The organism is Methylobacterium sp. Leaf118 (assembly GCF_920984675.1).
In the GTDB taxonomy this organism is placed as follows: Bacteria; Pseudomonadota; Alphaproteobacteria; order Rhizobiales; family Beijerinckiaceae; genus Methylobacterium.
Window position 1 is genome coordinate 1 of sequence record NZ_CAKLBV010000039.1, and the last position, 44,863, is coordinate 44,863.

40 protein-coding genes and 1 pseudogene are annotated in these 44,863 nt (G+C 73.1%); 25 read left to right on the top strand and 16 right to left on the bottom strand.

The genetic code is table 11. The features are described 5' to 3' along the window. The 3 genes from LW587_RS15875 to LW587_RS15885 all read left to right on the top strand — a co-directional run. On the top strand, positions 1–184 hold a 184-nt coding region (locus LW587_RS15875; RefSeq protein WP_232630564.1), incomplete at its 5' end, for an adenosylcobinamide-GDP ribazoletransferase. 210 nt (positions 185–394) lie between these two features. Next, positions 395–607, top strand: a complete 213-nt coding sequence (locus tag LW587_RS15880) for a DUF1289 domain-containing protein (protein ID WP_232630565.1) — start codon at positions 395–397, stop codon at positions 605–607. Further along, the gene (locus tag LW587_RS15885) at positions 604–1,296 is read left to right on the top strand and encodes a retropepsin-like aspartic protease family protein (RefSeq protein WP_232630566.1); all 693 of its coding nucleotides are present in this window, start codon (positions 604–606) and stop codon (positions 1,294–1,296) included. The genes LW587_RS15880 and LW587_RS15885 overlap by 4 nt, the downstream gene beginning before the upstream one ends. On the opposite strand, the gene LW587_RS15890 is transcribed toward LW587_RS15885, so the two are convergent. Beyond that, on the bottom strand, positions 1,283–2,077 hold the full coding sequence (locus LW587_RS15890) for a HugZ family pyridoxamine 5'-phosphate oxidase (RefSeq protein ID WP_232630567.1): 795 nt from the start codon (positions 2,075–2,077) through the stop codon (positions 1,283–1,285). The two genes, LW587_RS15885 and LW587_RS15890, sit on opposite strands and share 14 nt — an antisense overlap. 276 nt (positions 2,078–2,353) lie before the next feature. Here LW587_RS15890 and LW587_RS15895 point away from each other — a divergent pair, with 276 nt between their 5' ends. The 5 genes from LW587_RS15895 to LW587_RS15915 all read left to right on the top strand — a co-directional run bounded on the left by LW587_RS15895 (position 2,354) and on the right by LW587_RS15915 (position 6,457). Continuing rightward, complete coding sequence (locus tag LW587_RS15895; RefSeq protein ID WP_232630568.1) at positions 2,354–3,067, top strand: response regulator transcription factor; 714 nt, start codon at positions 2,354–2,356, stop codon at positions 3,065–3,067. A 28-nt stretch (positions 3,068–3,095) separates the two neighbouring features. Further along, the gene (locus tag LW587_RS15900; protein ID WP_232630569.1) at positions 3,096–4,955 is read left to right on the top strand and encodes a stimulus-sensing domain-containing protein; all 1,860 of its coding nucleotides are present in this window, start codon (positions 3,096–3,098) and stop codon (positions 4,953–4,955) included. Further along, positions 4,952–5,482: an HPr kinase/phosphorylase gene (locus tag LW587_RS15905; protein ID WP_232630570.1), complete on the top strand. Its 531-nt coding sequence runs from the start codon at positions 4,952–4,954 to the stop codon at positions 5,480–5,482. Before LW587_RS15900 ends, LW587_RS15905 begins: the two co-directional genes overlap by 4 nt. A 125-nt stretch (positions 5,483–5,607) precedes the next feature. Beyond that, positions 5,608–6,009 carry a PTS sugar transporter subunit IIA gene (locus tag LW587_RS15910; protein WP_232630571.1) on the top strand — a complete coding sequence of 134 codons (402 nt, stop codon included), beginning with the start codon at positions 5,608–5,610 and terminating at the stop codon, positions 6,007–6,009. A gap of 124 nt (positions 6,010–6,133) precedes the next feature. Then, complete coding sequence (locus LW587_RS15915) at positions 6,134–6,457, top strand: HPr family phosphocarrier protein (protein ID WP_232630572.1); 324 nt, start codon at positions 6,134–6,136, stop codon at positions 6,455–6,457. 6 nt (positions 6,458–6,463) lie between these two features. Here LW587_RS15915 and LW587_RS15920 read toward each other — a convergent pair whose 3' ends face one another. Both LW587_RS15920 and LW587_RS15925 read right to left on the bottom strand, forming a co-directional pair. After that, complete coding sequence (locus tag LW587_RS15920; RefSeq protein ID WP_232630573.1) at positions 6,464–7,582, bottom strand: CobW family GTP-binding protein; 1,119 nt, start codon at positions 7,580–7,582, stop codon at positions 6,464–6,466. Positions 7,583–7,890: 308 nt separating this feature from the next. Then, complete coding sequence (locus tag LW587_RS15925) at positions 7,891–9,390, bottom strand: D-alanyl-D-alanine carboxypeptidase family protein (protein WP_232630574.1); 1,500 nt, start codon at positions 9,388–9,390, stop codon at positions 7,891–7,893. 334 nt (positions 9,391–9,724) lie between these two features. On the opposite strand from LW587_RS15925, the gene queE reads away from it, so the two are divergent. Next, on the top strand, positions 9,725–10,357 hold the full coding sequence (queE, locus tag LW587_RS15930; protein ID WP_232630575.1) for a 7-carboxy-7-deazaguanine synthase: 633 nt from the start codon (positions 9,725–9,727) through the stop codon (positions 10,355–10,357). A gap of 25 nt (positions 10,358–10,382) precedes the next feature. On the opposite strand, the gene LW587_RS15935 is transcribed toward queE, so the two are convergent. The 4 genes from LW587_RS15935 to LW587_RS15950 all read right to left on the bottom strand — a co-directional run bounded on the left by LW587_RS15935 (position 10,383) and on the right by LW587_RS15950 (position 15,587). Then, positions 10,383–12,131: an ABC transporter ATP-binding protein gene (locus LW587_RS15935; protein WP_232630576.1), complete on the bottom strand. Its 1,749-nt coding sequence runs from the start codon at positions 12,129–12,131 to the stop codon at positions 10,383–10,385. Positions 12,132–12,237: 106 nt separating this feature from the next. Continuing rightward, positions 12,238–13,470 (bottom strand): MFS transporter, encoded by a 1,233-nt coding sequence (locus LW587_RS15940; RefSeq protein ID WP_232630577.1) that lies wholly within the window; start codon positions 13,468–13,470, stop codon positions 12,238–12,240. Between the two features lie 109 nt (positions 13,471–13,579). Continuing rightward, positions 13,580–14,749: a DUF2336 domain-containing protein gene (locus tag LW587_RS15945; protein WP_232630578.1), complete on the bottom strand. Its 1,170-nt coding sequence runs from the start codon at positions 14,747–14,749 to the stop codon at positions 13,580–13,582. Positions 14,750–14,756: 7 nt separating this feature from the next. Beyond that, positions 14,757–15,587: a response regulator gene (locus tag LW587_RS15950; RefSeq protein ID WP_232630579.1), complete on the bottom strand. Its 831-nt coding sequence runs from the start codon at positions 15,585–15,587 to the stop codon at positions 14,757–14,759. Between the two features lie 211 nt (positions 15,588–15,798). On the opposite strand from LW587_RS15950, the gene LW587_RS15955 reads away from it, so the two are divergent. The 3 genes from LW587_RS15955 (at position 15,799) to eda (ending at position 19,583) form a co-directional block, all read left to right on the top strand. Next, complete coding sequence (locus tag LW587_RS15955) at positions 15,799–16,821, top strand: Hsp33 family molecular chaperone (protein WP_232630580.1); 1,023 nt, start codon at positions 15,799–15,801, stop codon at positions 16,819–16,821. Positions 16,822–17,114: 293 nt separating this feature from the next. After that, the gene (gene edd, locus LW587_RS15960; protein WP_232630581.1) at positions 17,115–18,944 is read left to right on the top strand and encodes a phosphogluconate dehydratase; all 1,830 of its coding nucleotides are present in this window, start codon (positions 17,115–17,117) and stop codon (positions 18,942–18,944) included. Positions 18,945–18,965: 21 nt separating this feature from the next. After that, on the top strand, positions 18,966–19,583 hold the full coding sequence (gene eda, locus LW587_RS15965) for a bifunctional 4-hydroxy-2-oxoglutarate aldolase/2-dehydro-3-deoxy-phosphogluconate aldolase (protein WP_232630582.1): 618 nt from the start codon (positions 18,966–18,968) through the stop codon (positions 19,581–19,583). Between the two features lie 282 nt (positions 19,584–19,865). Here the strand turns inward: eda and LW587_RS15970 are convergent, their stop codons facing one another. Next, the gene (locus LW587_RS15970; protein WP_232630583.1) at positions 19,866–20,249 is read right to left on the bottom strand and encodes a DUF2794 domain-containing protein; all 384 of its coding nucleotides are present in this window, start codon (positions 20,247–20,249) and stop codon (positions 19,866–19,868) included. A 440-nt stretch (positions 20,250–20,689) separates the two neighbouring features. Here LW587_RS15970 and bluB point away from each other — a divergent pair, with 440 nt between their 5' ends. From bluB to LW587_RS15985, 3 genes are all read left to right on the top strand, one after another. Continuing rightward, positions 20,690–21,355, top strand: a complete 666-nt coding sequence (gene bluB, locus LW587_RS15975; RefSeq protein WP_232630584.1) for a 5,6-dimethylbenzimidazole synthase — start codon at positions 20,690–20,692, stop codon at positions 21,353–21,355. Between the two features lie 322 nt (positions 21,356–21,677). After that, the gene (locus tag LW587_RS15980; protein ID WP_232630585.1) at positions 21,678–22,193 is read left to right on the top strand and encodes a L,D-transpeptidase; all 516 of its coding nucleotides are present in this window, start codon (positions 21,678–21,680) and stop codon (positions 22,191–22,193) included. A 336-nt stretch (positions 22,194–22,529) separates the two neighbouring features. Then, positions 22,530–22,880: a hypothetical protein gene (locus tag LW587_RS15985; protein WP_232630586.1), complete on the top strand. Its 351-nt coding sequence runs from the start codon at positions 22,530–22,532 to the stop codon at positions 22,878–22,880. On the opposite strand, the gene LW587_RS15990 is transcribed toward LW587_RS15985, so the two are convergent. The 3 genes from LW587_RS15990 to LW587_RS16000 form a co-directional block, all read right to left on the bottom strand. Next, the gene (locus LW587_RS15990) at positions 22,849–23,343 is read right to left on the bottom strand and encodes a YeeE/YedE family protein (protein WP_232630602.1); all 495 of its coding nucleotides are present in this window, start codon (positions 23,341–23,343) and stop codon (positions 22,849–22,851) included. The genes LW587_RS15985 and LW587_RS15990 overlap by 32 nt on opposite strands. A gap of 32 nt (positions 23,344–23,375) precedes the next feature. Continuing rightward, positions 23,376–23,816, bottom strand: a complete 441-nt coding sequence (locus LW587_RS15995; protein ID WP_332839839.1) for a YeeE/YedE family protein — start codon at positions 23,814–23,816, stop codon at positions 23,376–23,378. Positions 23,817–23,905: 89 nt separating this feature from the next. Then, positions 23,906–24,334 carry a TIGR01244 family sulfur transferase gene (locus LW587_RS16000; RefSeq protein WP_232630588.1) on the bottom strand — a complete coding sequence of 143 codons (429 nt, stop codon included), beginning with the start codon at positions 24,332–24,334 and terminating at the stop codon, positions 23,906–23,908. A gap of 165 nt (positions 24,335–24,499) precedes the next feature. Here LW587_RS16000 and LW587_RS16005 point away from each other — a divergent pair, with 165 nt between their 5' ends. The 5 genes from LW587_RS16005 to LW587_RS16025 all read left to right on the top strand — a co-directional run bounded on the left by LW587_RS16005 (position 24,500) and on the right by LW587_RS16025 (position 30,202). Next, a complete protein-coding gene (locus LW587_RS16005; protein ID WP_442919156.1) occupies positions 24,500–24,811 on the top strand; it encodes a hypothetical protein in 312 nt (103 codons plus the stop codon). A 13-nt stretch (positions 24,812–24,824) separates the two neighbouring features. Continuing rightward, the gene (gene cysE / locus LW587_RS16010; protein WP_232630589.1) at positions 24,825–25,691 is read left to right on the top strand and encodes a serine O-acetyltransferase; all 867 of its coding nucleotides are present in this window, start codon (positions 24,825–24,827) and stop codon (positions 25,689–25,691) included. Positions 25,692–26,104: 413 nt separating this feature from the next. Then, positions 26,105–27,496 carry a family 2B encapsulin nanocompartment shell protein gene (locus tag LW587_RS16015; RefSeq protein WP_232630590.1) on the top strand — a complete coding sequence of 464 codons (1,392 nt, stop codon included), beginning with the start codon at positions 26,105–26,107 and terminating at the stop codon, positions 27,494–27,496. After that, positions 27,483–29,528 carry a family 2A encapsulin nanocompartment cargo protein cysteine desulfurase gene (locus tag LW587_RS16020; protein WP_232630591.1) on the top strand — a complete coding sequence of 682 codons (2,046 nt, stop codon included), beginning with the start codon at positions 27,483–27,485 and terminating at the stop codon, positions 29,526–29,528. The genes LW587_RS16015 and LW587_RS16020 overlap by 14 nt, the downstream gene beginning before the upstream one ends. A gap of 293 nt (positions 29,529–29,821) precedes the next feature. Then, the gene (locus LW587_RS16025; protein WP_232630592.1) at positions 29,822–30,202 is read left to right on the top strand and encodes an exopolysaccharide production protein YjbE; all 381 of its coding nucleotides are present in this window, start codon (positions 29,822–29,824) and stop codon (positions 30,200–30,202) included. Positions 30,203–30,261: 59 nt separating this feature from the next. On the opposite strand, the gene LW587_RS16030 is transcribed toward LW587_RS16025, so the two are convergent. The 5 genes from LW587_RS16030 to LW587_RS16050 all read right to left on the bottom strand — a co-directional run bounded on the left by LW587_RS16030 (position 30,262) and on the right by LW587_RS16050 (position 34,949). Beyond that, positions 30,262–31,323: a YcjF family protein gene (locus tag LW587_RS16030; protein ID WP_232630593.1), complete on the bottom strand. Its 1,062-nt coding sequence runs from the start codon at positions 31,321–31,323 to the stop codon at positions 30,262–30,264. Next, positions 31,320–32,765, bottom strand: a complete 1,446-nt coding sequence (locus tag LW587_RS16035; RefSeq protein ID WP_232630594.1) for a YcjX family protein — start codon at positions 32,763–32,765, stop codon at positions 31,320–31,322. The genes LW587_RS16030 and LW587_RS16035 overlap by 4 nt, the downstream gene beginning before the upstream one ends. Positions 32,766–32,976: 211 nt before the next feature. Continuing rightward, entirely contained in the window at positions 32,977–33,576 is a 600-nt protein-coding gene (locus LW587_RS16040) for a hypothetical protein (RefSeq protein ID WP_232630595.1), read from the bottom strand. Positions 33,577–33,778: 202 nt separating this feature from the next. After that, positions 33,779–34,192 carry a hypothetical protein gene (locus LW587_RS16045; RefSeq protein ID WP_232630596.1) on the bottom strand — a complete coding sequence of 138 codons (414 nt, stop codon included), beginning with the start codon at positions 34,190–34,192 and terminating at the stop codon, positions 33,779–33,781. Between the two features lie 130 nt (positions 34,193–34,322). Beyond that, entirely contained in the window at positions 34,323–34,949 is a 627-nt protein-coding gene (locus tag LW587_RS16050; RefSeq protein ID WP_232630597.1) for a hypothetical protein, read from the bottom strand. 603 nt (positions 34,950–35,552) lie between these two features. Between LW587_RS16050 and LW587_RS16055 the strand changes: the two genes are divergently transcribed. The 5 genes and pseudogenes from LW587_RS16055 to LW587_RS16075 form a co-directional block, all read left to right on the top strand. After that, entirely contained in the window at positions 35,553–36,662 is a 1,110-nt protein-coding gene (locus LW587_RS16055) for an ATP-binding protein (protein WP_232630598.1), read from the top strand. Beyond that, on the top strand, positions 36,659–38,959 hold the full coding sequence (locus tag LW587_RS16060) for a DUF5682 family protein (RefSeq protein ID WP_232630599.1): 2,301 nt from the start codon (positions 36,659–36,661) through the stop codon (positions 38,957–38,959). The genes LW587_RS16055 and LW587_RS16060 overlap by 4 nt, the downstream gene beginning before the upstream one ends. A 342-nt stretch (positions 38,960–39,301) precedes the next feature. Beyond that, on the top strand, positions 39,302–43,246 hold the full coding sequence (locus LW587_RS16065) for a DUF4132 domain-containing protein (protein ID WP_232630600.1): 3,945 nt from the start codon (positions 39,302–39,304) through the stop codon (positions 43,244–43,246). After that, complete coding sequence (locus LW587_RS16070; RefSeq protein WP_232630601.1) at positions 43,243–44,385, top strand: VWA domain-containing protein; 1,143 nt, start codon at positions 43,243–43,245, stop codon at positions 44,383–44,385. The genes LW587_RS16065 and LW587_RS16070 overlap by 4 nt, the downstream gene beginning before the upstream one ends. 7 nt (positions 44,386–44,392) lie before the next feature. After that, positions 44,393–44,863: pseudogene (locus LW587_RS16075) on the top strand (hypothetical protein); the annotation flags it as partial.

The following is a 44,863-nucleotide window of genomic DNA, read 5'->3' on the forward strand; positions in this document are numbered from 1 at the left end:
GGCCGCCCTCGGCCTGCCGCCCCTCGGCCTCGCCCTCGGTCTCGTCCTGGCGCCTGCCGCCGCCTTCGGCCTCGCGGCTCTGGCCCGGCGCCGGATCGGCGGCCAAACCGGCGACGTGGTCGGCGCCTGCCAGCAGGTGGGCGAGATCGCGGTGCTGCTCGCGCTGGTGGCGGCGACGGCGTAGCGCGCCGGCGCTCACGAGGGATCGATCGCCTCGGGACCGATCGCCTCGGGACCGATGGGCCGGGCTGCCTGCTCGGCCCTCGCCCATCTCCGATCCCGAATGAGTGCCTCGCCCCTCGCGTCACCGCGCGCGAACCTGAACCGCGCGGCGGCTTCCCGCACCGGCGAAGCCCTTGATTCACAGACCCGCTCCGCCCCATCTGCACACGCCATGACCGCCGCACTTCCCCCCAAACCCTCCTCGCCCTGCACCAAGGTCTGCGTGCTCGATGCCGTGCGCGGCCTGTGCGAGGGCTGCGGGCGCACCCGCAACGAGATCGCGCTCTGGGGCTCGCTCACCGAGACGCAGCGGCGCGCCGTCATGGCGGATCTGCCCGCGCGGCTGGCGCGGGCCTATCCCGGGCGGGGGGCGCTCGTGCGATGAGGTGGGTCGGGCTCGCGATCCTCGGAATCGGCCTCGTCGTCCTGATCGCCAACCACGACGGCGGGCCCGTGATGGGGCTCGACCAGGACCAGCTCGCCGGGCTGGTCTCGCTCTCGGCGATCCTGCTGCTCATCGTCGCCGGGCGCTGGCGCCACGCCCTTGCCATGCCGGGCGACGCTGTCCGGGCGGCCCTGATCTGGCTCGGCCTCGGCGCGCTCGCGGTCGGCGCCTATGCCTATCGCGAGCAGGCGCAGCAGGTCGGGGCGGGGCTTTTCGGCGCGCTGCGCCCCGGCACCGCCGTGGTGGGGCCCGGCGGCGAGGTGACGATCACCCGCCGGTCCGACGGCGATTTCTCGGTCCTGGCGGAGGTGAACGGGGGGCCTGAGCAGCGTTTCGCCTTCGACACGGGGGCGAGCCGGGTGGTGCTCACCGCCGAGAGCGCCGCCGCCCTGGGCATCCGCCCGGACGAGAACGCGTTCAATCTCCGGGTCTCGACCGCCAACGGCACGGCGCTCACGGCGCCGATCCGGCTCGATTCGGTCCGGGTCGGGCCGATCACCGAGCGCGGGGTCGACGCGGTGGTGAGCCGGCCCGGCGCGCTCCGGGTCAACCTGCTCGGCCAGAGTTTCCTGAACCGGCTGCCCTCCTACGAGGTGCGCGGCGACCGGCTGATCCTCAGGAGCCGCTGACGGACTCCGCCTCGGACCGGGCGGCGGCCGCCATGGCGACGAGGGCCTTGCGCAGGGCGCCCATGTCGCGCACCGGCTCCGGATAGGGCACCCGCGCGGTCCGCTCGCCGGCCATCAGGTCGAGCCCCTCCGGATCGAGTCCGGTCAGGCGCCAGCCGGTGCCCGCCTCGCCGACGGAGGCCGCGTAGAGGGCGAGCGCGTCGAGATGATCCTCGTTCATGTGGTCGACCGCGCCCCGCTCCCCCGCCGCCACGGCCTCCGCCCCGGTCAGGTCGAGGAGAAGTTCCGCGCGCGTCAGGGTCGCGGCCTTGGCAAAGCCGCCATTGAGATGGCCCGCCGTGGGGTCGAGGGCGAAGAAGCCGAAATCCGGGAAATCCGCGTAGAGCTTGGCCTTCGGATGGCGCGCCAGGAAGCGCTCCCGCAGCCGCGGCGTGTCCGAGCGCGCGGCGTGGCCGGTCACGGTCAGGCGCGGATGGGCCAGCGGATCGCCCTTGCCGCCGACGGAGAACAGCAGCGAGCAGCGCGGGTCCCGGTCGAGGTTGCGCGTATGCGCCGAGAGCCGCGACAGCAGCATCACCGGCGTGCCGTCGTGATCGGTCGCGATCGTCACGAGGGAGGCGAACGGGGTGCCGTCGGCGGCGTCGAGGGTGGCGAGCGCCCCCGAGCGGACCCCGCGCAGGAGTTGGCGGGCGAGGCCGATCGCGTCGAAGGGCGCCTGCGCCGCCGGCAGCGGCTCGGCCGGTCCGCGCCGCTCCGGTGCGGGTGCCTGGTCGTTCCCCATGAAAAGCTCCTTCCCGTTCCCTGGCGGCAACCATAATCCGACAGGGCGCTCGCGGACGAGGGCGGTGTCACGGAACGGGGCGCGGCGTAGGGTCCGGCCGTCGCGGCCGGTGCCGCGATACGGCCAAGCTTAGACCCCCGCTCGCTTTTTTCGATTGATGGTCGTAAAGGACGAGACCCTCCGCACGGCCGGTGACGGTCCGAGCGGTGGGTGCGGACCGCGCCGCCGCGGTCCCGCCGTGGGACGCGCGCCGCACCGTCAAGTCAGGAAGCCTGCATGCCGACCATCGCCCTCGTCGACGACGACCGCAACATCCTGACCTCCGTCTCGATCGCGCTGGAGACCGAGGGCTACCGCATCCAGACCTACACCGACGGGGCCTCGGCGCTCGACGGTCTGCGCCACTCGCCGCCCGATCTCGCCATCTTCGACATCAAGATGCCGCGCATGGACGGGATGGAGCTTCTCCGACGCCTGCGGCAGAAATCGGACCTTCCGGTGATTTTTCTCACCTCGAAGGACGAGGAGATCGACGAATTGTTCGGCCTCAAGATGGGCGCGGACGATTTCATCCATAAGCCGTTCTCGCAGCGTCTCCTGGTCGAGCGGGTCAAGGCGGTGCTGCGCCGCTTCGCCCCGAAGGACGCCACCCCGGGCGCCGCCGCCCGCGAGGCCGACGCCGCCGCCCGCTCCCTGGAGCGCGGCCTGCTCATGATGGACCCCGAGCGCCACACCTGCACCTGGAAGGGCGAGCCGGTGACGCTGACCGTCACCGAGTTCCTGATCCTCCAGGCGCTGGCCCAGCGCCCCGGTGTCGTGAAGAGCCGCAACGCCCTGATGGATGCGGCCTACGACGATCAGGTCTATGTCGACGACCGCACCATCGACAGCCACATCAAGCGCCTGCGCAAGAAGTTCAAAGTGACCGACCAGAGCTTCGACATGATCGAGACGCTGTACGGCGTCGGCTACCGCTTCAAGGAGGGCTGAGAGCCCGCTGCCAGACACGCCCCGCGCGATGCTCGCCCCCCTGTTCCGAGACTCCGACCCCGAGGGAAATCCCAAGGGGAAGGGTCGCCGCCGCGCCCTCGTGCGCCTGCTCGATTCCGTTGCCCGCCCGCCCCTGACTTGGCCCCGCGACCTCTGGAACGCGGTGGGCCAACGCGCCTCCTCCAGCCTGACGCGCCGCATCGTGGTGCTCAACCTCGTCGGGCTGATCGTCCTGCTGTTCGGCTTCCTCTACCTGAACCAGTTCCGCCAGGGCCTGATCCAGTCCCGGGTACAGAGCCTGCTGATCCAGGGCGACATCATCGCGGGCGCCATCGCGGCCCAGGCCTCCGTCGACACCGACACGATCCGGGTCGATCCCGACAAGCTGCTCCAGCAGCAGGCCGGCGAGGGCAGGGACATCGACGACGACCCGTCTTCGCTCGCCTTCTCACTCAACCCGGAGAAGGTCGCCCCCCTTCTGCGCCGCCTCGTGACGCCGACCGGCAACCGCGCCCGGGTCTATGACCGCGAGGGCAGCCTCCTGTTCGACACCCGCTCCCTCTACGCCCGCGGCGATCTCGGCCGCGGCGAGGCGAGCGCCACGCGGCCGCCGAAGCCCAACGTGGTGGAGCGGATCTGGGACTTCATCGGCACCCGCATCCTCGGCCTCGTCGTCAGCGAGCGCTCGAGCCAGGAGGAGGCCGGCCCGCAGGACGGGCGTGCCTTCCGCGAGGTCCAGGCGGCGCTCACCGGCGCCCGGGGCACCATCGCCCGGCGCAACGAGCGCGGCGAGACCATCGTCTCGGTGGCGGTGCCGATCCAGCGGGCGGGCTCGGTGCGCGGCGTCCTGATGGTCTCGACGCAGGGCGGCGACATCGACCGTGTCATCGCCTCCGAGCGCTTCGGCCTGCTCCAAGTGTTCCTCGTCGCGGCGGCCGTGATGCTGGTTCTGTCGATCCTGCTCGCGGGGGCCATCGCCGGCCCGGTGCGGCGGCTCGCGGACGCCGCCGAGCGGGTCCGCATGGGCATCAAGTCGCGCCAGGAGATCCCGGACTTCACCGGGCGCACCGACGAGATCGGCCATCTCTCCGGGGCGCTGCGCGACATGACGCAGGCGCTCTACCGGCGCCTCGACGCCATCGAGAGCTTCGCGGCCGATGTCAGCCACGAACTGAAGAACCCGCTGACGAGCCTGCGCAGCGCGGTCGAGACCCTGCCGCTCGCCAAGACCGACGAATCGCGCGGCCGGCTGATGCAGATCATCCAGCACGACGTGAAGCGTCTCGACCGGCTGATCTCCGACATCTCCGACGCCTCCCGCCTCGACGCGGAACTCGCCCGGGCGGAGGCGCGGCGGATCGACCTCGGCAAGCTGCTCACCACCGTGACCTCGGTCGCCAACGAGCGGCGGCGCGCCAACGCGGCGATCATCCAGTTCGATGTCGAGCGCCCGCCGGGGGACGTCGATGACCCGTTCCGCATCGTCGGCCACGACAGCCGGCTGGGGCAGGTCGTCAACAACCTGCTCGACAACGCCCGCTCGTTCTCGCCGCCGGGGGCCAAGGTCCGGGTGGCCCTGCGCCGCCTGAAGGGCGAGGTCGAGTTCGTCGTCGAGGACGAGGGGCCCGGCATCCCCGAGCATGCCCTGGAGCGCATCTTCGAGCGCTTCTACACCGACCGTCCGGAGCAGGGCTTCGGCCAGAATTCCGGGCTCGGCCTGTCGATCTCGCGCCAGATCATCCAGGCCCATCGCGGCACGATCCAGGCCGAGAACCGACCCGGCCCGGCCGACGAGGAGGGGCATCCCACCGTGCGCGGCGCCCGCTTCGTCGTGCGCCTGCCGGCCGCGCCCCGGGCCGACCGCTACGGGGCCGACCGGTCCGCATGAGCGGCGGCGGCCCCGAAGGCGAGGCCGCCGCGCCGGCCGGGCCGGACCAGACCGTCCACGCGAGCTGCGTCCTCCTCGGCGAAGCGGGGGTGCTGATCCGCGGGGCATCGGGCGCCGGCAAATCGGCGCTCTGCCTCGCCCTTCTCGAGCGGGCCGGGGGCGAGGGGCGCCACGCCCGCCTCGTCGGAGACGACCGGATCCGGCTGGAGGCCCGGCACGGGCGGCTCCTGGCCCGGCCCCATCCCGCCCTTGCCGGGCTGATTGAGATCCGCGGCCACGGCATCCGGCGGCTCGCGGCGCACGCGCCCGCCGCGGTGGTGCGCCTCGTCGTCGATCTCGTGGACACGGCCGAGCGGCTGCCCGGGCCCGCCCCCGCGACCGTTCGGCTCCTCGGGGTGAGCCTGCCCCGACTCGCCCTTGAACCGCGCCAGCCGCGGGAATACCTGATTCGCGAGGCGCTGGAGGCTGGCGTGGCCGCACGGACGCACCCCGCCGCTCTCGTGCCCGGCCACGGCCGCGACCCGTAGCGCGACCGTTGCCTCCATGTCATGGTGAGGGCGTCGCGTTGAGCAAAACGCCGCGTTCGGGTTGCGCTTCACTTTGCGCTGCACAAGATGGCGACTCCGCTCACAGGGCGTCGGAACACGCTTCGATGATTGGAATGGTGCTCGTCACCCACGGCCTGTTGGCGACCGAGTTCAAGGCCGCGCTGGAGCATGTCGTCGGCCCCCAGAAGCAGATCGAGACGATCACGATCGGCCCTGAGGACGACATGGAGCTGCGCCGCAGCGACATCATGGCCGCGGTCTGCCGGGTGAATTCCGGCCGGGGCGTCGTCGTGCTCACCGACATGTTCGGCGGCACGCCTTCCAACCTTGCCCTCTCCTGTATGAACGGCGGCCAGGTCGAGGTGGTCGCCGGGATCAACCTGCCGATGCTGATCAAGCTCGCCAGCGTCCGCGACGCCGAGAGTCTCGGCGACGCGGTGCTCCACGCCCAGGAGGCGGGCCGCAAGTACATTAACGTCGCCTCGCGGGTTCTTGCGGGCAAGTAGCCCGGTTCGCGGCCCGCCGCGCCTTCCCTTCGCCCCGCTGCCGGCTTAACCACATCGTCCCGCATCCGGGCGCGCGGCCTCTCACGGCCCGGCGACGGCCGAGGCGGCGTGCGCGCGAGGAACGATGAGCGAGAGCTTGGACGACGACGTCGAGCCCGAACCCGACATCCCGGAGGGCGGCCTCTGCCGCATCCTGCCGATCGTCAACCGCCGCGGCCTGCACGCCCGCGCCTCGGCCAAGTTCGTGCAGACGGTGGAACGCTTCGCCGCCGCCGTGACGGTGACCCGCGGCGGCGAGACCGTCGGCGGGCGCTCGATCATGGGCCTGCTGACGCTCGGCGCGGCCAAGGGCACGACGATCGCCGTGGTGGCGGTGGGCGAGGACGCGCCCGCCGCCCTCGACGCGATCGAGGCTTTGCTCGCCGACCGGTTCGGCGAGGACGAGTAGCCGCCCTCAGCCGCCGGGAATCGCCAGCGGGTTGTCGGTCAGCGCCGCCCGGTCCGGCGTGTCGAGCCCGGGCCGGCCCAGGAAGGCGTCCCAGATCCGGCGCACGAAATCCGGATCGAGGTCGCGCACGATCACCACGAGCCGCGAGCGCCGGTCGGCGTCGGGCCAGGCCGGCAAGGTGACGGGGGCGTGGACCACGTGCTGCACCCCGTGCACCACGACGGGCCGCTCGGGATCGTCGGCGAGCGCCACCAGCCCCTTCAGCCGCAGCAGCTTCGGCCCGTGGGCGGATCGGATCAGGTCCAGGAACATCTCGAAGGCGGGGCGCGGCACCGGCACCTCGCTGGTCAGATGGAAGGCGCGGATCGCGGCGTCGTGCCGGTTCACGTCGTGATGGGGATGGGCGTGACCATGGTGATGGCCGTGATCGGACCCATGGCCATGGTTGTGGTCGTGGTCCTCCGCCCCGAGCCAGGCCCGCACGTCCGCTCCCTTGCCGTCGAGGCCGAACAGGCCGCCGAGGAGACGCTCGGCCGGCACGTCCGGCCCGTGGAGCGCCGCCCCCGGATTGAGGGCGGCGAGGCGCGCCCGCAGCGCCTCCGGCTCGGCCCCCGGCAGGTCCGCCTTGGTCAGCACGAGATGGTCGGCCACCGCCGCTTGCCGCCGGGCCTCCTCGTGGGCATCCAGGGTGTTCGTCCCGTTGACCGCGTCGACCACCGTGACCACCCCCTGGAGCCGGAAGCGCATCGACAGGTAGGGATGGGTGAGGAGCGCGTGCAGGATCGGAGCGGGATCGGCGAGCCCGGTGGTCTCGATCACGACCCGGCGGAAAGCGCCGATCCGGCCGTTGTCGCGGCGGCGCAGCAGGTCCTCCAGGGTGTTGATGAGGTCGCCGCGCACGGTGCAGCACAGGCAGCCTGCCCCGAGCAGGATCATGCCCTCGTCCACCGTCTCGATCAGCAGGTGGTCGAGCCCGATCTCGCCGAACTCGTTGACGATCACCACGGTGTCGGCCAGGGCCGGGTCCGCGAGCAGCCGGTTGAGCAAGGTGGTCTTGCCCGCCCCGAGGAAGCCGGTGAGGACGGTGAGCGGGATCGGGTCCGGGCGGCGGGGGGCGGTGGACATCGGGCGGAACGGCTTCTCGCGAGGCGGACGATCGAAACCCGGCGCGACGCCCTCGGCCCGCGCCTCCGTCGTGATCACGGATCAGGCCGCAGCTGGGATGGGGCGCCCGTCACTCCCGGGTCGGGACGAGATGGGGATGGCGCGGACCGGCGCGAAGGGGTCTTCGGCGCGGGCCCCGCAGGCAAGGTCGGCAGCAGCGCCCCGATCCGACCTCGCGCATCGCCCCGAAAAGGGGGGCGGCTCGTCGGAAGTCGACGATGCCGCCGATCCGAGGGCCTCGTTCCGGATCCGATCACCAGGACGCTGCGCTAGGCGTCGTCGTCCTTGGCCTTGGCGGCCTTCTTGGAGGCGGGTTTGGCGTCGGCCTTCGCTTCGGGCTTCTTCGGCGCGGGCTTGGCGGCGGCAGGCTTGGCCGCGGGCTTGGCGCCGGCCGGCTTGGCCGCGGGCTTCGCGGCCTCGACGGCGGTGTAGGCGCTGGTGGCGGCCGGGACGGACTTGTCCTTGGCGATCTTGGCCGCGGGCTTCGGTGCGGTCACGGCGGCGGCGCGGGCCTTGGCGGCCTTCTCGGCGGCGGCCTGCTTCGCGGCCTCGCGGGCGGCCTCCTTGACGGCCTTCGCCTCCTCCCGCTTGCGCTGGGCGGCTTCGAGCTTGCTGGTGCGGGCGGCGTCCTTGGAGGCCTGGGCCTCCTGCTCGGCGCGGGCGAGCGCCATCGCGCCCTCGGCCGGATCGCGGCCGGTCCAGATCGCGACCGGCTGGAGCGGCGCGCGGGGCGGCAGGGTGCGCCCGCGGACATTGGCGGAGCTCAACGCCGCGAAGGCGAGGCTCGACGTGTCGGCGGTGGCGGCGCCGAGCAGCGAGGTGGCGGCGCCGTCGGCCCCCGCGGTGAGGGCGCCCGGGCCCTCGTCCACCGGCATCGGCTTGCGCTTGTCGCAGATGTAGGGCCGCATGTCCGGCGGGGTGGCGACGTTGGAGGGCGGCAGCGAGTCGAGGGTCTGCGCCGTCCAGCCCGCCGATTGGCTGAAGCCGTAGTCGAACAGGTCGGCGGCCTTGATGTCGCGCTCGCGGGCGCTGGGCTGGCCCATCACCACGGTGATGATGCGCCGGCCCCCGCGGGTCGCGCTCGCCACCACGTTGAAGCCGCCCGAGCAGATGAAGCCGGTCTTCATCCCGTCCGCCCCGGCATAGCGCCCGAGCAGGCCGTTATGGTTGGCCATCACGGCCTTGCCGTACTGGATGGCCGAGATCGAGAACAGGCCCTGCTGGTCGGGAAAGTCGCGAATCAGGGCGCGGGCCAGGATCGCCATGTCGCGGGCGGTGGTCCATTGCCGCGGCTCGGGCAGGCCGTTGGGGTTGTACCAGCGGCTCTCGCGCATGCCGATCCGGTGCGCGGTCTCGTTCATCATGTCGGCGAAGCCCTCGACGGAGCCGCCGAGACCCTCGGCGATCGTCCAAGAGACGTCGTTGGCCGACTTGACCATGATGATCTTGAGGGCGTTGTCGAGGGTGATCTGGGTGCCCGGCTTGAAGCCCATCTTCGAGGGCGGCTCGGCGGCCGCCTCGGGCGAGACCGTGAGCAGCGTGTCGAGCCCGATCTTGCCCTGCCGCACCATGGAGAGGGCCACGTAGGTGGTCATCAGCTTGGTGATGGAGGCCGGATACCAGGGATCGGTGGCCCCCTGGCTGTAGAGGACCTTGCCGGACTCGGCCTCGACCACCAGGATCGGCGCCGTCACCGCGGCCGCCTGGCCGGTCAAGACTGCGAGCGCGGCGAATGGAGCGATCAGCCGTCCCCAGACACGGTTCACCATCGGGCCAATCTCGGTAAGGGCTATGAGGGCGCGAAGGACCCGGACCGGCGGGGGCGGCGGACGGATCCAATGCAAGGATCATCGAGCATCAACGTGCCCTCCGTGGCGAGAGCATGGCAGACGCGGCCCGACCGTTGCCGTTCGGCGTCAGAGCAGGGTTGCGTCGTGGAAATGTGCCCGGATTGGCGTCGGGCAAGCCCGGGCGCTATGGCCTGATCCGGAGCCTCCGGGCCCGACGCCGTCGGGCCGGGGGCTCCGGCCTCCTGTTCGGCCGCGCCTCGCCCGAGGCGCCGGCTCCCTCGGCGGACCAAGCTCCGGCGGCGACGGAAAGACGATGTCCTACGCGGTCAAGGAACTCTTCCACACGCTCCAGGGCGAGGGCGCCCAGGCCGGGCGCGCGGCGGTGTTCTGCCGCTTTTCCGGCTGCAATCTCTGGTCCGGCCGCGAGGAGGACCGGGCCGGTGCCGCCTGCCGCTTCTGCGACACCGATTTCGTCGGGATGGACGGGGAGGGCGGCGGGCGCTTCGCCGATGCCGAGGCGCTGGCGGCGGCCATTGCGGCGACCTGGGGCGGCGGCGACGCGAACCGCTACGTGGTCTTCACCGGCGGCGAGCCCCTGCTCCAGCTCGACCCGGCCCTGATCGCCGCGGTCCATGCCCGCGGGTTCGAGGTGGCGGTGGAGACCAACGGCACCCTCCCAGCGCCGCCCGGCCTCGACTGGATCTGCGTGAGCCCCAAGGCCGGCAACCCCCTGGTCCAGACCGCCGGGGACGAGCTGAAGCTCGTCTATCCGCAGGCCGAGGCGCCGCCGGAGATGTTTTCGGACCTGCCCTTCCGCCACCGGTTCCTCCAGCCGATGGACGGGCCGGCGGCGGCGGCCAACACCGCCGCGGCGGTCGCCTATTGCCGCAGCGACGCCCGCTGGCGGCTGTCGCTGCAGACCCACAAGATCATCGGGATCCCCTGACGCGGGGGGCGGGGTCAGGCCCCGCCTATTCCGCCGCGCTCAGCGGCGGGGTGGTCCGCCCATCCTCGACCTGGGCGGCGTGCAGGCGGCGGTAATACCCGTCCTGGCCCAGCAGGGCCTCGTGCCGGCCCTGCTCGATGATGCCGCTCTCGGCCACCACAACGATTCGGTCGGCGTGGCGGATCGTGGCCAGCCGGTGGGCGATCACCAGCGTGGTGCGCCCCGCCGCCAGCTCGGCGAGGGAGGCCTGGATCTCCCGCTCGGTCTCGGTGTCCAGCGCCGAGGTCGCCTCGTCGAGGATCAGGATCGGCGGGTTCTTGAGGAAGGCGCGGGCGATGGCGAGCCGCTGCTTCTGCCCGCCCGACAGCTTCACGCCGCGCTCGCCGATCAGCGTGTCGAGCCCCTCGGGCAGGGCGGCGACGAGCCCGTCGAGCCGGGCGCGGGCGGCGGCCTCCATGATCTCGGCCTCGCGCGCGCCGAGCCGGCCATAGGCGATGTTCTCGCGGATCGTGCCGGCGAACAGGAACACGTCCTGCTGCACGATGCCGATTTGGCTCCGGAGCGAGGCCTGGGTCAGATCGCGGATATCGTGACCGTCGATGGTGATCCGGCCGCCTTCCGCCTCGTAGAAGCGGGGGATCAGCGAGCAGAGCGTCGTCTTGCCCGCCCCCGAGGGCCCGACGAAGGCCACCGTCTCGCCCGCCCGGATGGTCAGGTCGACGCCGGTCAGCACCGGCCGCTCCGGGGCGTAACCGAAGCGCACGCCCTCGAAGCGGATGTCGCCCTTCAGGGGCGGCGCGGCGATCGCGCCCGGCCGGTCGGCGATGTCGGGCTCGGTCGCCAGGAGTTCACGGTAGCGCCGGAACCCCGCGATGCCCTTCGGGTAGGTCTCGACCACGGCGCCGATCTTCTCCAGCGGCCGGTAGAACACGCCCACCAGCAGCAGGAAGCCGACGAAACCGCCCGCCGTCAGGTCGCCGCGCACGACGAAATAGGCGCCGCCGAGGAGCACCACGATCTGGACGAGGCGCAGGCCGAGATAGTTGATCGAGAGCGCCGCGGCCATCAGCCGGTAGGCTTCGAGCTTGGCGGCGCGATACCTTGCGTTGTCGGTGGCGAACAGGGCCCGCTCGTGCGGCTCGTTGGCGAAGGCCTTCACGACGCGGATCCCGCCGACATTCTCCTCGATGCGGGCGTTGAAGGCCCCGACCCGGCCGTACTGGGCCTGCCAGTTGCGGGTCATGCGCCCGCCGTAGCGGATCGTCACGAAGGCGATGACGGGCAGGATCGCGGCGGTGGCGAGCGCCAGCGGCGGGTGGACGAAGGCCATCAGGGCGAAGGCGCCGAACAAGGTCATCACCGCGATGAACAGGTCCTCGGGGCCGTGATGGGCGACCTCGCCGATCTCCTCGAGGTCCTTCGTCACCCGGGCGACGAGGTGGCCGGTCTTCTGTCCGTCGAAGAAGCGGAACGAGAGCTTCTGCAGATGCGCGAAGGCGCGCTCGCGCATCGTCGTCTCGATGTTGATGCCCAGCACATGGCCCCAGTAGGTCACCACCACCATCAGCCCGGCATTGGCCACATAGACGAGCGCGAGGCCGGCCGCGGCGAGCAGGATCAGGCTGAAGTCCTGGCGCGGCAGCAGCACGTCGACGAAGGCCTTCACCGCCATCGGAAAGCCGAGCTCGAGCAGGCCCGACAGCACGGCGCAGCCGAAATCGATCAGGAACAGGGTCCGGTAGGGCCGGTAATAGGCGAGGAAGTCCTTCAACATGGGGCGTGTCGCCTGCGATCTCGCCGGAACGAGGGCCATGTTCCGCTGGATACGCCCGATAGCGGAGGGGCGCCCGCCCGGCCAGTGCCGGCGGCGCGGGGCGCTGTCACACCCTCGCCCGATCGGCGGCCAGCGTGCGGACGATGTCCCGGCGCAGCAGCGCCACGGCGATCCCGTAGAGAGGCACGCACAGGGCGAAGTAGAGCGGCCAGCCGACCGCGCCCGCGAGGGCCGGGGCCCCGACCCGCAGGGGCATGGCGGCGAAGAAGGCGGCGCCGAACAGGAGCGCGTAGTCGGTGGCGGGCTGCGGCCCCTGCGCCCAGCGGTAGATCATGGTGAAGACCGGCACGCCGAGCCCGCCCCCGCACAGGATGCCGAGGATCGCCGCTGCGAGGCCGAGCCCGCCGGAGCCGAGGGCGCAGGCCCCGATCATCAGCAGGCCGGAGACGCCGACGCCGAGGCCCGCGACCGTGATGAGGGGCACCGTGCCGACGCGGCGCACGAGGAGGCCCGACACAAGGGCCATGACGAGGTTGATCCCCGCCGACAGGCTGCCGGTGACGAGCCCGACCGTCCCGAGGGGCACGCCGAGATCGATCAGCGCGAGGTTGGTGACGCCGCCGAGCGCGAACATCGCCGCGAAGTAGAGGCCGAGCACCGCGACCCGTCCGCTCAGGGCCCGCAGGCGGGCAAGGTCGAGCCCGCGGGCCGCAGGGGCCCCGCCCAGGCGCAGCCGGGCCTCGGGATAGCGCAGCATCGGCAGGAGGCAGAGCGCGTTCAGGCCCGCGACCGCGAGCACCGAGGCCTCCCAGCCGATCCGGTCATAGGCCGCGATCAGAAGCCCCGCCCCGACGATGCCGCCGAGCGAGGCGCCGCCGATCTTGGCCGATGTGACGTAGGGGCGCCGTTCGGGCCCCACCGTCTCGACCACCAGGGCTTCGAGGGCGATGTCCATGGTGGCGAGGCAGAAACAGGTGGCGACCGCCAGCACGAACAGGGCCGGCAGCGGCCATGCCTCGCCGAGGCTCAGCACGCCGAGGAGCGCGATCGCCGCCCCCTGCATCAGCGCGATCCAGCCGAGCCGGTGGGGAAGGCCCGGCAGGCGGACCCGGTCGATCAGGGCGGCCCAGAGGAAGGTGAGGCCCACCGGCAGGTTGATGAGCTGCAGGAGGCCCACCTGGGCGAGGTCGATGCCGCGCACCCGCAGGATCAGCGGGGCGCCGCTCGCCAGGAAGCCCAGCGAGGTGCCGAACGTGACGTAGAGGCAGAAGAACGGCGCGAGCTGGTGCGCGAGCGACGGCCCCGCGCCGCCGGTTCGGGGAGGGGCGAGGAGGCTCAACGCCGCGTGCCGCCCGGGCCGAGCCGCCGTCGTCCCTTGCCGCGCATGGCGTCTCCCGGTCGCGCGCCCTCGCGTGAGGAGCGCCGGATGCCGCCGCGTCCGGGCATTGTCAATGCGCGCCCGCGCGGACGCTCCCGGCGCGGGCCTCCGCGCCGGATTCGTGCGGGAAGGCGAGGCTGCCCTGGCGCAGGGCGGCGAAGCGGATCAGCCGGCGGGCGGCCAACGGCCCGAGGCGCCGGTGGAGGCCGTAGGCGGCCTCGACGGTCGCGGCCGCGCATTCGCTGCCGTGGCGCAGGGTCAGCATCGCCTTGAGCACGGTCCAGGGAAAGTCCAGCCCGCGCAGGATCGTGGCGAGGCAGATCGGGCCGGGGGCGTCGAAGGCTGCGACCGTCATGGACAGGGGCAATTCGGCGGCCCGGCTGAGCCCGGCCAGCACGTCCTCGGTGCGGCGCAGGGTGGTCCAGCTTTCCAGATGGGTGGCGCTCGGCGGGACCGTCGCGAACCGTTGCCGCACGAAGGCGGCGGAGGAGGCGAAGCGCGCGAGCCGCGGCTCGGGAACGTCCCGCTCCAGGATCCCGGCGACCTCGGCCATCAGCCCGTCCTCGAAGGCGCGGTCGCCGTCGAGGTCGAACCGCAATTCGGCGCAGGCGCGCGAGCGGGTCAGATCGACGAGCCCCGGGCGGTGCACGGGCGGCAGGTCGGGCCGCAAAGCGAGCCGGAGGGTGACGGATTCCGACTGGGCCGAATGGACCAGCAAACGGGCGAACCCGGCCTCGCAGAACTGCGCCCCCGGGTTGTCGAGGAGCCGCACCGCGACCCGCTCCCCGCCATGGCGGGCCAAGCGGTCCGTCACGTCGGGCGGCAGTTCGGAGCGCAGGGCGATCGCGAGGCGATGCCCCTCGCCGCCCTCCTGTGCCACCGTGCCCAGGAAGTCCGGCGTCAGGCTGGCGCAGCGGGTGAGAAGCGGCGCCGCGACGCGAGGGGCGGGGTCGCGCGCCAGAGCCTGCGAGGTGCGCGGCGGCCCGAGCCGCAGGTCGGCGAGGCGCTCGGCGAAGGCCTCCCGCGCCGCGGTATCGATCTGGCCGCACAGGCGCAGGAGCAGGGCGTCGAAGGCGGGCTTGTCGGCTTGGGACAGGCGCGACCAGCGCTTCACCAGCAGTTCGGCCGATTGCAGGACGAGCCGCGACTGCAGCGCGCGATCGCCGCTGCGCAGGGCGTCCTCGATGCGGGAGACGAGCTCGTTGAGGTGCGCCCGGGAATAGGGATGTTGCCGCTGCACCGGAGGCTCAACCGGCCTGCCGCACGAGCGGCGGGACCGGCTCGGTCGCGGCGGACGCCTCCGCGCGCTGCAGAGCGTTGATGAGATAGGGGTGCCAGAGCCCGAAGCTCTCGTGGACCGCCTTGTCCACGTCGAAGAACCGGAACGGTTTCTTCAGGAAGCCCGAGGCGCCGAAGGTCGCGAGCCGCCGTCGCACGCCTTCCTCGACCGTCGCGCCCGTCATCAGGAGCCGCGCCCCCGGTTGCCGGTCGCTGATGCGGCAGGCGACCTCCAGGGCGGGATAATCCGGAAGGTTCATCTCGATGATGGCGAGGTCGATCGGCTGCCGCTCGGTGAGCCGCACCGCCTCCAGGCCGCGCGACGCCTCCAGGATGTGGAACGTGAAATGGCTCTGGCCGAGCAGCTTGCGGATCAGCGTCCGGGTCGCCGGGCCGGGATCGACCACGAGCAGGTCGAGTTGCCGGGCGATGATCCGGCTCGCGTCGAGCACCCGGGCGATGGACAGGTCGCCGAGGGGCTTGACGATCACGTCGTAGGCGCCGAGCCGCTTGGCGATGGAGGGCCAGCCCGGGGCCAGCATGTCGGAGACGAGGACGATCAGCCCGTTCGGGTTGCCGGTTTGGCGCCAGCGGGCGATGTCGGCGCCGTTCGTCTGCGGCAGCATCACGTCGATGAAGAGGACATCGACGGGGTGGGTTTCCAGCGACCGTTCGAGGGCGACCCCGTCGGTGGCCTCGATCACGACGGCGTCCGGGTCCCGGCGGCGCACCGCCTCGACCAGAGCCAGTCGGCTCTCCTCGTCGGGGTCGGCGACCAGGATGGTGGGCGATGGAGTCACGGATCGGGCCCATGGGAGGGGCGGCCGGGCACGCCGGCCGGTGGTCGAAACCCTAAGCCGCAGTTCCTAAGAATTTGCGTGGCGGGGTGGGGCTCGCGTTGCCCGCCCGCAGGCCCCATATCGGGTCCATCGCCGGGACAGGTTCGGGGCGCCGCGCGCGCCCGCCCCCGGTCTCCCCTCCTCTCCGCCCCGTTCTGCCCAGGGAGAGCCCATGAGCTCCGGACCCGCCCCCTCCTCTCCGGCCTCGCTCGAAGGTGACGACGATGCCGTCCTGCCCTTCGCGGTGGAGGCCCTCGACCTGCGCGGTCGCGCCGTGCGGCTCGGGCCGTCGATCGACACGATCCTGCGTCGCCACGGCTACCCCGACGCCGTCGCCCGCTTGATCGGCGAGGCGGCGGCGCTCACGGCGCTGCTCGGTTCCTCGCTGAAGCTCGAAGGCCGCTTCCAGCTCCAGAGCAAGACCGACGGGCCGGTCGGCATGCTGGTGGTCGATTTCGAGGCGCCCGACCGGGTGCGGGCCACGGCCCGCTTCGAGGCGGAGGCCGTCGCCGCCATGGGGCCGAAGGCCCGCGCCGCCGAGCTGATGGGGCGGGGCCACCTCGCCATGACCATCGACCAGGGCCCGACCCAGAGCCGCTACCAGGGCGTCGTCGCCCTGGAGGGCCAGAGCCTGGAGGAGGCCGCGCACCAGTACTTCCGCCAGTCCGAGCAGATCCCGACGCTGGTGCGCCTCGCGGTGGCCGAGCAGATGGAGGGCGGCGAGAGCCGTTGGCGCGCGGGGGGACTGCTGGTCCAGTTCCTCCCAAGCTCGCCCGAGCGGATGCGGCAGGCGGATCTGCCGCCGGGCGACGCGCCGGAGGGGCACGACATCCTCGCGGGCACCGTCGGCGAGGATGATGCCTGGCTCGAGGCGCGCAGCCTCGTCGGCACCGTGGAGGACCACGAACTGGTCGATCCCGCGGTGTCGAGCGAGCGGCTGCTCTACCGCCTGTTCCACGAGCGCGGCGTGCGGGTGTTCGAGGCGCAGGCGCTGGTCGAGCGCTGCCGCTGCTCGCGGGAGCGGGTGATGGGCATGATCCGCTCGTTCTCGCCCCAGGAGCGGACCGACATGGTCGCCGACGACGGCAGTATCGCGATCACCTGCGAGTTCTGCTCGCGCCGCTACGTGCTGGACCCGGCCGAGATCGAGCGGGAGATCGTCGAGCGGGAGATCCCGGCGGCTTCGGAGACGTGAGCGCCCCGCGCGGGACCGGGGGCGTTCGGGGGAGGGCGGCCGATTTTCGCAACGCCTCCCGGATTCAACCGTCTCCCGCCGGCGGCGCAGGACAGGCCGCGCCGCCTTCGGAAAACGCGCGTCTCGCGGACGGGTGACAGCCCGACAGCCCCGCATGGACCTGCGGAATTTTGGGTGATGAAAACGTTCTCACAAGCGTGATCCCGTCTGGAACGGCTCCATGCTAAAGGGGGACGGGCCCCGTTCTTGCGGGATCGCCCGTGCCGTCGACATCCGAACGAGGCGAACGAGCCATGCCGGAGCTTCACCCCGAGGTCGCCGCGGTCACCGAGCGCGTCGTCGCGCGCTCCCGCGACAGCCGCCGCGCCTATCTCGACCTGATCGAGCGCGAGCGGGAGGCGGGCGTGCACCGCCCGATGCTGGCCTGCGGCAACCTCGCCCACGGCTTCGCGGCGTCGGGCGAGGACAAGTCGGCGATCATCGCGGGGCGGGCCATGAATATCGGCATCGTCACCGCCTACAACGACATGCTCTCGGCGCATCAGCCCTACGGACGCTACCCCGAGCAGATCAAGATGTTCGCCCGCGAAGTGGGGGCGACGGCACAGGTCGCGGGCGGCACGCCCGCCATGTGCGACGGCGTCACCCAGGGCCAGCGCGGCATGGAATTGTCGCTGTTCTCCCGCGACACCATCGCGCTCTCGACCGCGGTCGCCCTCAGCCACGGCATGTTCGAGGGCGCGGCGCTTCTCGGCATCTGCGACAAGATCGTGCCGGGCCTCATCATCGGGGCCCTGCGCTTCGGCCATCTGCCGATGATCCTGGTGCCGGCCGGTCCGATGCCCTCGGGGCTCGCCAACAAGGAGAAGCAGCGCATCCGCCAGCTCTTCGCCGAGGGCAAGGTCGGGCGCAAGGAGCTGCTGGAATCGGAATCCGCCTCCTATCACGGGGCCGGCACCTGCACCTTCTACGGCACGGCGAACTCCAACCAGATGATGATGGACGTGATGGGCCTGCACATGCCCGGCGCGTCCTTCATCAATCCCGGCACGCGGCTGCGGCAGGCGGTGACCCGCTCGGCCATCCACCGGCTCACCGAGATCGGCTGGAACGGCAACGACTATCGCCCCCTCGGGCGCTGCATCGACGAGCGGGCGCTCGTCAACGCCATCGTCGGGCTGCTGGCCACCGGCGGCTCGACCAACCACGCGATCCACATTCCGGCCATGGCGCGGGCCGCCGGCATCGTGATCGACTGGGAGGATTTCGACCGTCTCTCCGGCGTCGTGCCGCTGATCGCCCGGGTCTACCCGAACGGGGCGGGGGACGTGAACCACTTCCACGCCGCCGGCGGCATGTCCTACGTCATCGCCTCCCTGATCGATGCGGGCCTGCTGCACGACGACATCCTGACCGTGGCCGGCACGCGGCTGCGCGACCACGCCCGCGACCCGAAGCTGACCGGCGAGACCGACGCCCTCACCTTCGAGGACGCGCCCGCCGAGCCCCTGGACGCGGCGATGCTGCGCCCCCCCTCGAACCCCTTCCAGGCGGATGGCGGGATGCGGCTCGTGAAGGGCAATCTCGGCCGGGCCACCTTCAAGACCAGCGCCGTGGACCCCGAGCGCCGCACCATCGAAGCCCCGGCCCGGGTCTTCTCCGATCAGGACGCGGTGATCGCCGCCTTCAAGGCCGGCGAACTGGAGCGCGACGTCGTCGTCGTGGTCCGCTTCCAGGGGCCGCGCGCCAACGGCATGCCGGAACTGCACAAGCTCACGCCGCCCCTCGGCGTCCTGCAGGACCGCGGTCACAAGGTCGCCCTCGTCACCGACGGGCGCATGTCGGGCGCCTCCGGCAAGGTCCCGGCGGCGATCCACCTGAGCCCCGAGGCGATCGGCGGCGGCCCGATCGGCCGCATCCGCGACGGCGACGTGATCCGCCTCTCGGCGGAGGACGGCCTCCTGGAAGTGCTGGTCGATCCGGCCGAGTGGGAGGCCCGCGCGGGGGCCTCGCCGCCGCCGCCCGGCCTCGGCACCGGCCGCGAGCTGTTTGCCTTCATGCGCCACGGCGCCGACGATGCCGAGCGCGGCGGCTCGGCGATGCTGGCTGCGGCGGGACTGTAACGAGCCTCGGGAGATACCGACATGAGCACCATCGACGCGCTGATGCGCTCCGTCCCGGTCATCCCCGTCCTCGTCGTCGAGGACGCCGCCGACGCGGTGCCGATCGCCGAGGCGCTGGTCGCGGGCGGGCTGACCGCGCTGGAAGTCACCCTGCGCACCCCCGCGGCCCTCGACGTGATCCGGGCGATGGCGTCGGTCGAGGGCGCCGTGGTCGGCGCCGGCACCGTGCTGAACGCCCGCGACCTCGACGCCGCCATCGGCGCGGGCGCCCGGTTCATCGTCAGCCCCGGCCTGACCGCGCCGCTCACGGAGGCCGCCATCGCCTCCGGCGTGCCCTACCTGCCGGGGGTGGCGACCTCCGCCGACATCATGCGCGGCCTCGACCACGGGCTCGATCGGTTCAAGTTCTTCCCGGCCGAGGCCGCGGGCGGGCTCAAGGCCCTCAAGGCGCTCGCCGCGCCCTTCCACCAAGTCCGCTTCTGCCCGACCGGCGGCATCACCGAGGCGAGCGCCGCGGACTGGCTCGCCCATCCCTCCGTGCTCTGCGTCGGCGGAAGCTGGGTCGTGCCGGCGGGCAATCCCGATCCGGCCGCGATCCGGCGGCTGGCGGAAGCGGCGGGGCAACTCCGCAAGGCGTGAGACAGAGCGGGGCGCCGCGCCCCGCCGAAGGGAAGAGCTTTAAGGGATGAGCCCTTCGGGATCTCAGACGGTCTCCGGCTGATGGCTTCGTTTCAGCCCCCGATCCCGTCTTTCCGGGGCGCGAAGCGGACTTGGACCCGCAGGGGCGCGCCGGAGGCGTGCCATCGACGACGGGCCGCGACGCCATGCTCGCGCGTCGCATCACGGGTGGATCCCGGGTTCCGCTGCGCGGCCCCGGGATGACGGGCGAGGCCAGACCGAAGGGATCAACCGGAAACAGTATCAGACGGCGCGCAGCGGGCCTTCGAGCACGGTCAGCACCCGGGCGAGATCGTGGCCGCGCTTCATCACGAGACCGCTCGCCGCGATCACCGCGTAGGCGCCCTGGCGGCGGGCGAGCCGGGGATCCTTCTCGATCCGGTAGAGCGGCATCTCGGAGGTGCGGCGATAGATCGAGAACACGGCCTTGTCGCGGCGGAAATCCAGCGCGTAGTCGCGCCACTCGCCCTCGGCGACGCGGCGGCCGTAGAGATTGAACAGGATGCGCAACTCGTCGCGCTGGAAGGCGACCTGCGGCGTGTCGGATGACGGGAACGGAATCACGCGCGGAGGTCCGGGGCTGTCCCGCTCGGTCGAGCGGTGGTCGGCGCTACTCCCCTCGCTCATCGTCTCTCCCTGAAGCGTTGGCCCACGGGCCGGGAACGGACCGGGATGATGGGCCCGCCTTGTAGCGCCCGCAAGATGCTTCGCCGGCCATGCAGGGCCGCCGCGACCGGGAACGAAGGCGGCCGCCGACGCTGCGCCGCGTGTGCGCGGCGGCACCCGGGGATGCGGCGCACCACGATCCGGCCGCGATCTCGCCTTGCCAAGGTCACGCGAACGCGGTGATGTGTGGCCTGAAACCTCGTCGGCTCGCCCGCCGGGGCGGCGCCTGAAACCCGAGCTCCCCAGCCCTCGGGCGCCGTTCCGGCTCTCGGCGATCCGACACTCCGGAGGTTTCGAGACCCAAGGACTTCAGGCGGCCTCTTCGGAGCGCCGCCCTTTTTTCGTCCGCGCCAGACCGGCTCTCTTGGCAAGCGGGCCGGTCTGGCGCCAGAACCCGGTCGATGCCCGCGCCCCACGATCCCGCGACGAGCCCGCCGCCCGTCTTCGACGCCGCCTTCCGCGACCGTCTCGGCGCGTTGATGGCGTGGCGGCGGGACGTGCGCCGCTTCCGGAGCGATCCGGTGGCCGAGGCGGTGCTGCGGGCTTGCCTCGATCTCGCGGTGCTGGCGCCCTCTGTCGGCAACAGCCAGCCCTGGCGCTTCGTGCGCGTGTCCGATCCCGCCCGTCGGGCGGCGGTCGCCGCGAATTTCGAGCGCTGCAACGCCGCCGCCGGGGCAGGCTACGCGGACGAGCGCCGCGCGCTCTACGCCCGCCTGAAGCTCGCCGGACTGCGGGAGGCGCCGGTCCATCTCGCGGTGTTCTGCGACCGGGCGACGGAGGCCGGGCACGGACTGGGCCGGGCCACCATGCCGGAGATGCTGCGCTACTCGGTGGCGGCCTCCGTCCATGCCTTCTGGCTCGCGGCCCGCGCCCACGGCATCGGCGTCGGCTGGGTGTCGATCCTGGAGCCGGAGCCCGTCGCGCGCCTCCTCGACGTGCCGGAGAGCTGGGACCTCGTCGCCTATCTCTGCGTCGGCCATCCGCAGGAAGAGCATGTCGACCCGGAACTCGTCCGCCATGGCTGGCAGGCCCGCAGCCCCGACGCGGCGCGCCTGCACGAGCGGTGAGCCCTCGGCCCGAGCGGGCGCCGGCCTCGAGAAAAGGACGGGGCGAAACCGTTGCTTGACGCGCCGGTGCCGGGGTAGGTCGACGATTCCCGCCGACATCGGAAGCGCCGACCGGATCGCCCGTTCCCGGCTCGATCGCCGATCCGTCACCGAAGCGTGAACGCGATCCCAACAATGCGGAGGATCGCGCGAGCCCGGCATTGGTCGTGATGGCAACAGACGGTGCATGAAGCCCGGATTCGGGCGGCCGTGAAGCAATCCGCCAAGACGGAACGTCGGATGGTCTTGCGAGTTACGGTCCAGCTCGGAAAGGCGGTCTTCCATGTTCGGGAAAGGCAAGTACAGCGCGGTCCTCGCGGGCGCGCTCGCGGTGGGTGTGTGCCTGGGGGGCGGCGCTGAGGCGCGGGAAGTCGTGCCCTTCGCGGACGGGCTCGCGCCCGGCAGCGTCGTGGTGCGCACGAGCGAGCGCCGGCTCTATCTCGTCAACGGCGACGGCACGGCGATCCGCTATCCCGTCGCGGTGGGAAAGCCCGGCAAGCAGTGGAGCGGCTCCACGCAGATCGACGGCAAGTATTACCAGCCGGACTGGTCGCCGCCCGCGGAGGTGAAGCGGGACAAGCCGTGGCTGCCCAACCTGATCCGCGGCGGCTCACCGGGCAATCCGATGGGCGTGGCGGCGATGACGCTGCGCGGCGGCGAATACGCGATCCACGGCACCAACCGCCCCAATTCGATCGGCACCTTCGCGTCCTATGGCTGCATCCGCATGTACAACCACGACATCGCGGACCTGATCGAGCGGGTCTCGGTGGGCACGCAGGTCTACGTGCTGCGGTGAGCCCCCGGAGGCGAGCCGCCGCCTCCGGCACCGCGCGCCGGCCCCTCCGGCGGCGGGGCCGGACTGCGCGCCCTGCGCCCGCTCCGCGCCGCCCGAGTGGGAGGCGGACCCGTCCGCCTCACGGCGTCGTCCCCTCGCGAAGCGTTCGCGAAGTCTACCCGTCACTCGGACACCCGCTGTGGACCGAGCAGAGCGTTGAGCCGTCGTCTATTGTCGCGGGATCGATTGCGGCATAATTGTTCTGTGACCCGCAGGCCAAGGATGGCCGGAGGTAACTTATGTTTCGTCTCCCCCGGTTGCCGAATCCGGGGACGCTCGATCGGACTTGAATCCGCGATGGCCGATGCGAACACCTCCGAGGATCGCCTCACCGAAGTCTCCCGGCTGGCCGGCGAACTGGCCGATCAGGTTCTTCTGGAAAGCCTGATCGGTGTGCCTTCGCCCGCGAAGGTCTCCGCGCTCGGCGAGGCGGCCATTCTGCTGGAAGACTACCGCCGTCCGGTCCCCGATCTCGTGACCGACGTGCTGACCCGCGTCCACGACCGGCCCGAGGGGGATGGCGAGGGCGAAGGCGGCATCGCGGGGGCGGAGGCCGCCCCGCCCGCCGGGGACGAGGGTGAGGCCGCCGGCGGCCGCAGCCGCTTCATCCCGCGTTTCATCCGCTCGCTACGGGCCCCTCGGGCCTGATCGGAGCGGGAGGCCGGGCCGCTGGCGCGGCCTCGGAGCGGGGCTGCGGAAGCCGCTCGAAGGCCGCCATGCCGACGAGCATCGCCAGCACGAAGACCGCGACCGGTAGCGCTCCGGTGGAGAGGGCCGCCACCGCCGGGCCGGGGCAGAGGCCCGACAGGCCCCATCCGATCCCGAACAGGGCCGCGCCGCCGAGGAGCCTCCCGTCGATGCGCCGATGGGTCGGCAGGTCGAAGCGGGCGGCGAGGGCCGGGCGCGGCAGGCGCCGGGCCAGGGTGAAGCCGGCGAGCGCGACGCTCACGGCGCTGCCCAGCACGAAGATCAGGGTCGGGTCCCAGGCGCCGGTCACGTCGAGGAAGCCCTGGACCCGGGCCGGATCGAGCATCCCCGACAGCGACAGGCCGAGGCCGAAGACGAGCCCGGCGCCGAGCGAAGCGGCGAGGCGGGGGACGGTCCGGTTCATCGTTCCGCTCACGGTGCCACTCATGGTGCCACTCACGGCGCGAGCCCGCGCAGGGCCGTCACCGTCAGCATGCCGGTGGCGAGGAAGGTGAACACCGCCGCGAGCGAGCGCGGCGAGAGTCGGGCGAGGCCGGCGACCCCGTGGCCGCTGGTGCAGCCGGAGCCGAGCCGCGTGCCGAAGCCGACAAGGAGGCCTGCCCCCGCGAGCACCGGCAGCGAGGCGACGCCATGCATCGCCGGCCACGCGCCCGAGAGCCACGCGAACAGGGGCGGTCCGGCGATCAGGCCGATCACGAAGGCGATGTCGGCGTGCTGCCGCTCGCCGCGATTCCGGCCGATCCCGGCGACCACCCCGCTGATCCCGGCGATGCGCCCATTGAGCAGCATCAACCCGGCCACCGACAGGCCGATCAGCGCGCCGCCGGCGAGGCCGGCCATGTAAGGATGCATGGGGTCCCTCCTCTCAAGCGTCATCCCGACAGGTCGTCGCCGGCTTTCGGGCAGGGACGGCCGGGGACACGGATCACACGGTCGGCCCGGATCCGGGATCCGGGCCGATTTCCTCAATGTCCGTGGGCGTCGAGCCAGCGCACGGCCCCCGACAGGTCGAAGCCGTGGCGGGCGCCGAACGCGCCGATCTCGTCGCGGTGCAGCCGTCCGGCCAGAACCTCGCCGAGGACCCAGAGCGTGAGGGAGCGCGTGCCGCTGCGGCAATGGGCGACGACGGGGCCGGGCGCCGCCTCGACCGCGGCATGGAAGCGCTCCACCGCCTCCCGGGTGATCGTCGGGCCGGTCACCGGCAGATCGAGATAGGCGACGCCCGCGGCGTCCGCCGCCGCGCGCTCGGCGGCCGTGCCGGGCTGGTCCGGCTCCTCGCCGTCGGGCCGGTTGTTGATGAGGAGCGCGACGCCTTCCGCCCCCAGCGCCCCGATCGCGTCGAGGCTCGGCTGGCCGGACACGGAGAGTTTGTCGTCGATACGCGTGCGCGTCATGGCGTCCGGTTTCCGCGCCCCCACGGGTCGTCCGCCGGGGCCTGTCGGGACGGGGTAGCGCGGGAAATCTTCGCGGACAAGGCTTGCAATGCCGCCCGTCTTCGACAAATATCAAGCTATAACAACGACTTAGCGAAAATTCTGCTAGGGTGAGGAGACCGCGCGATGGAAGTTTTCCCTCACGACGGACGGACGTGGAAAAGGTTTCCCGAGGGGGCTGTCGACCGCCGCGAGGCGGACGGGTCCGGGGAGCGCCACGGTCCCGTCGGCGGCATGCGCCCGGGCGATGCGGTGATGTTCGCCCGCCTCGACCTCGCCGAGACCCTCGGCATCTGGCGCAACGCCACCGGCCGGGTCGTCAAGACCCATCCGGCCGCCGACCACCGGGCCGACGACCCGGCCACCGTGGACGTCAAGTTCGAGGGGCACGAGACCCTTCAGGCCTACCTGCCGGCGATGTTCCGGCGCGTGAACTAGGACGCAGCCCGCCATGACGATCGGCACCATCGAGGCCCGTGCGGCGCTCGGCCAGCTTCCCCTGCGGGCGACCCATCGCGGCACGGCGGAGGCCGATGTCTGGCAGGAATTGCGGGCGGAGGCCGAGGCGGCCCTGGTCGAGGAGCCGCTCTATGCGGGCCTCATCCAGGCGACCGTGCTCGACCAGCGCGGTCTGTCGGGGGCGCTGGCCTACCGCCTCGCCCACCGGCTGGGCGACGGCGACCTGTCGCGGCTCACCGTGCGCGACCTGTGCGTCTCCGCCTCTGAGGCCGATCCGCACCTGACGGCCGAGGCCGTGCGCGACCTCGTCGCGATCCGCGAGCGCGACCCGACCTGCCGGCGCTATCTCGACCCGTTCCTGTTCTACAAGGGTTTTGCCGCCCTCGAAGGCTACCGGGTGGCGCACTGGCTCTGGCAGCAGGGCCGGGCGACCCTGGCGCTCCATCTCCAGAGCCGCATCTCCGAGGTGTTCGGCTGCGACATCCACCCGGCCGCGCGGATCGGCTCCGGGGTGTTCATCGACCACGCCACCGGCGTCGTCATCGGCGAGACCACGGTGGTGGCCGACGACGTGTCGATCCTCCAGTCGGTGACGCTCGGCGGCAACGGCAAGGAGAGCGGCGACCGCCATCCGAAGATCGCCCGCGGGGTGCTGCTCAGCGTCGGCGCCAAGGTGCTCGGCAACATCCGGGTCGGGGAGGGGGCCAAGGTCGCCGCCGCCGCGGTGGTGCTGCACGAGGTGCCCGCCCACACCACCGTCGCGGGGGTGCCGGCCCGGGTGGTCTCGCGGCTTCCGGACGGGGAGAGCCCGGCTCAGACCATGGACCAGTCCTTCGTCGGCTACGGCGACGGCATCTGATCCGGCGGTCCCGTGAGCCTCGGCGCGGGGCGGTCCAGCGGCGCCGGCGATGCCTCCCCCGCCAGGCGGGCAGGAGATCCTTGCCAAGACTAGGTGGCATTCTGAATTTTATAAAAAATCGTTCTCCGGTTTCGAAGTTGGTAAGAAGATAATATCACGTATCTCGCCGATGTTAGAAGGCTATCGTAAAAACAGGGCCAGAATGAGAAAACCATTCTATTGACCCGACTTGCCGATCCGCCCTAGCTTCCCGGCATTCCGCAGGAATAGACAAGCAAATCCGGCGGGATCGAAACAATTTCAAATCGTGGCCTGACGCGCCGCCAGTGGGCGCGGCTCCGATGCGGACCTTTGTCCGTATCGAGGGCACCGCACGGCCGCCTCGATCGAATGACGACGGGAGACGACGACAGATGAGTGGACCGGGCCTGAGCGTGAGCGCCTCCGCCGCGCGCAATCTAGCGACCGCGACCGTCACCTCGGTCCAGAACGTCGCCAACACCCCACGCTTCCTGCTGCGGCTCCTGCCCTTCGTGGACGTGGCGGGCGGGGTCTACCGCGTCAACCGCCGCGCCGTGGTGCTGGCCAAGCCCGGCCGCGTCGATCTCAGCGCCGAGGACGGGGGCCGCACCATCCGGTCGTCGACCCTGCGCGCCGTTCCGCTCTTCAGCCGCCTGGGCGATGCCGAACTCGCCGCGCTCGCGGGCAAGTTCACGGAGAGCAAGCACAAGGCCGGCGAGACCATCGCCGAGGAGGGCTCCACCGGTCGCAGCCTCGTCGTGGTCGCCGACGGCACCGTCGAGCTGACCCTGTCGGGCCCCTATAAGGGCCGCCTGCGCCAGGGTCTTGCTACCCGCGGCGATTATTTCGGCGACGGGGCCCTGGTCGGTGAGGCCGGCCCGGCCCCGGCCGTGAAGGCGCTCTCGGCGGTAACGCTGCTGACGCTCGACCGCGCGGCGATCGAGGACGAGGGCATCCGTACGCGCATCGGCCAGTACCAGGAGGAGCGCGACCGCCTGACGGGTCACACCAATTCCCACGGGGAGCAGGGCATCGAGCTGCTCGCGGTCCATACCGGCGAGCCGCGCCTGCCGACCACCTTCGTCGATTACGAGATCGACCCGCGCGAGTACCATCTCTCGACGATCCAGACGATCCTCAACACTCATACCCGCGTCACCGACCTCTACTCCAACGAGATCGATCAGCTGCGCGAGCAGATCCGCCTCACGGTCGATGCCGTGAAGGAGCGCGAGGAGTGGGAGCTGCTCAACAACTCGCAGTTCGGCCTGCTCGGCGAGGTCGCCGGCCGCCAGCGCATCCCGACCCGCTCGGGCCCGCCGACCCCGGACGATCTCGACGAGCTGCTGACGCTGGTCTGGAAGAAGCCCGCCTTCTTCGTGGCCCATCCCCGGGCCATCGCGGCCTTCGGCCGTGAGGCCACCCGCCGCGGCGTGCCGCCGGTCGTCGTCCACCTGTTCGGCGCCCCCTTCATCACTTGGCGCGGCGTGCCGCTGGTGCCGAGCGACAAGCTGCCGATCGACATCGACCCGGTGACGGGCGCGCAGACCACCTCGATCCTGCTCCTGCGCGTCGGCGAGGGCGAGCAGGGCGTCGTCGGGCTGCAGAAGTCGGGCGTGACCGGCGAGATCGAGCCCGGCCTGTCGGTGCGCTACATGGGCACCAACGACCATTCCATCGCCTCGCACCTCGTGACCCGCTACTTCTCGGCCGCCGTGCTGGTCGAAGACGCGATCGCCCGTCTCGATAACGTGCTGCTGGGCAACTACCATGACTACGCCTAACGCCGCGGCGATCGGTCTCCCGACCGGCAGCGCGGGCGATCTTGCGCATGCCGATCTCGTCGGGCGCCTCGCCCGCGAGATCTACGGCCAGGGACAGGCGTCGAGCGCGCCGTTCCAACCCCACCCGACGCAGACTTCCCAGGCCTCTCAGGGCCTGGAGACCCTCCCCTCCGGTTCCGGGCAGCCTGCGCTGCCCGGCGCCACCCTCGGTGCGCCCTCCGCGCCGTTGGGCGCCCTGCCGTCCGGCGTCCAGCCCGACGTGTCGGCGTTGGCCGCCCGCTCGTTCGGCGCGCCGCCGGTCGGCCTGCCCGGCCTCTCCGGCCCCTCGCACGCCAACCCCGTCGGCGCGACGCCCGCGCCGGCGAGCGCGAACTTTTTCGATGTGGCGGGAATCCCCTCGGTGCATCCGTTCCCGAACCAGAACCGGTTGCCCGAGTTCTTCGTACCGAGCGTGCCCGACGTGGCGGCGGCGATCCCGGGCGGGCACGACCTGCACCGTCAGGTCGCGGCCGACCACCCGCGTGCGAACGGCTTCGCCCACGCGCTGGCGCCGCACCTCGTGCCCGCCGCCCCGGGCAAAGGCGGCCGAGGCAAGGGCGGCAGAGGAGGCGGCAAGGACGAGGCGCAGGAGCATCATTCGGAGTTCGGCCGGCTGCCGCATCCGAGCACGCCCGACAACACGGGCGACTACTACTTCCTGAACCCAGCGCCGCCGCCGGCGCGGGCGAAGACGGCCCATGCCCAGCCGCGGGTCGAGCCCTCGCGCCATGCCGGCCCCGCCCCGCGGGTGACCTCGCACGGCTCGGTGCCGGCCGGCGCGCCCTTCGATGTCGAGCACGTGCGAAAAGACTTCCCGGCGCTCCACCAGAGCGTGAACGGGCACCGCCTCGTCTGGCTCGACAACGCGGCCACCACCCACAAGCCGCAGAGCGTGATCGACGCCACGAGCGAGTTCTACGCCCGCCACAACTCGAACATCCACCGGGCCGCCCACACCCTGGCGGCCCGCTCGACGGACCTGTTCGAGGGGGGGCGCGAGAAGACGCGCCGCTTTCTCAACGCCCCGTCGAAGGACGAGATCGTCTTCCTGCGCGGCACGACCGAGGCGATCAACCTCGTGGCCAATTCCTACGGCCGCGCGAATATCGGCCCCGGCGACGAGATCATCGTCTCGACGATCGAGCACCACGCCAACATCGTCCCCTGGCAACTCCTGGCCCAGCAGACCGGCGCGACCCTCCGGGTGATCCCGGTGGACGACCGCGGCGACATCATCTTCGAGCAATACGCCGCGCTGTTGTCGGGCCGGACCAAGATCGTGTCGGTGACCCACGTCGCCAACGCCCTCGGCACGGTGAACCCGATCCCCGAGATCATCGCGCTGGCCCATGCCTATGGCGTGCCGGTGCTGGTCGATGCCGCGCAATCGACGCCGCACATCCCGATCGACGTGCAGGCGCTCGACGCCGATTTCCTGGTCTTCTCCGGCCACAAGGTGTTCGGCCCCACCGGCATCGGCGCCCTCTACGGGAAGAAACACCTCCTGGAGGCGATGCCGCCGTGGCAGGGCGGCGGCCACATGATCGAGGACGTCACCTTCTCCAAGACCGTCTACAAGGGCGCGCCGGAGAAGTTCGAGGCGGGCACGCCCGACATCGCCGGGGCGGTCGGCCTCGGAGCGGCGCTCGACTATCTCGAGAGCGTCGGCCTGCCGGCCATCTCGGCCTACGAGCACGACCTGCTCGACTATGCCCAGGAGGGCCTCGCCGAGATCAGGGGCCTGCGCCTCATCGGCACGGCGCGCCACAAGGCGAGCGTGATGTCCTTCACGGTCGAGGGCCTCAAGAACGAGACGGTCGCCCACCATCTCGACGGCCACGGCGTCGCGGTGCGCTCCGGGCACCACTGCGCCCTGCCGGCGCTGCGCCGCTTCGGCGTCGACCAGTCGGTGCGCGCCTCGCTCGCCTTCTACAACACCCGCGAGGACGTGGACGTGTTCCTGAAGGCGCTTCGGACCCTGCCGCGGCACTGAACCGGCGCCTGCCACCGGCCGTTCGGGCCCCCGTGTCCGCCGGGCGGCGCATCACGCGCCCCCGGCGGCGTCCGTTTTGGGCCGGTCGCGTCGCTGTCGAACGAGCGCTGTCGGTGGTCCGCCTTGTCGTGCGCGCCCGCGTCGCAATACGGAGGACGGGACGAAGCGGGGCCGTGAACAGACCCGAGAAGATACTTCTGCGCCGGGAGAATTCGGGAACTTCGTCTTCCTGAATCGCTTTCCCCGGTCTGAACGGGTGACACACCCGCAAGATCATCTCGGAGGAAACCAACGTGACGTTCACGAAAACCGTTGTCGCGGCCGCTGCCCTGGCCCTCATGACCGGCTCTGCTTTCGCCGCGCCCTGCAACACCGGCAGCACCGCCAAGGCACCGGAGGGCTCCAGCGCCGCCGGCAGCAGCACCGGCAGCGGCGCCGATGCCGGCTCGAAGAACCTCGCGGGTGGCCAGCAGCCGGCCTCGCCGGGCACGGTGGGCGCCATGAACAATGTCGGCGCCAACCAGGGCGTGGCCGACAAGCCGGGCTCGAAGGAGACGTCCTCGGCCAAGAACAATGCGGGCGGCAACCAGCCGGCCTCGCCGGGCACGGTCGGCGCCATGAATGCCGCCGGCAACGACCAGAAGCTCGGCGAGAAGGGCGGCAACGACTGCTGACCGGCCCCGCAGCGCCACACGATACGCAGGCCCCCGCATCGCCCGATGCGGGGGCTTTTCTACGCCTTGTCGGTTTCGCTCCCGCGGAAGAGCTGGCCGGCCACGTCGTTCACCGTGGGCGGCGTCGCCCGCACGAAGGGGAGGGGCCGGCAGACGGCGACGGCCGCGAGGCCGAAGCGCGCGGTCATCAGGCCGTTCAGCACGCCCTCGCCGAGCTTGGCCGAGACCCGGGCGGCGAGGCCGAGCCCGAGCACCTGATGCAGCATGCCCTCGCCCACCGCCATCCCGCCGGTGACGGTGAGATGCGCGAAGGCCGCCCGCGCCAGCCGCAGGAACCCGAGCAGCCCCGGCCGGCCGCCATAGATCGCGGCGATCCGGCGCAGGAGCCGGGCGGCGGAGTAGACCACGAAGGCGACGTCCACGATCGCCCGCGGGCTCAACGCCGTCACCGCCGAGACCTGGCTCGCCGCCTGGGCGATGGCGGCTTTGGCCTGCCGGTCGAGGGGGGCGAGCAACTCGCCCTCGGCGAGCCCGAGCCGGTCGTCCACGTCGAGAATCGCGTCGCCCACCGCGTCGAGCCGCTGGAGGGCACCGCTGAGCGCCGGGCGATCGGCGTAGAGGGCGCGCAGTTCCCTCACGACACCCTGCGCCGCGGTGTGGTCGCGGGTCGCCAGGGCGGCGAGCGCCTGCTCGCGCAGCGCTTCGATCTTGCGCTCCCGCCAGACGCCGAGCGCCTCGCGGCCGACGATGGCGGTGAGGGCGATGAGGGCCAGCGCCACGAGGGCCAGCGCCACCCAGCCGAGCCAGGGCGCGGTGGCGAACAGGTCGGCGACGAGCCGTTCCAGCGAGAGCCCGACCGCGATGGCCACGAGGCTGCCCACCGCCCCGAACAGGATCGAGACCCACGGCGCCCGGCGTCGCGGGGCCACGGGCACCGCCACGCGATCGGCGGCTTCGACGATCTCGAACGGTTCCTCCACCAGCCGCACATCCGGACCCAGTTCGGGGCGGAACGCGGCGCGCGGCGGGGCCTGGGGGGGCTCCCCCTCGGCGGCACCGGGCGGTGGCTCGGCGGACGGGATGCGGAAGGCGCGCGGACGCTGGCCGGGAGGGTTCGTCACGTCAATCGGTCCCCGATCAGGAACTGCATCGCCCGGTCGAGCCGGATCTGCGGCAGGTGGCCCGGCCGGCCGAGGGCGTCGGGCCGGACCGGGGGCGGGCGGAAACGCGGGAAGCGGAACGAGCCCGGCGGGATCGCCCCCTCGAGCACGGCCTGGGGGTCGGCGGGCAATTCCCCGGGAAAGACCGCGGCGTCGGTCCGGCCGTCGAAGACTTCCTCGCCGACATGCTCGCCCGCCTCCGGCGTCCCCGAGACCGCGCGCAGCACCTCGGCGCCGTCATGGATCGTGGTCTCGCGGGTGGCGCGCACGGAGGCGAGCGCCACCGTGCCGACCCGGGCGCCCGCGGCCTCGGTGCGGCGCATGGCGCGGGAGACGAGCAGGCGCAGCAGGGCGTCGAGCCGGTCGTGGCTCGACTGATGCAGGTGGTCGGCCTTGGTGGCCGCGAACAGGATCTTGTCGGCGCGCGGCGCGAAGAAGCGCGAGAGCAGCGAGTTGCGGCCGACCCGGAAGGACAGCAGCACCGCGTCGAGGGCCTCTTCCAGCTCGGCGAGGGCGGCTGGGCCGGAATCGACCGCCGAGAGCACGTCGACCAGCACGATCTGCCGGTCGACCCGCTGGAAATGCTCGCGGAAGAACGGCTCGACCACCTTCGCCTTGTAGGCCTCGAAGCGCCGCTCCATCAGGGCGCCGAGGCTGCCGGGCACGGTCTCGTCGCTCAAGCCGTCGAGGGGCGCGAAGGTCAGCATCGGCGAGCCGGCGAGGTCCCCGGGCATCAGGAAGCGGCCGGGCGGCGTGGTCGCCACCGATTCGGCGCCCGCGCGCAGGGCCGAGAGATAGGTCTTGAAGGCGTTGGCGGCGCGCTCGGCCACGACCTCGTCGAGGGGGGCGGCCGGATCGAGCTCGGCCATCGCGGCGAGCCAGGGGGCCGCGATCCCGGCGCGGCCGGCCCGGCGGGTGCCGGCGATGGTGGCGCGCGACCACGCCACGTAGCTCTGGTCGATCAGGGCGAGGTCGAGCAGCCACTCGCCGGGATAATCGACCACGTCGAGCATCAGCGTGGCCGGGCCGCTGCGCCAGCCGCCCGCGCGCTGGTACTCGATGGCGAGGCGGAACTGGCTGATCCGATCGGTCGAGCCCGGCCAGCGCCGCGCTTCGGTGAGCGCGGAAAAGTTCTCCTCGAAGGGGAAGCGCGGCACGTCGTCGTCGGGCTGGGGCACCAACCGGGCGCGGCGCAGGCGGCCTGCCTGCGCCGGCTCGAAGGCGGGCAGGGCATGGCCCTCGACGAGGTGGTGGATCAGCGCGGTCGTGAACACCGTCTTGCCCGAGCGGGCGAGCCCGGTCACGCCGAGCCGCAGGGTGGGCTGGATCAGGAGATCGCCGGACGCCTCGGCGAAGGCCCGGATCGCGGAACCCGCCTGCGCGGCGTAATCGAAGAGGGGCAAGGAGAGGCTCGGCGGGGCGCGGGAGGGGGCTTCAGCCGCCCACAGGTGGCGCGCAAGCCGGCCGATCTCAAGGCCGCGGCGGCCGGCAAGCGATCACTCCGGCAAGCGATCGCTCTGGCAAGCAACCGCTCCGGCGCGCCTACAGGCCGGGCCGGCGTGGCGCGATGCGGGGCCTGCGCCGCACCGCGCCCCGGTTCCGCGCCCTGGGCGGTCACGGCTCCGCGCCGCAGGCGGCGAGGGGCTGCCGGGACAGCAGGAAGACGCGGTTCGGGGCGTCCGCCGGTACGAAGCGCCCGGGTCGGGCCGGATCGGCGACCGGGCGGCAGGCGGCGTCGGGGCTGAAGCCCGCGGGGGCGCCGTGGATGCGGGGGGCCGTGCCGTCATTGACGATCCGCAGCCGCCCGTCCGGGAGGAGATCGACGGCGAGGTCGCCGGAGCAGGAGGCGTTGCGGCCGCAGCGGCGGATGCGCCCGCCGGCCTCGGGGCAGCCGACGGTGCCCTGGGCATGCCCCCCGTCGGTGAAATCGAAGCGGATCGTCAGGTCGAGTTCGGGATCGATACGTTTGGCCTCGGGCCGCAGCACGATCAGGCCGCGGGCATCGCCCCAGATCCGGATCGCGGTCACGACCTGTCCCGGATGACGGGCGAGATGATCGCCGTCGTAGCGGCGCAGGTAGCACGCGCCCGCGACCGGAAAGGCCCGCTCGGCCACGAAGCCCGGGGCGGTACCCTGGGCTTGCACCGCCCCGGTGGCGAGGACGGCGAGCAGGGCCGCGAGGGCGGCGGGACGCGCGGTGGGCAAGGGCATCATCGGGGGCGCCTCTGGCATCGGCCCGAGAGGGGACGCCGCCTCTCGGAGATCAACGGATGCGGGTTGAGGGACGCGTCCTCGATCCGAGGGTTGGGACGCATGGGTGCGGTGTCCCGGCGGCGCCCGCTCGGCCGGACGCGCGCGCGTCTCGACACCGGGCGACGATCCTCGCGGTCGCGGCAGGCTCCATCGTCGCGGGGGCTCACAGGGTGAACACCGCGACCCAGACCCGCGACAGGCCGGGCCCGGCCGGGCCAATGACGACCTTGTGGGCCCGCCGGCCGGCCACCAGCGCCTCGCCGCCGGCGGCGCCCTCGGGCAGGGCGGCGTACCATCCGTCGAGCCCGCCGCCGAAGCTCGCGAGGCCCGGCTCCAGGCCGGGAGTGAGCCCGCCGGGCACGAGCCTTGCCGCGAAGGACGTGGCTTCCGCCTCCGGCGCGTCGAAGCGCAGGCGCATCAGCCGGTCGATCCCGGCCTCGTCCGCCGCGCGCAGGTCGCGGTGTCCCGGCGGCAGCGTCACGCCCAGAAACGTCTCGATTTCCGCGATGGTCGGCGCCGCGGGCGTGCAGGCCGCGAGCGACAGGATGAGCGGGAGGGCCAGGCTGGCATGCCTCATCGCGGGGCCCCCGTCATCGGCAGGCCCGGACCCGCTCGCCCCACGGATCGGCGGCCGGGGCACCGCTCCGGCGCGATGCCGCCCGGGCGGGGCGCCGCGGGGGCAAGGGGGCCCGTGGGACCGCTCGGGATCACGGCCCGCGTCCATAGAGGCCGCGGAAGGTGACGTTCAGGCTGCCGCAGGCGAGGTTGTCGTCAACGACGAGCCAGGGTCCCATCCGCCGCAGCCAGACCTGGCAATCGGCCGGGTCCGCCCGCTCGATCGGAAGCGAGCCGTCCTCGCCCATGCCGAAGCTGGCAGCGTCGCCCACCGGCGTGACCGTGCCCTCGATCTCGCCGACATGAATGCCGCCGCGGGCCACCCGGTCGGGATCGCCCGCGCCCCAGGTGGCGCCGCCCGAGACCGCGAGCGTGCCGGACGCCTTGCCCGGGCTCACCCGGATCTGCGCCTCCGCCCGGGTCCAGGTGCCGAGCCAGCCGTCGCGCGCGACCGGGACCGGCGGCTCGACGGCGATGGCCTCCGCCGGGAGCCACCCGGTCCGGCCCATCCCGTCCGCCTCCCCCCGATAGGCCGCGCAGACGAAGCCGTCGCGGCGCTCGCCGAGGATGATCGGATCGCCGGTCACCAGATAGGCCCGTTCGCGGCAGGTCTCGCCCGGATCGGGGCACCCCTTCCGGGCGAGGCCGTCCTTGACGAAGGCGGTGCGGCCCGGGGCGGCGATCCGGCCGAGGGCGAGGGCCGAGCCATCCGAGAGCACGGGCGAACGCCGGCACTCGTTCTCCGGGCCCGGCTCCCGTGGCCCACTCTCCCGGGCCGTCGCATCCCCCGCCAGGGCAGCGAGGAGAGCCAGCAGGAGCGGCGCGCGCGGGCGGCGGGACGGATGCGGGGCGCCACCCGACCGCTGGGCCGCAAACGGGCGGACCGGCGGGGAGCGGGACCGCCGTCGCCCATGGGCCCGGACCGGCCCCGCAAGGGGCGAGGGAGGGCCGCGGGTCGGGCCGCGGCGCTGGGAAAACGAATCGGCCACGTCATCGGCGCGAGCATAGCCGGTGCCGCCGAGGCGGAAAGCGCCGAACCTCGTCCCGGCACCCTCGCCGGAACCGGGTGCCGCCCTCAGCACGCCGCGTGAGCGCCGGTTTCGCGGGCACGCGCCGGATCGAACCGGACGGCATCGACCCGAAAGGGGAATGCCGGCCCCGAAAAAAGCCGATGTGGGGCAGGGCCTTCGAGAATCGCCTTGGAGCCCGTCTCGAGGGCGATTCTCGCGGCGGTCGCGGCGCGGAGGGAGGGCGCCCCTTGAGGCGGGCCGCCGCCCCGGGGCATGGTCGGCGCCGTTGCGCCGGCAGATCGGGGAGGACGCATGGCGAAGGCCGCACGGGCGCGGAGCGAGGGGGAGATGCGGCAGCGGCCGCCCGCGGAGGTGGTCCATGCCGAGGAGTTGGCGCGGCTGCGGGCCGAGGACACGGCGCCGCGCCCGCCCGGCTGGCAGCTCTCGCTCCAGGGCGTGAAGCGCTTCATCTGCGGGGCGGCGCCCGGTGAGGCCAAGGTGGTCTGCGCGCCGGCCCTCGTCGAGCGCGCCATGGTGACGCTCGCCACGTCCCGGGCCCTGCTGCTCATCGGCGAACCGGGCACGGCCAAAAGCCTGCTCTCGGAATTGCTCGCCGCCGCGATCAGCGGGAGCTCGACCCTGACGATCCAGGGCGGCGCCTCGCTGACCGAGGACCAGATCCGCTACGGCTGGAACTACGCGCTGCTCGTCGCCGAGGGACCGAGCGAGCGGGCCCTGGTGCCGGGTGCCCTCCATCGCGGAATGCGCGAGGGGCGCATCGTGCGCTTCGAGGAGATCACCCGCTGCCCGCTGGAGGTGCAGGACAGCCTGCTCTCGGTCCTGTCCGACCGGGTGATGGCGGTGCCCGAACTCACCGGCGAGGCCGGCATGGTCTATGCCCGCGAGGGCTTCAACCTGATCGCCACCGCCAACACCCGCGACCGCGGCGTCAACGAGATGTCGGCGGCCCTCAAGCGCCGCTTCGGTTTCGAGACCGTCTTTCCCATCGCCGACGCGGCTGCCGAGCGCGAACTGGTGCGTCGGGAGGCGGGCCTCCTGCTCGCCCGCTCCGGCGTGCCGCATTCCCCCGATCCGGACGTGCTCGACCTTCTCGTCACCTGCTTCCGCGAACTGCGCGAGGCGGTCGATGCCGAGGGCACCGGCCTCGAGAAACTCTCCGCGGTGATGAGCACGGCGGAGGCCGTCAGCGTCGCCCACGCCATCGGGGTCAAGGCGCATTTCCTGCGCGGCGATGCCGGGCGCCCCGAGGATCTCGTGGCCTGTCTGGCCGGCACCGCCGCCAAGGACGATGCGGAGGACCTGGCGCGGCTGCGGCGCTACCTCGACCAGCGGGTGGCGGGGCGCAAGGGCGAGGGATGGCGGGAACTCTACGCGGCGCGCCACCTGCTGACCCCGCAGTGAGCGACCCCGCGGGGCGAGAGGGCCTCACCGTCGTCGGCGTGCGCCACCATTCCCCGGCCTGCGCCGGGCTGGTGCGCCGCACGATCGAGCGGCTGCGGCCAGCCTTCGTGCTGATCGAGGGCCCGGCGGATTTCAACCCGTCTCTCGGCGACCTCGCCCTCGACCACGCCCTGCCGGTGGCGATCTTCTCGTTCCGGGCCGATGCGCAGGGCAGTGTGGCCTCCTACAGCCCGTTCTGCGCCTTCTCTCCCGAATGGCAGGCCCTGGTGTCCGGCCGCGCGGCCGGGGCCGAGACGCGGTTCTGCGATCTGCCCGCCTGGGATCCGGCCTTCGGCGAGCGGCGCAACCGCTACGCCGATCCGCACGGCGCCCGGGCCGAGGCCGCCGAGCGGGCGCTCGCCGCGGCTCTGGGCGCCGAGGATCAGGACGCCCTGTGGGACGCGCTCGCCGAGGCGGCGCCGGAGGCGGAGCTGCCGGCCCGGCTCGCCCGCTACTTCGACCTCCTGCGCCCGCCCGGCACCGACGACCCGGCGGAGGAAGCCCGCGAGCGCTTCATGGCGGCCCACGCGGCGCATGCCCTGCGCGAGGCCGGCGGCCGGCCCGTGGTGCTGGTCTGCGGCGGCTGGCATGCGGACGCGATCCGGCGCTACGCGGGCGAGGCCGACGGGACACGGCCGGAGCCGGCCGAGCCGGAGGCGGGGATGCGCGCCGGCAGCTTCGTGGTGCCGACCTCCTATCCCCGGCTCGACCGCTTCTCGGGCTACAGCGCCGGCATGCCCTCGCCGGGCTATTACGAGCGGGTCGCCGCCGACGGGTTCGCCGCCGCCGCGGACTGGGCCTTCGACGCGATCAGCGCGGCCCTGCGCGGGGCCGGGCAGGTGGTCTCGACCGCCGACCGCATCGCCTGGGCGGTCCATGCCGAGGGGCTGGCGCGGCTCCGGGCGCATCCGGCGGTGTTGCGCGCCGACCTGATCGACGGCGCCCTGGCGAACCTCGTGAAGGACGCCCTCGACGGCCCCCCCGCCTGGTCGGCGAGCGCCGCGGTTCCGGGCCATCCGGCGCTCCTCGCGATGCTGCGGGCGCTCTCCGGCACCCGGGAGGGGCGGCTCGCTCCCGGCACCCGCCAGCCGCCCCTCGTCGCCGATGTCGAGGAGCGCCTGCGCGCGGCCGGGCTGGCGCCCGGCCCCGCGCGCCACCGGCTCGCCCTCGACTGGGCCGAGCCCGGGGACCGGCCCCGCGCCCATCTGCTCCACCAGCTCCTCATCCTGGGGCTTCCGGGCGTGAGCCGCAGCGAGGGGCCGGACCTCGCCGAGCCGGGCCTGCCGCGCGAACACTTCGTGCTCGCGCCCCATCCCCATTGGCTCGGTGCCTTGATCGAGGCCTCGCAATGGGGTGGCACGCTGTCCATGGCGGCCACCGCCCGGCTCGCCGCCCGGGTCGAGGCCGCGCCGGATTCCTTGGCCGTGCTCGCGGGCGCCCTCTCGGAGGCGCTGTTCTCGGGGCTCGCCATCGAGGGCGCCTTGCTGGCGGCGCTCGACCGGGGCCTCGCCGGAGCGCACGACCCCGCCGAGCTGGGGGCCGCCGGGCGCCGGATCGTGCGGCTGCACCGCTTCGGCACGGCCTTCGGCGAGGCGGCGCGCCCCGCCCTCGCCCGGCTCTGCCTGTCATTGGTCGCGCGCGCCCTCGGCCTCGTCGAGGCCATCGCCGATCCCCGGGCGGGGCTGGACGCCCTCGACCTGCTAATCGCCTGCCGCGACCTGTTCCGCGACGGTGCCGACGCGCGGCCGGAACTCGCCTCCCTGCGCCCGCCCTTCGTCGCCATGCTCGGGCGCCGGCTCGCCGACCCGCAGGCGCCGCCCGCGCTGGCCGGGGCGGCGCTCGGCTTCCTCGTCGCCTGCGGCGAGGCGGGGGCGGGACCCGAGGCGCTGCGCCGGCTGCGCCGCTTCGGCCTGCCCGACCGCCTCGGCGATTGTCTCGCCGGCCTGTTCGCCCTCGCCCGGGAGGAGATCGCGGACGAGGCCACGCTCGCCTCCGTCGAGGGACTGGTCGCCGCCTGGGGCGACGACGACTTCCTGCGCGCGCTCCCGTCGCTGCGGATGGCCTTCGCGTGGTTCCCGCCGCGCGAGCGCGAGCGCATCGCCGTGGCGATCCTGCGCCGGAGCGGGGCCGGAGAGGCCCGGGCCGAGGCCGAGGGCCTGGCCTGGATGCGCCAGCGCGCCGACCCCCTCGATCAGGCCGAGGCCCTCGCTCGGGAGGCGAGGGTGGCCGCCCGGCTCGCCCGCTACGGGTTGACCTGAGCGGAAGCCTCGGGGTCTATCTCGGCCTCTCGCGGGGAGACCGAATGCCGCGCGGCGAGCGGACGGCGGGATCGGTCTCGGGGAGCCGGAATCCGGGACGGGGGCCGCACCGCGCGAGACCGGCATCCGCCCCCCGGATCCGCGCCCTCGGCCCGCGCCGGCCGAACCGCCCGGGCCAGCTCCGATGGGGCGCGCAGGCGCGGCGCCGCCCGGGGCCATCCCGGCGACGACGGGCGCCCCTGCGGGCCGACGGGCGGCACCGCTTCGGCGCTCGCGAACCGCTGAGCCGGCGCGCGGCCGCGGGCCCCGACGAGGGTTGAACGCACAAGGAGACACGACGGCATGGAGCGCTACGAACTGGTCGAGGGGACCGCCGCCAAGTTCTGGGAGGCCTCCGTCGCGGGCGCGACGCTCACCGTGCGTTTCGGGCGCATCGGCACCCAGGGCCAGAGCAAGGACAAGACCTTTTCGGACGCGGCCGCCGCCCTGAAGGAAAAGGACAAGCTCGTCCGCGAGAAGACCGCCAAGGGCTATGCCCGGGCCGGCGACGGGGCGGCGGGGGGCCCGGCACCGGCCGCCCAGCCGGACACCGGCACGCCTGCCCCGGCAAAGACGCCCGCCCCGGCGCCTGGCCCGCAGGCTGACGCGGCGCATGCACCGGCGGCCGGATTCCCCGCCGCGCCCGTGTCCGAAGCCCCCCGATCCGCCGAGCCCGCGCTCACTGACTCCAAACCCGCCAAGCCCACGCCCGCCAAGCCCGTGTCCGCCGAGCCCGCGCCCGCCGAGGCCGGCTCGTCCGCCCCGGCCCCCTCGCGCGCGATGTTCGACGGGACGCCGCTGCCGACTCGCCTGCGGCCCGGCCCTCATCTGAGCGCGGATGCGGCCTGGCAGGCGCTCCGGGCGCCGCTGATCGCGCAGGTCGGCCCCGGGGCCTGCGCCCGGCTGATCGCAGAAAAGCCGTCCCCGGACGGCCTGTCGGAGTGGATCGTGGCCGTCACCGCGGCCTTCGAGGAGCAGCGGAGCGCGGGGCGACCGAGCGCGCGATCGGACGACGATCTGCGCCCGCTCTTCGAGGCGGCCCTGCGCTTCTTCGTCGAGCGCGGCGGCGCCCTGGCGGCCGCCCGTCTCGCGGGCGGGATGCGGACGGGCGCCCGGAAGGGGCATTACCGAGACCTCGCCTGGGCCCAGCCCCTCTTCCTCGCCCTGCGGGCCGCCCTCGTCCATGCGCCGGAGGCCGAGTACGACGCGGCGGTCGCCCATCTCAACGCGCGGATCGCCGAGGATCACGACTGGGCCTGCGCCGCCGACTTCGCCTTCCTCCTCGGCGACGACCGGCCGGCGCCGCACCCCCTCCAGCCCCTTGCGGTGCTGGAGGGGGCGCAGGCCGCGGGGATCGACGTGGCGGCGGACACGACCTTCCTGCCGCTGATCGTCGATGCGCCGCCGGAGGCCGCCGCGCGCTGGCGGACGAAGCGCAGCTACCACCTCTATTTCTGCTACTGCGCCCTGGACGCCTCCGAGGCCGCCGCGACCCTGCTCGCGGTGGCCGCCGCCGCCGGCCAGCCCGCCTTGCCCGGCCTCGATTGGCTGCTGCATTACGCCCTCGACGACGAGCGGACGGCGGTGACGCGGGCGATCCTGTCGACGGGCGAAGCCGGCGCGCTCTCCGCCCTGCTGCCGCATCTCCACGAGAAGCCGGTCGCCGCCGGCCTCGACGCGGCGCTCGCTGCCGACCCGGCCGCCATCGTCCCCCGCTGCCTCGCCGTGCTCGCCGGCGGCCGGGCCGAGCCGGCCCTGCGCGCCCGCGCCGTGCGCGCCCTCGACAGCCACGGCCTCGACACCGTGCGGGGCTGGTTTGGGGAGGGCGACGGGCGCGCCGCGCGTTTCCTCGACGCGCTGGCGCAGGCCCGCGCCGTGCCGCTGGCGGAACGGGAGGACTGGCCCCGCGTCCTGCGCGATCCGCCCTGGCGGGCCAGGACGCAGCGCGCCGACGACCGCGTCCTCGCTCTCGATCCCCGGCCGACCCCGTTCGGCTTCGAGAAGCCGGTGGTGGAGGAGCATCATTGGCGACGCTATCACGCCCGGGTCCTCACGGACCTCAGCGAATTGCCCGCCTTCGTCGACGAGGCCGAGACGACCCAATTCAAGCAGGACTGGACCAAGATCCCCCCTGCACCCTCGCCGCCGCCGCGCGAAGACGCGGAGGCGCTCCTGGCCTGGGTCGGCACGCGCCTCGCGCAGATCGACGCGAACTGCCGCTACTGGGCACCCTCGCCCTACCGCAAGCTGATCGAGGGGATGGAGAAGCAGCCCGAGCCGCTGGCGCTCGCGCTGTGGTCGCTCACCGGCGTGGTCGCGGGCCAGAGCCACGTCTCCACCCTGCCGGAGATCGTCGCGACGATGCTCGACCGCTTCGGGGAGAAGGCGGTGCCCGGCCTCGTCGCCCTGGTCGAGACCGATCCGGTCCGGCTGCTGCCCTCGGTCCTGACCGTCGACGCCGCCGCGCTCGCTCCTGCGGCCGCCCGCGCGCTCAGCCAGCTCAAGAAGGCCCGTGAGCCGGCGCTCGCGTGGCTGCGCCGCCACCGCCGCACCGCGATCACCCGGCTCCTGCCGGACGCCGTCGGCAAGCCGGGTGCCGTCCGCGACGCCGCCGAGCACGCGCTTCGGGTCCTCGCCGCCGACCGCCCGGACGGGCGCGCCGAGATCGAGAGCGTGGTGGCGGCCTACGCCGTGCGTGAGCCCCGGATTGTCGAGGCGGCGGCGCAGGTGCTCGACCGCGATCCCCTCGCCCGGGTTCCGGCGAAGGTCGGTCGGCCGCCGGCCTGGCTCGTGCCCGGCGCCCTGACCCGCCCCCGCCTCAAGCAGGGCGCCGCCCTGCCGGACGAGGCGGTGCTGGCGCTCTGCGAGATGCTGTCCTTCACCAATCCCGACGCCGTCTATGCCGGCGTGCCGATGGTGCGGGAGGCCTGCACCCGCGACAGCCTCGCGGCCTTCGCCTGGGACCTGTTCTCCGCCTGGACGGCTGCCGGCACGCCCTCGAAGGACGGCTGGTGCCTGCGGGCGCTCGGCTGGTTCGGCGACGACGGCACGGCCCGCGACCTCACCCGCCTGATCCGCCGCTGGCCCGGCGAATCGGCCCATGCCCGCGCGGTCACCGGCCTCGACGTCCTGGCCGATATCGGTTCGGACGTGGCGCTGATGAACCTCAACGGCATCGCCGAGAAACTGAAGTTCAAGGGCTTGCAGGAGAAGGCCCGGGCCAAGATCGCCCAGCTTGCGGAGGCCCGAGGCCTCTCGCCCGAGGAGCTGTCGGACCGGCTCGCGCCGGACCTCGACCTCGACGCCCGCGGCGGCCTCGACCTCGATTTCGGCGAGCGCCGCTTCCGCGCCGGCTTCGACGAGACCTTAAAGCCCTGGGTGAAGGACGAGGCCGGCCAGCGCCTCAAGGACCTGCCCAAGCCCGCCAAGGCCGACGATTCCGAGAAGGCCGCGGCGGCGGTTGTCCGCTGGGCGGCGCTCAAGAAGGACGCCCGCGCCGTGGCGAGCCTCCAGGTCGCGCGGCTGGAGGCGATGCTGGCGAGCGCGCGGCGGGTGCGGCCGGCGGTGTTCGGGCCGTTCTTCGCCACCCACCCGCTGGTGCGCCACTTGGGCCAGCGCCTCGTCTGGGCCACCTACCCGGATGCCGACCCGCGCTCCCCGCCGACCCGGACCTTCCGGATCGCCGAGGATCTCGGCTTCACCGATGCCGCCGACGAGCCGGCGGAGATCGACCTCTCGGAGGAGGCGACGGGCCTGATCGGCCTCGTCCACCCGCTGCACCTCGACGCCGGGGCGCTCGCCGCCTGGGGCGCCCTGTTCGGCGATTACGAGATCGCCCAGCCCTTCCCGCAGCTCGCCCGCGAGACCCACGCCTTCACCGAGGCCGAGCGGACGGAGTCCAAGATCGACCGCTTCAAGGGCATCGTCGTCGAGGCCAAGCGCCTGCGCGGCATGGCGGCCCTCGGCTGGCCGCTCGGCGAGAAGCAGGACCACGGCGACATCCACTGGCTCGACTGCGGCGTCACCTTCCCGGACGGCGAGGCCGGCACCGCCTACCTCCATTTCGGGGACGGCCTGTTCACTGGCGCTCCCGAATTCGAGAACGCCGAGCAGACCCTCGGCGAGCTGACCCTGGAACGCGCCTGGAGCCGGGAGACCAGCCGCAGGACCTTCGGCGACCTCGACCCCGTGACCGCCAGCGAACTCCTGCGCGGCCCGAGCCTGCTCGCCGGGACGCGCCTGCGGTGAGCCTCGACACGCCGACCCGCTGGCGGCTCATCCTCGGCGAGGCGGCGGACTCCGCCTGCGCCGGGGCCGGCTGCCGGCTCGGGGGCCGCGCGGCGGCGATGGACCGGGCGCTGGACTGGCTCTACGGCCGGGACACGAGCGGAGAGGAGCGCGGCGTGCGCCGGCAAGGGGGCCGGCATGGCGGGCGCGAGGGCTCGGCGCTCACCGTGCCGGGCTGGATCAACGAGATCCACACCCTGTTCCCCCGCGAGACGATCGAGCGGCTGGAGCGCGACGCGATCGAACGCTACGCCATCGACGACGTGGTGACGAACCCCGAGGTGCTGGCCCGGGTCGAGCCCAACGAGACCCTGCTCAAGGCGGTCCTGCGCACCAAGCACCTGATGGCGCCCGAAGTCCTCGTGATGGCGAGGAAGCTCGTGCAGGAGGTGGTGCGCCGCCTGATGGAGACGCTCGCCCGCGATCTCGCGGTCGCCTTCGGGGGCGTGCTCGACCGGCGTCGCCACACCCGCCTCCCCGGCGCCCGCGACCTCGATCTCATCCGCACCCTCCGGGACAACCTGCGCCATTACGACCCCGAGACCCGGCGCATCACCGTCGAGCGGCTGCATTTCTTCGCCCGCAACCGGCGCCAGATGCGGCCCTGGCAGGTGATCCTGCTCGTCGACCAGAGCGGATCGATGCTCGATTCCGTCATCCACGCCTCGGTGATGGCCGCCTGCCTGTGGCGCCTGCCGGGCATCGAGACGCATCTCGTCGCCTTCGACACCGCGGTCGTGGACCTGACCCGCGATTGCGACGACGCCTGCGAACTCCTGATGAAGGTGCAACTCGGCGGCGGCACCGATATCGGCGGGGCGGTGGCCTATGCGATGGGCAAGATCACCGCCCCGGAGCGGGCGATCGTCGTCGTGATCTCGGATTTCTACGAGGGGGCGAGCGAGGCGGTCCTCGTCGCCCGCGTGAAGGCGCTGGCGGGTCAGCGCACGCGGGTGCTCGGGCTGGCCGCGCTCGATGCGCAGGCCCGGCCCGACTACGACCGGGCGATGGCGCGTCGCCTCGTCGAGGCGGGGGCCGAGGTCGCCGCGATGACGCCGGGCGAACTCGCCGGCTGGCTCGCGCAGGTCGTCCGGAGCTGACCCCGGCATGGCCCGCCCCGACCTTCTGGCGCTCACCGAGGACGGCCTGATCCAGCTCGCCAATGCCGGGCTGGTGAAGCGGGCGCTCCGCGAGGTTGCGGCCGGGCAGGGGCCTGCCCTGGCGGAGGGCCAGGACGGCGCCATCGAGGCGCGCTTCGCCGACGGGACCGTGACCCGTCTGCCCCCCGGCCGTCCGCCGGGCGCGGCCGCCTGCACCTGCCCGGCGAGCGGAATCTGCCGCCACCGCGTCGCCCTCGTCGTCGCCTACCGGGCCGAGGCGGTCTCGTCCGCGGGCAAGGCCGAGGCGGGGGAGGGAAGCGGGACGCCGGAGGTCCGCCCGGACGCGGCCTGGGACCCCGGCGGCCTCGACGGTGCCGCGTTCGAGGCGGGGCTCGGCGCCGCCGCCGCGGCGGAGCTGAAGCGGCTGCTTGGGGCCGGCCTCACCGTCGGGCTGGACCGCGGCCCGGTGCCGGCGGCG

Coding starts and splice junctions, on each gene's coding strand:
- LW587_RS15880 (WP_232630565.1), top strand. CDS start 395: ATGACCGCCGCACTTCCCCCCAAACCCTCCTCGCCCTGCACCAAGGTC.
- LW587_RS15885 (WP_232630566.1), top strand. CDS start 604: ATGAGGTGGGTCGGGCTCGCGATCCTCGGAATCGGCCTCGTCGTCCTG.
- LW587_RS15890 (WP_232630567.1), bottom strand. CDS start 2,077: ATGGGGAACGACCAGGCACCCGCACCGGAGCGGCGCGGACCGGCCGAG.
- LW587_RS15895 (WP_232630568.1), top strand. CDS start 2,354: ATGCCGACCATCGCCCTCGTCGACGACGACCGCAACATCCTGACCTCC.
- LW587_RS15900 (WP_232630569.1), top strand. CDS start 3,096: ATGCTCGCCCCCCTGTTCCGAGACTCCGACCCCGAGGGAAATCCCAAG.
- LW587_RS15905 (WP_232630570.1), top strand. CDS start 4,952: ATGAGCGGCGGCGGCCCCGAAGGCGAGGCCGCCGCGCCGGCCGGGCCG.
- LW587_RS15910 (WP_232630571.1), top strand. CDS start 5,608: ATGATTGGAATGGTGCTCGTCACCCACGGCCTGTTGGCGACCGAGTTC.
- LW587_RS15915 (WP_232630572.1), top strand. CDS start 6,134: ATGAGCGAGAGCTTGGACGACGACGTCGAGCCCGAACCCGACATCCCG.
- LW587_RS15920 (WP_232630573.1), bottom strand. CDS start 7,582: ATGTCCACCGCCCCCCGCCGCCCGGACCCGATCCCGCTCACCGTCCTC.
- LW587_RS15925 (WP_232630574.1), bottom strand. CDS start 9,390: ATGGTGAACCGTGTCTGGGGACGGCTGATCGCTCCATTCGCCGCGCTC.
- queE (WP_232630575.1), top strand. CDS start 9,725: ATGTCCTACGCGGTCAAGGAACTCTTCCACACGCTCCAGGGCGAGGGC.
- LW587_RS15935 (WP_232630576.1), bottom strand. CDS start 12,131: ATGTTGAAGGACTTCCTCGCCTATTACCGGCCCTACCGGACCCTGTTC.
- LW587_RS15955 (WP_232630580.1), top strand. CDS start 15,799: ATGAGCTCCGGACCCGCCCCCTCCTCTCCGGCCTCGCTCGAAGGTGAC.
- edd (WP_232630581.1), top strand. CDS start 17,115: ATGCCGGAGCTTCACCCCGAGGTCGCCGCGGTCACCGAGCGCGTCGTC.
- eda (WP_232630582.1), top strand. CDS start 18,966: ATGAGCACCATCGACGCGCTGATGCGCTCCGTCCCGGTCATCCCCGTC.
- LW587_RS15970 (WP_232630583.1), bottom strand. CDS start 20,249: ATGAGCGAGGGGAGTAGCGCCGACCACCGCTCGACCGAGCGGGACAGC.
- bluB (WP_232630584.1), top strand. CDS start 20,690: ATGCCCGCGCCCCACGATCCCGCGACGAGCCCGCCGCCCGTCTTCGAC.
- LW587_RS15980 (WP_232630585.1), top strand. CDS start 21,678: ATGTTCGGGAAAGGCAAGTACAGCGCGGTCCTCGCGGGCGCGCTCGCG.
- LW587_RS15985 (WP_232630586.1), top strand. CDS start 22,530: ATGGCCGATGCGAACACCTCCGAGGATCGCCTCACCGAAGTCTCCCGG.
- LW587_RS15990 (WP_232630602.1), bottom strand. CDS start 23,343: ATGAACCGGACCGTCCCCCGCCTCGCCGCTTCGCTCGGCGCCGGGCTC.
- LW587_RS15995 (WP_332839839.1), bottom strand. CDS start 23,816: ATGACGCTTGAGAGGAGGGACCCCATGCATCCTTACATGGCCGGCCTC.
- LW587_RS16000 (WP_232630588.1), bottom strand. CDS start 24,334: ATGACGCGCACGCGTATCGACGACAAACTCTCCGTGTCCGGCCAGCCG.
- LW587_RS16005 (WP_442919156.1), top strand. CDS start 24,500: ATGGAAGTTTTCCCTCACGACGGACGGACGTGGAAAAGGTTTCCCGAG.
- cysE (WP_232630589.1), top strand. CDS start 24,825: ATGACGATCGGCACCATCGAGGCCCGTGCGGCGCTCGGCCAGCTTCCC.
- LW587_RS16015 (WP_232630590.1), top strand. CDS start 26,105: ATGAGTGGACCGGGCCTGAGCGTGAGCGCCTCCGCCGCGCGCAATCTA.
- LW587_RS16020 (WP_232630591.1), top strand. CDS start 27,483: ATGACTACGCCTAACGCCGCGGCGATCGGTCTCCCGACCGGCAGCGCG.
- LW587_RS16040 (WP_232630595.1), bottom strand. CDS start 33,576: ATGATGCCCTTGCCCACCGCGCGTCCCGCCGCCCTCGCGGCCCTGCTC.
- LW587_RS16045 (WP_232630596.1), bottom strand. CDS start 34,192: ATGAGGCATGCCAGCCTGGCCCTCCCGCTCATCCTGTCGCTCGCGGCC.
- LW587_RS16055 (WP_232630598.1), top strand. CDS start 35,553: ATGGCGAAGGCCGCACGGGCGCGGAGCGAGGGGGAGATGCGGCAGCGG.
- LW587_RS16065 (WP_232630600.1), top strand. CDS start 39,302: ATGGAGCGCTACGAACTGGTCGAGGGGACCGCCGCCAAGTTCTGGGAG.